Below are 56,287 nucleotides of genomic sequence, written 5' to 3'. Positions count from 1 at the left end.
TCGCGTTGCGGCTCGACCTTGATCAGTCAAATGCTCGCCCGACTCGACAGTCACATCGTTGTCAGCGAACCACCACCGTTGGACGCGTTGCTGCGTAGTGGTTTGCCGTCGGCCGAACGGCGTGTCGCCATCGAAGGGTTGTTGTCCGCGTATGGCCAGCGTCGGCTCGGTTCAGAACAACGTTTGGTGATCAAGCTCGATGCCTGGAACATCGGTGAACTGCCGTTGCTGCGTGAGTGTTTTCCTGACACTCCGTGGCTGTTTCTTTATCGCGATCCGCTGGAAATCGCGGTTTCACATCTGCGCCGCCCAGGCATGCACATGGTGCCGGGGATGATCGGGGCGAGTGTGCTGGATGATGAGTTGCCGTTTGCTGGCCGAGAGGACTTCATCGCACGGCGGTTGGGGCGGTTGCTGCAAGCAGGGTTGGCGCAATGCCGGGCGTTTGGTGGGTTGGCGGTGAATTACAGTGAATTGCCCGGGGCTATGGCCGGGCGGTTGGCTGATTTTTTTGGATTGGATGACGTGCAGCGTGAGCAAGTGTTTGCGGCGGTGGGGCAGCATGCCAAACGGCCTTCTGACGTGTTTGTCGGGGACAGCGATGACAAGCGCCGCGAAGCCTCGGTGCTTTTGCGTGAACGGGTGGAGCGTTGGGCGCGAGCGCCTTATGAAGCGCTAGTTGCTGAGTCATGCATCGACGGCACTGGCGCTTTCGCGAGCAAGCCCGCTCCCACAGTTGATCTTCGGTGAACATAATATGTGTGTACGACTGAAATCCAATGTGGGAGCGGGCTTGCTCGCGAAGGCTGCGGTCAATTCACCACAAATCTACCCGGCTAAACCTTGACCCGAGCCTGCATGATCTCCGATTCATCCCAATGATCCTGCACTCGCTCTACGAGCAACTGCACGCCATCGGCCATGCGGCTGAGTGCCAGGGCTACGGAGCGCCGTGTCCCGTCCACATCATCTGCCAGATTGGCAGCGATGGCGCTGATGGACAGCAGGTCTTCGGCGGCGTTGGCCAGCAGGGTTTCGGTGTTGACCTCGGGGGCGACGGTGAAGAGGTTGCCTTTGCGGTGCCTGGGCGACTTTTCGGTGGTCGGGGGGAAGTAGTGGGCGAAGGCGCGGTCAGCGGCTTCTTTGAGTTTTTCGGTTTCGAGTGGATCTTCGGAGGGGGTGCCAGAGTTGTCTGGCGGATTTGGCGTTACTTTGAACATGGTCTGACCTCATTTTTTAAGAAGGCGCTGACCCGGCTCGCTTGCACGCGAAGTTAGGGTGGCAGCTATGTGCGGGGTGCAAGACCGAGTAAACCGCCAGACCAAGAAACCTCGGCAGACCCGAAGGTCTCCCGCACATAGCCGCCATAGAGCGAGTACCACGGGCACAAAGCGCCCGGTGTATGCCTACGCGAAACTGGTCAACGTTTTACCCGGACTTGCACGTCCGTGTCACCGTTTATTCAGTGACAAAGCCAGACTAGACCTGGCTTCGGACCGGAACAAGTTCACCAACACCGCTACAACTTGAAGGAAATCTCCGACGCGGTTACCGGACGTTGGTGTTTGCGCAGAAGGTCAGGATTTGGACGACAAATCCGCCATCCCCTTGAGCAGCTCGATCGGCAGCGGAAAGACAATCGTCGAACTCTTGTCCCCGGCAATCGAACTCAACGTCTGCATATACCGCAGCTGCATGGCCCCAGGCTGGCGCCCGAGCATCTCTGCGGCCTGCATGAGTTTTTCCGAGGCCTGCAATTCGCCTTCGGCGTGAATCACCTTGGCCCGGCGTTCGCGTTCGGCTTCAGCCTGTTTGGCGATGGCGCGGATCATCGATTCGTTGAGGTCCACGTGCTTGATCTCGACGTTGGCGACCTTGATGCCCCAAGCGTCGGTCTGGGCGTCGAGCACTTGCTGGATGTCGATGTTCAACCGCTCACGCTCGGCCAGCAGCTCATCCAGTTCATGTTTACCGAGCACGGCCCGCAACGTGGTCTGCGCCAATTGGCTGGTGGCCATGAGAAAGTCTTCAACCTGAATAATCGCTTTCTGCGGATCGAGGACGCGGAAATACAGCACCGCGTTGACCTTGACCGAAACGTTGTCGCGGGTGATCACATCTTGCGGCGGCACGTCGAGGACCACGGTACGCAAGTCGACGCGAACCATTTGCTGCACTACCGGAATCAGCAGGATCAGGCCAGGGCCTTTGACCTGCCAGAAGCGCCCGAGCTGGAACACCACCCCGCGCTCGTATTCGCGCAGGATGCGAAAGGTCGACCCCGCCAGTGCAATCACCAATAACAGCAGCGCGGCAAAACCCAGTTGCAAGCCCATGGTTATTCTCCACCCGGCGCCGCGTCAGCCGCGGCCACTTCCAGCAATAATCCCTTGCGTGCCACCACCCGGACCCTTTGCCCGGGTTGCAGCGGCGTGGCGCTGAGCACTTGCCACTTTTCTCCTTGCAGGTGCACCCAACCGTTGTAGGCATTGCCGGCCAGCGACATCACCGGGGTCACGCTGCCCACCAGTCCTGCATCGCCACTGACGTTTTCGCGCGGTCGGGTTTTCAGGGCGTGGATCAGCAGGAAAATCAGCAATAGGGCACTGATCAGTCCCAGGCCGATCATCAACGGAACCGGCACCTCGGTGTTGGTCAGAACCACCGCACCGATCACGAACATCACAATGCCGCCCAGACCGATCACGCCGTAATTGGGCAGGGCCGCCTCGGCGATCAGAAACGCGATGCCGAACGTGATCAGCCAGATCCCGATGGGGTTGGGCACCAGCAGGACGACGGTGTCCGCCGCGAATACCGATCCGCTCAAGGCCAACAGCAGCGCAATTGCACAACAACGAGTGTTCACGTGACCCTCCGGGAGAGTCATTGATGGTTCTTTATACAGTCTAGCTGAGCTCTGAATTGTACGAATTTTGATCAGTTGTTGACGTTGTTCCGGCGGGCAGATTTCCCGCGCGATTGCGCCAGCGGGCCTAGACTTTTAGTGGAGAGAAAAGGTTTAACCATCGTCCGCGAAACGTTATTGCGGACTCCGAGGTGCATCATGCGTATGGCAAGAACTGTGCAGGAAAGCCTCAATAAGGCTCACTGCGAATTTGACATCGTCTCCCATCCGCACTCGGCCAGCAGCCTTGAAACGGCGCGGGTCGCGGGCATTCCTGCCGAACGGGTGGCCAAATCGGTGATCCTCGACGACCACCACGGTCATTTTCTGATGGCTGTGCTGCCGGCGAGTCGTCACCTGGACCTGAGCAAAGTACGTGGCAGTGGCGAATGGCAGATCACCCGGGAAAGCACCCTGGCGCATCTGTTCCAGGATTGCGAACGCGGCGCGGTGCCTGCGTTGGGCGAATCCTATGGCATGGACATGGTCATCGACCCACTGCTGACCCGGCAAAAAGACATCTACCTGGAGGCTGGTAACCACAACAACCTGGTGCACATGAGCGTGCCGGAATTCCTGAAAATGGTGCCGAATGCTGAAGTGTGCGAGTTGAGTCAGTAGTTTTTGCGGCGTCAGTTATGACGCCTTCGCGAGCAAGCCCGCTCCCACAGGATTACGCGGACCCCTGTAGGAGCAAGGCTTGCCCGCGATTGACTGCGAAGCAGTCACCCTCCATTTCAAGCATTACAAAGGAGCCCACCATGGAATCCCCAACCCACAGCCTCCCCAACCTGTTCAAACAACTCGGCCTGCCTGATGACGCCGAAAGCATCGATAAATTCATCGCCACCCATTCACCGCTCAAACCCGAATTGCACCTGGCGGATGCGTTCTTCTGGAGCGAGAGCCAAGCGCAGTTTTTGCGTGACGATATTCTGGATGACGCCGATTGGGCGGAGGTGGTGGACCAGCTAGATGTGCTGTTGAGGAAGGGGCGGGGGGTGTAAAAATCACCTTTCTGGTGGCCACTGCCGGGATGTATGGACTAGCGCGAGTATCCAAATTGCATCCGATCCTGGCTGATAAACCACGCGATAACTTTGATGGGGGATCATCTCGCGAGTACCTGCAATGATTCCGACAGGGCCGCTTTCAGGAAACTGGGAAATACGAGATATCGCATCAATGAAGCGGTTGTCCATTTCGAGGGCGGCTATCGGGTTGACGGAATGCAGGTAATCCCAGATGTCTGCACGATCCTGTGCTGCTGCGGGCGTCCAGATTATCTTCATCCTTTCTTGGTTACCTGCGCACGCCTGGCAGCGAATTGTGCTTCAACTTCCTCATTGGTCAAGCCTTCACCAGCTCGCATGGAAATACGTGCACTGTCGACTTTGCGTTGCAAGAACGCTTCGTACTCGCGCGACTCTCGTTGTGTTTGAACGAACTGACGCATCATTTCCCTGACGATTTGCGATGCGGGGCGATGAGAAGCTTCAGCTTCGGCCATGAACTCTTCTCGCAGTTCTGGTTCAAGTTTCATCGTGAAAACAGCTTGTTTAGACATTTTCATATCCTCGATTCGAATACTGACGAAGTATATACGTCTTCAGTACCGGCGTTCATTCAGGCAGCCGCCTCGCGACGGATGGCAGCCAAATTGTTTCAAAACTTGACCAACTTTCCCCTTAAATGCCATATTGATAGTTAGCAAACTAACAGTGTGTGTTTCCCCTCGTGCCGAAAAACCTCGACGCTCTCCAGATGAACATCAGCAGCTCCATGGTGGTGGCCGCCAGGCATTGGCGGAAGATCTGCCAGACCACGCTGGTCAACTATGGAATCTCCGAAGCCTGCGCCGTTCCGTTGTTGATGATCGGGCGTTTGGGCGAGGGTGTGCGGCAGGTGACGGTGGCGCAGGCGGCCGGGATGGAGAGCCCGTCCCTGGTGCGTCTGCTGGATCAGTTGTGTCATGCCGGTTACGTCTGCCGTACCGAAGACGCCCATGACCGGCGCGCCAAATGCCTGAGCCTGACTGAGACGGGTCGTGAGTTGGTGCAAGCCGTCGAAGTCGAGCTGGTGCGCTTGCGCCATGAAGTGCTCGAAGGGATCGATCAGAGTGATCTGGAAGCGGCGTTGCGGGTACTGAGGGCTTTTGAATCAGCCAATCATCTGCCGGTGATCAACCCTTGAACGGATTTTTTACCGGCATGCCCCCGGCGCGGGACTGGTTCTACGGTGTGCGAACGTTCGCGGCATCGATGATCGCGTTGTACATCGCCATGCTCATGCAAATGCCCCGGCCTTATTGGGCGATGGCCACGGTCTACATCGTTTCCAGTCCGTTTGTCGGCCCTACCAGTTCCAAGGCGCTGTACCGTGCAGTCGGCACCCTTCTCGGTGCCGCCGCCGCGGTTTTTTTCGTGCCGATGTTTGTCCAGAGCCCCTATGTGCTGGTGGTGGTCATCGCGCTGTGGACCGGGATTCTGTTGTTTCTGTCGCTGCACCTGCGCACGGCCAACAGTTACGCCCTGATGCTCGCCGGATACACCTTGCCGCTGATTGCTCTGCCGGTGGTGGATAACCCGCTGGGGGTGTGGGACGTGGCCGAAGCGCGGACTGAAGAAATCTTCCTCGGCATCGCCGTGGCGGCGGTGGTCGGCGCCATGTTCTGGCCCCGACGGCTGGCGCCGGTGTTCAACGATTCGGTGAACACATGGTTTGCCGATGCTTCGACTTACAGCCTGCGTTTCCTCAGCCGCAACGTGCAGCCGGACGAAGTCAGCGCGCTGCGCTCCTCGATGGTCGCGACCTTTAACACGCTGGAATTGATGATCGGTCAGTTGCCCCACGAAGGCGCGCGGCCGCAAACGGTGCGCAACACCAAGGAACTGCGCGGGCGAATGATTCATTTGCTGCCAGTGATCGACGCCCTCGACGACGCGCTCTATGCCCTTGAGCGGCGCACGCCCGAGCTTGTGGATAAGTTCGCACCGCTGCTGGCGGCGACCACCGAATGGCTCGGCCACAAAGACGCCGATCTCGAGCGCTGGCAAGCGCTGAAAGACCAACTCGAAGCCCTGCAACCGTCCGCCGAAGCGTTGGATGATCGCAAGCAGCTGCTGTTCTCCAATGCCCTGTATCGCCTCGGCGAGTGGATCGATGTGTGGCAGGACTGTCGCAGCCTGCAGTACGCCATCCAGTGCGAAAGCCAGGACAGCTGGCGCGCGGTTTATCGGCACTGGCGGCTTGGTCGGCTGTCGCCGTTTCTCGACCGTGGGCTGATGCTCTATTCGGCGGCGTCCACGGTCACCGCCATCATTGTCGCTTCGGTGCTGTGGATTCTGCTTGGCTGGACCGATGGCGGCGCCGCGGTGATTCTGGCGGCAGTGGCGTGCAGCTTTTTCGCCTCGATGGACGACCCGGCACCGCAGATTTACCGGTTCTTTTTCTGGACGGCGATGTCGGTATTGTTCGCCAGTCTTTATCTGTTTCTGGTCCTGCCCAACCTGCATGACTTCCCGATGCTGGTACTGGCGTTTGCCGTGCCGTTTATTTGCATCGGCACCCTGACGGTCAAGCCACAGTTTTATCTGGGCATGCTGCTGACCCTCGTCAACACCTCGTCCTTCATCAGTATTCAGGGCGCCTACGACGCGGATTTCCTCAGCTTCGCCAACTCCAACCTGGCCGGTCCCGTGGGCTTGTTGTTCGCGTTCGTCTGGACCCTGATCGCCCGGCCATTCGGCTCTGAACTGGCGGCCAAGCGCCTGACCCGTTTCAGCTGGCGCGACATTGTCAGCCTGACCGAACCGGCGACGTTGTCTGAGCACCGGCACTTGGGTGTGCAGATGCTCGATCGCCTGATGCAGCATTTGCCGCGCCTGGCCATGACCGGCCAGGACACCGGCATCGCCCTGCGAGAAGTGCGCGTGGCACTGAACCTGCTGGATTTGCTCGCCTATACGCCGCGAGTCCTCGGCGTACCGCAAGTGCTGCTGCACCAGGTGGTGGCCGAGGTCGGCGAGTACTTCAAAGCCTGCCTCAAGGCCGGCGAACGATTGCCGGCACCGAGTCCGTTGTTGATGACCCTGGACCGCACCCGCCGTGCTCTCAACACGGAGTGCGATGAAGGTGCGCGTCTGCATCTGCTGCATGCCTTGAGCGGCCTGCGTCTGTCGCTGCTGCCAGGGGTGGAATTCGTCGGCACCGGCGAGCTCGAAGAACCGCTTCCCCATGGCATCGATGGAGCGCCTTTATGATCGGTGATCTGGATATCAGCGGGGTGTTTCTGCCCACGCTGCTGGTGCTGATGGGCATTACGTACGTGTTGTTCCTGCTGGTGCACGGGTTGCTGACGCGTCTGCACTTTTACCGTCTGGTCTGGCACCGGGCATTGTTTAACGTGGCTCTCTACGCTGTGCTGCTCGGCGCCGTGGACTCACTCAGTCGATACCTGATGACATGAAAAAACCTTTTTTGACCCTCGGTCGCGTGGTGCTGACCCTGCTGATCGTGAGCTTCGCCGTTGTCGTGGTCTGGCGCATGGTGATGTATTACATGTTCGCGCCCTGGACCCGGGACGGCCACATTCGCGCCGACATCGTGCAGATCGCGCCGGACGTGTCCGGGCTGATCCAGCGAGTCGATGTGCGTGACAACCAATTAGTGACGCGCGGCCAGGTGTTGTTCAGCATTGATCAGGACCGTTTCAAATTGGCCCTGCGTCAGGCCAAGGCGGCCGTTGCCGACCGTCAGGAAACCCTGGCGCAGGCGCAACGCGAAGCCAAGCGTAACCGCGGCCTCGGCAATCTGGTGCCGGGTGAGCAACTGGAAGAGAGCCAGTCCCGGGTGGCCCGCGCCGAAGTGGCGCTGATGGAGGCCCAGGTGGCGGTGGACAGCGCCCAGCTCAACCTCGACCGCTCGACCATCCGCAGCCCGGTGGATGGCTACGTCAACGACCGTGCACCGCGCAATCAGGAATTCGTTACCGCCGGGCGTCCGGTGTTGTCGGTGGTGGACAGCAATTCATTCCACATCGACGGTTATTTTGAAGAAACCAAACTGGACGGCATTCATGTCGGCCAGAGCGTCGATATTCGGGTGGTCGGCGACCGCGCTCGCCTGCGTGGGCATGTGGAAAGCATCGTCGCCGGCATCGAAGACCGCGACCGCAGCAGCGGCAGCAACTTGCTGCCCAACGTCAACCCGGCGTTCAGTTGGGTACGGCTGGCCCAGCGGATTCCGGTGCGGATCGCCTTCGACGACGTGCCGGCGGATTTCCGCATGATCGCCGGACGGACCGCCACGGTGTCGATCATTGACGATCAAACCCAGGAGCCCGCGAAATGAGCAGGGCCTCGGGTTTGGCTATCGCCGGATTAGGCCTGTTGCTGTCGGCCTGTCAGGTGGTTGGGCCGGATTATCACTTGCCGGACGAGGCCGCCGTCCACCGTGAAGACTTGCAGGGCGACTTGGCGGTGAACGGCAAAAATGTCGTCTCGGCACCGGTGCCCAGCGATTGGTGGCGCTTGTATCAGGATCCGCGCCTCGATCAATTGGTCCAGCAGGCCATGGCCTCCAACACTGATTTGCGCGTGGCGGCGGCGAACCTTTCCCGAGCGCGCGCGCAGGTCGATGAAGCTCAAGCGGCCGGTGGCTGGAGCGGGGGGGTGAAGATGGGGGCCCAGCGTTTGCAGGAGTCCGGCGAAGCATTCCTGCTGCCGGAAAAAGTGCCGGTGGCCAACGTCGGCGACATTGGCATTACCACCTCGTATCAGTTCGATTTGTTCGGCACTTTGCAGCGCGGCATCGAGGCGGCCAAGGCTAATGCCGATGCGACGCAAGCAGCGGGGGATACGGCGCGGATTACCTTGGTGGCCGATGTGGTTCGGGCCTACACCCAAGTCTGCGCGGCCAACGAAGAGCAGGAAATCGCCCAGCATTCCCTCGACTTGCAAGCCCAAAGCACCACGCTGATCCAGCGTCTTCGCGACGCCGGGCGCGGAGATGAAACCCAGGTCACCCGCTCGCAAACCCAATTCAAATCCTTGCGCGCCGACATGCCGCGTTATGAGGCGGCGCGTCAGGCCGGGTTGTTCCGTTTGTCGATGCTGTTGGCCAAACCTGTGGATCAACTGCCGGCCGGCACCGACCGCTGCGCGGAGCTGCCGAAGATTGCGCAATTGTTACCGGTGGGTGACGGCGCGACGTTGCTCAAGCGCCGTCCCGATGTGCGGCAGGCCGAGCGACGATTGGCTGCGTCGACCGCCGGCATCGGCATCGCCACCGGCGAGTTGTACCCGGACATCAGCATCGGCGCGACCGTCGGTACCGTCGGCATCCTGGAAAACCTCGGCAAACCGGCGACCAATCGCTGGGGCTTCGGGCCGTTGCTGACCTGGACCGTGCCGTCCAACGGCTCCCGGGCGCGAATCCGCGAGGCCGAAGCCGCCACCGAAGGCGCGTTGGCGCATTTCGATGGCGTGGTGCTCAACGCCATCCGCGAAACCCAGACCGGTCTGGCCCAGTACTCGGCGTTGCTGCAGCGGCGCGACGCGCTAGCCGACGCCGAGCAATCGGCGCAACTGGCGGCAGACCAGACTCACCGCTTCTTCCAGGCCGGTCGCGCATCGTTCCTGGCGGACTTGCAAGCGACTCGCACCTACACCGACGTGCGGGCGCAACTGGCTTCCGCCAGCACGCAGGTTGCCATGAGCCAGATTGATTTGTTCCTGGCCTTGGGTGGCGGCTGGGAAAGCGGACGAACGCAAGGCACGAACTCCGGCAAACCCTGAGGCCGTTGCTATGCTTTGAGTTGATAAGGTCGCGCGTCGAACTCATCAATCAAGGCTCGCGTTGGTCATGGGGATTCCAATAATGAAAAACCCTTATGCTCCCGGCTTCTGGTGCGCTATAGCGGCATTGGTGTTGCTATCGGCCACTTATTTCTACGGCATCATGCTGGCCCACCAGATCGACAAGGCGCTGGTGTTCCTCGACAGCGCCGCGGCATTGATTGCCGTAATGGCAATCGTGGTGGTGGCCTGGGCTTCGGTCCAGGGTCAGCGCATCAAGAAAAGACAGCTCGAACAAGGCAAGACCCTGGTGCTGATCTGGGACACCAAGGTCGCGCTGCGCCGTGTCGAAACGGTGTTTGATCGGTATTTCTGGGGCAGTTACTGGCAACCGGGGCGTACGTTCCAGGAAGTCATGGGCGAACTCACCGGCACACCGCTGGAAAAAAGCCTCGAAACCCTGAAAAAACAATGCCAGGCGCTGGACAAGCAAGTGTCCGAGGACGGCTGGCACTGGCTCAGTAACGCCCGTGAACTCTCCGATGTCGCCACCGCCATGGCCCGCGAACGTTATCAACTGGACTTCTGCGACCCGCGCTCGGAATCCCCCAGCGGCACGGCGGTGATCAATCGCGACTTCGAAGTGCTGGTCTATACATGGACCGCACGGCTCAAGAGCTTTGATCATCAACTTGATGAGATTGAAACGCAGTATTCCTGATTGTGTGTTTGCAGGACTGACGCCATCGCGAGCAAGCTCGGCTCCTACAGGGTTATGTGTCGATCACAGGACCCTGTAGGAGCCGAGCTTGCTCGCGATGGCGATTTCATATCCGCCGAAACTCTCAACCCCTGCGCACGGTCCATAGACACTCTTTAACCTTTAATCATTGGGCCGCCCCGTGCGCCTGATGCTAATCTCCATCGCACTTTTAACGCAGTCGTGACCGTAACCCGTCATGGGTTCAGGGAAGACGACCACACCTTCAAACAACGGACATTGATCGGGTCATTCATGAATAAATCAGCAGGCGTGCTTCTTGGAATCGTCGTTGCCATCGGTGCAATCAGCGCCGGCGGTGCCTGGTACACCGGCACCAAACTCGACGGTGTGCTGAACACCTCGATCGCCGACGCCAACAAAGAGCTGCAAGCCGCGCTGGTCGGTTCCAACGGCACCGCGTCGCTGGAGCTGGTGTCGCTGGAGCGCCATGTGTTCAGCAGCACCGCGCACTACCGCCTCAAGGGCGAAGGCGAGATGTTCGGTGAGGCACCGGTGGAGTTGTTGTTCGTCGATCGCATCGAACACGGCCCGCTGCCGTTTTCGCGCCTGATGTCGTTGAAGTGGCTGCCGGTCCTGGCCACCAGTCACTACGAACTGGAAAGAACCCCGACCACCGAGAAATGGTTCGCCGCTGCCAAGGACAAATCGCCACTCACGGGCGTGGTCAACATCGGTTACGACAATGCCACCAACGGCACCCTGCAATTGCTGCCGCTGGACGTGGCGCTTGACGACAAGTCCAGCCTGAAATTCTCCGGGCTGAACCTCGATGTCGCCGCCAGCGCTCAAGCGCAGAAGGTCAAGGCCGACGGTTACATGGACAGCCTGACCCTGAGCACGGTCGCTGAAGATCAGACGCCAGTGAAGGTAGAACTGAACGGCCTGACCCTGGCCAGCAACCTGACAAAAAGTACCTACGGCTACTACACCGGCGAGAACACCGTCGAGCTGACCGACAGCAAGACCACCTTCGGCGCCAGGCAGTCGGTCTTGGGTTTCAAGAAATTTGAAATGAAGAACCGGACCGAGGAATCCGGCACCAGCGCTTCGGGGCGTGCCGATTACAAGGTGGGTGAGGTGACCCTGAACGGCAAGGCTGTCGGCTCTGCGCAGATGGCCATGAGCCTGAAGAACCTCGACATCCCGGCAACAATGTCGTTGATGCAGATTTACCAGACCAAACTGCAACCGTACGAGAGGGCCGCCGCTGAGGCCGTGGCTGCGGGTGAACCGGCTCCAGAGCTGGTCCTGACCCCGGCCGAAGAGGCGCAGGTCAAAACCGGCCTGGAGAAACTGCTGGCCGCCGGCCCGCAGGTTGCCCTGGAGAATCTGTCGTTCAACACCGCCAATGGCGAAAGCCGCGCCAACCTGGTGCTCGACCTGACCAAACCACAATCCATGGACCTGCCGCCAGACCAGTTGACCCAACAACTGATTGCGCTGCTGGACGTCAACGTGAAAGTGTCCAAGCCAATGCTCGTTGACCTGCTGAGCGTGCAGTCGCAAATCGACGGTCAGACCGACGCCAAGCTCATCGCCGATCAGGCCACCGCCACCGCCGACATGTTTGGCAGCATGGCAGTCGGCACGCAGTTGGCAAAACTGGAAGGCAGCAACATCGTCGCCAAACTGCACTACGCCAATAATCAGGTGGATTTCAACGGCCAGAAGATGACCGTCGAAGAGTTTGTCGGGTTTGTCATGAGCAAATTCGGCGGTAATGTCGCCGTCGAGTAAAACCAGGGTTTACAGACCGACGCCCGGCCTCTGCGCAACGCAGACGCCGGGCGTTTTGCTGTCTGGCGTTTGAAGCTGGACAAGGAACGGCGCCCGCAGCGACACGAATCTGAACAATTATTGCGCTCTCAATAGCGCACCGCACTCGCGTGCAAGACTGCGCCCCGATCAAGTTTGGCTGGGTCACCTGAACCCGGCTTTCCATTACGAGTGGGCAAGGAGGGCATCACGACCCGGCTGGCCATGTAAGGATGCTGACGAATGCCGCGTATTGATGGTGCCTTTTTACATCGTGGGTTACGCCCCTTGTATCGCGTTGCGCTGTGCAGCCAATTACTCTGGCCGGCGCTGGCGTTTGCCAATACCCCTTACGACCAAATGGTGCTTGATGCCCGGGCTGGAAATTACGCCCCGGCGCTGAGCGTGTTGCGTCAGGTGCCCGCGAATCAGGTCACCACCGGGCAGATCAGTGATCATTTGCAAATCGCTGGTTGGGCCGGCCTGGACGCCGAAGTGGTCAAGGTCTATGAGACCCAGGGGCGCGCTCGGGCGCTGCCGGTCCTGGCGCTGACCGCCACTGCGCGGGCCTATCGCAATCTCAAGCGCTGGGATTCGGCGACCCAGGTGTACGACAAGGCCCTGGCGCTTGAGCCCGAAAATCCTGACCTTCAGTTGGGTCTGGCGCTGACCCAGGCCGACGCTGGTAAATCTGACGACGCAGTGGCTCGTGCCAAGGCGCTGGTGGCTGCCAAGCCGGATGATCCTTCCCGCCGCCTGGTCCTGGCCTATGCCTTGACCCGCGCCGGTAACCATTACGACGCGCTGTTCGAATACGACCAGGCCTTCATCCGTGCCGGCAACAAACCCGAAGTCGCCCGCGAATACGTGGTTGCGCTACAACGTGCGCGCCTGCCGGAGCCGGCCCTGCGCCTGGCCCGTCAGCGGCCGGGGCTGATTGATCCGGTCACGTTGCGCCGCATCGAAGGTGACCTGGCCGCCGAGCGTGTGCGCCTGGCCGAACTGGCCACCCGCAGCGAAAAAGAACGCTACGTGATCGCGGATCGGGCGTTGGCCGATTACGACACCTTGATTGCCACCTGGTCTGCGGATCCACAGGCCCACGACGACGTCGTCCGCTGGCGCATCGACCGCATGGGCGCCCTCAAGGCACGGGCCCGAACCGCCGATGTGATCACCGAATACCAGAAACTGCTCGCCGAAGGCGTGAAGATTCCGACCTATGCCCTGCGTTGGGTGGCGTCGTCCTATCTGGACCAGCGTGAGCCGGAAATCGCGACCGACCTGTATCGCCAGGTGCTGGTGGCGCCGAACGCCGATGCCGGTGATCGTCTGGAAGACAGCACCGCGCTGTACTACGCCTTGCTCGAAAGCGATAAGGCGGACGAGGCGCGCAACCTGGCCGAGGACCTGGCCAAAACCCAGAGACCGCGGATCGAACTCAAGGGCTTGCCGGTGGGCAACCCCAATGATGAATGGATGGATGCCCAGCAACTCGCCGCCCAGGCCGGAACCTACGGCTCCGATTTGCCCCATGGCGAGGAGCGTCTGCAGGCGTTAGTAGACCAGGCGCCGGGCAACATTGGCCTGCGTCTGGCCCAGGCCGATCTGTACCTGGCGCGTGACTGGCCGCGTCGCTCCGAGAACCAGCTCAAGGAAACCGAAAGCATGTCGCCGCGGGACGCCGGGCTTGAAGTCGCACAGGCTCACACCGCTATGGATCTGCAGGAATGGCGGCAGATGGATGCGCTGACTGACGATGTCGTTGCGCGTTTCCCGGACAACCGTCAGGTGCAGCGTTTAGCGCGCCAGCGTGAAGTCCATGACATGGCCGAGCTGCGCGTAGAAGCTTACGGCGGCAAGAGTTATGGCGGTGACGATGGCGACGCCGGGGCGGTCAATGGCAGCCGTGATTTCGGTATCGAAACCACCCTGTACAGCCCGCCGATCGACGAAGACTGGCGGGTGTTTGCTGGTGCCGGTTATGCCACGGGCGATTTCCAGGAAGGCACCGGGCACCATCGTTGGCAACGAGTCGGCCTGGAGCGCCGGACCCGCGACATGACCCTCGAAGCGGAAGTCTCCAACCACTCCTATGGCTTCGGTGACAAACAGGGCGCGCGCCTGGCCATTGCCCGTGACATCAACGATCACTGGCAGTACGGCGGCAGCCTCGAGTACCTGTCGGCACAAACACCGTTGCGGGCCTTGAACAGCGACATCACTGCCAACGGCGGGAGTGGCTTCATCCGCTGGCGAGCCAACGAAAGTCGCGAGTGGAAACTGGCCGTCAGCCCGTCCCGTTTCAGCGATGGCAACAACCGCGTCGAAGCCGTGCTTACCGGGCGCGAAGGTGTCTACAGCGCACCGGGCGTGCAAGTCGACCTGGGCCTGGAAGTGGGCACCAGCCACAACTCCAAGTCTGACGATGTGCCGTACTTCAACCCCAAATCCGACTTCAGCGTCTTGCCGACGGTGAACGTCAATCACGTGCTCTACCACCGCTACGAAACCTCCTGGAGCCAACAATTCCAGGCCGGTGCGGGTACCTACAGCCAGCGCGATCACGGAACCGGGGGCATCGGCTTGCTGGGCTACGGTCAGCGCTACAGCTGGAACGACGTGTTCGAGGTGGGCGGTTTGGTGAGCGTGATCAACCGGCCCTTTGACGGCGATCGGGAAACCGATCTGCGCTTGCTCGTCGACCTCACTTACCGCTTCTAGAAGAGTTTGAAGATGCCCTTTATTTCGCGTTTCATCCTCCTGCTGGGAGTGCTGTTAGCCAGCGCCTGCGCCCAGCAGGCACCGGCCTTTGCGCCACCGTCCGAGCGCCCGGTGCCAGCCAACGAAACCCCGTGGCCGAAAAATCATGTACTGGGCATCGCCTACCACGATGTCGAAGACCGCGACCCCGATCAGGCGGTGGTGGCCGTGCGCACCGAGCGCATGATCGAGCAGCTTGCCTGGTTAAGGGAGAACAACTACAAACCGGTCACCGTCGACCAGATCATGGCCGCTCGCAACGGCGGTCCCGAGCTGCCGCCCAAGGCGGTTCTGCTGAGTTTCGACGATGGCTATTCGAGCTTCTACACCCGCGTCCTGCCGGTGCTGCGCGCCTATAACTGGAACGCACTGCTGGCGCCGGTCGGGAGCTGGGTCGACACGCCGCTGAACCAGCCGGTGGATTTCGCCGGTACACCGCGCAAGCGCTCGGACTTCCTGACCTGGGATCAGGTGCGGGAAATCTCCAAATCCGGGCTGGTGGAAATCGCCGCTCACACCGATGCCAATCACAAAGGTGTGCTGGCTAACCCTCAGGGCAACCTGCAGCCGGCCGCCGCCACCCGCCGTTACGATACGGTCACTGGCCGGTACGAAACCGAAGTTGAATTTCAGGCTCGTCTGCGCACTGATGTCGCGGCGATCTCGGAGAAAATCCGCAAAGTCACAGGTATAAGTCCGCGGGTTTGGGTCTGGCCATATGGCGCCGCTGATGGCACTGCATTGCAAGTCGTCGGCAGCCAGGGTTACCAGATGGCGCTGACCCTGGACGACGGACTCGACACCCTCGACAACCTGATGAGCAGCCCGCGTTTCCTGGTGGCCTCTGACCCGGACGGTGAGCATTTCGCCAACAGCATCGTTTCGGTGCAGTCCGAATCGCCGATGCGCGTGGTGCATGTGGACCTGGATAACGTCTACGACGTGGACCCGGCCCAACAGGAAATCAACCTCGGCAAACTGATCCAGCGCATGGCCGACATGGGCGCCAATACGGTGTTCCTGCAAGCGTTCGCCGATCCGAAGGGCGATGGTCTGGTGCACTCGCTGTATTTCCCCAACCGTCACCTGCCGATGGCCGCGGACATCTTTGACCGCGTGGCCTGGCAGTTGCGCACCCGGGCCCACGTCAAGGTTTATGCCTGGATGCCGGTGCTGAGTTTTGCCCTGGATTCGAAGCTGCCACGGGTGACTCGCTGGGACCCGAAAACCGGCACCACGTCGGTTGACCCGGACCAGTACAAACGTCTGTCGCCGTTCGATCCGAACGTGCGACGCATCATCGGTGAGATCTACGAAGACGTGGCGCGCCTGACGTCGGTCGACGGCATCCTCTATCACGATGACGCGGTGCTGTCGGACTTCGAAGATGCCAGCCCGCAAGCGCTGAAGGTATACGCCGCCAACGGACTGCCGGGCTCGATTGCCGCGCTGCGCGATGATCCGGCGACGATGCTGCGCTGGACGCGTTTCAAGAGCCGTTACCTGATCGATTTCACCAAAGAGCTCACCGCCAAAGTCCGCGCCATTCGCGGTCCGCAGGTGCAGACGGCGCGCAATATTTTTGCCGAGCCGATGCTCAACCCCGACAGCGAAGCCTGGTACGCCCAGAACCTTGACGACTTCCTCGGTACTTACAACTGGACGGCGCCGATGGCCATGCCGTTCATGGAAAAACAGAGCCAACAGCAATCAGGCCCCTGGCTTGAAAGACTGGTCGCCACGGTCAAGGCTCGCCCCGGCGCGCTCAACCGCACGGTGTTCGAATTGCAGGCCCGTGACTGGACGAAACAGACCGACGCCGACATCGATGGCGAGCAACTGGCCGACTGGATGAGCCTCCTCAAGCGTCAGGGTGCGACCAGCTTCGGCTACTACCCCGACAACTTCCTCGAGAACCTGCCGGACTTGAAAGCCGTGCGGCCCGAGCTCTCCAACAAGTGGAATCCATAACATGCTGGATAGACTTCTGGCCCTGCTGGTTCTGGCGATTGTCCTCGGAGTTCCCCTTGGGCTGATCTTCCTGGTCACCGGGCAATTCCTGATGGACTTCGTGTTCTTCTACCCACTGTTCATGTCGGGGCTGTGGATCGCCGGCGGCCTGTATTTCTGGCTGCACTGGGAACGTCACTGGCCGTGGAAAGAGGACACGCTGCCGCCCGCGCTGAAAGGCGAGCCGATGATCTCGATCCTCATCCCTTGCTTCAACGAAGGTGACAACGTCGCGGATACCATCCACGCGGCGCTGGCGCAGCACTACCCAAACATCGAAGTGATTGCGATCAACGACGGCTCCAAAGACAACACGGCCGCCGTGCTCGACGCCTTGGCGGCGCATGATCCACGTCTGCGGGTGCTGCACCTGGCGGAAAACCAGGGCAAGGCGGTGGCCCTGCGCATGGGCGCCATCGCGGCGCGCAGCGAGTATCTGGTGTGCATCGACGGTGATGCGCTGCTGGCGCCGAACACCGCGGCGTATCTGGTCGCGCCGATGCTCGACAATGCGCGCCTCGGCGCCGTGACCGGCAACCCGCGGATTCGTACCCGATCGACGTTGGTAGGCCGGGTACAGGTTGGCGAGTTCTCGTCGATCATCGGGCTGATCAAGCGCACCCAGCGCGTCTTCGGGCGGATCTTTACCGTCTCCGGCGTGATCGTTGCGTTCCGTCGCACGGCGCTGAACCGGGTCGGCTACTGGAGCCCGGACATGATCACCGAAGACATCGACATCAGCTGGAAGCTGCAACTGGATCACTGGAGCATCTTCTACGAACCCCGCGCGTTGTGCTGGATCCTGATGCCGGAAACCCTCGGCGGACTGTGGAAACAACGTCTGCGCTGGGCTCAGGGTGGCGCCGAAGTCTTGTTCAAGAACATTCGCGGCATCTGGCAGTACCGCCATCGCTATCTCTGGCCACTGCTGTTCGAATACTGCCTGTCCACGGGGTGGGCCTTCACATTCCTGTTGTCGGTGATGTTCTGGGTCGTGGGCAAGTTCGTCGAAATGCCTGAGGCCATCGCCGTCCATGACCTGATGCCGCCGGCCTTTACCGGGTTGTTGCTGGCACTGGTCTGCCTGATGCAGTTCGCGATCAGCATCCTGATCGACCGCCGTTACGAGAAAGGGCTGTGGAAAACCATGTTCTGGGTGGTCTGGTATCCGCTGGTGTTCTGGCTCATCAGCCTGCTCACGACCTTGGTCAGCTTTCCCAAAGTGCTGTTCGGCCAACATCAGAAGCGCGCGCGCTGGGTCAGTCCGGACCGGGGCATCAAACCGTTGGACGACGATGAAGAGGAAGTCATCAGATGAAAATCATCAGAACCCGGCAGCGTCCTTTTCTGGTCGTGATCGATGCCTTTTTCACGGTGCTGGCCTGGATCGGTCTGCTCTATCTGCTGGTCAAGGGGCTTTGGCCGCTGGTCGATACCCGCGACGGACCACGTATCGATGCGTCGGTGTTTGACGCGCTCGGCACGTTGCAGATTTATCTGTGGGTAGCGCTATTGAACGCGGCGATCCTGATTTCCTGGGCGCGTTATCAACAGCGCAAAAGCAAGAGCTTCGCCCAGCGTCGTCTGCCGGCACCGGTGGTGGACGATCACGGTCTGAGCAAAAGCTTCAAGCTGAGCGGTGATCGGTTGAAGAAACTGCGTACCCCAGGTTCCATGACCATTCACAACGATCAGGAGGGCGATATCACTCATGTGGTCACTCACTTCTTCCCAATCACCGCGGACCTGAAACCGGCCCCTCTGGCGCCGCTGGAGCATCCGCGGGTCATTCGCCTGCCAGCCGAAGATGACACCAACAGGGAGCCGCTGAGCCACGTTTAGCCGACATCCCGAATCAGCCGCCACGCCTCATCCACCGGCAGCGGCTGTTTCATCCGTTCGGCGAGCATCGCTATCGCACGTTCTTCATCGCAAGCCACCGCGGCAACCACCAACCCGTCCTTGCCGAACAGGCCGATAAAGGGTGGATGGTCGGGATCGCCTTTGAACTCGACCTCATCCCAGGTCGCGGCGTGTCCAAGGTAGTCGTAGTTTTTACCGAAGTGCCAGGTCCAGAAATAAGGCACGTCGAGGTAATGCTCGTCGCCGCCGAGCATGTTCATCGCCGCGATTCGTGCCTGTTGCTGTGCCAGGCGCCAATGTTCGATCCGTTGGGGTTGGCCGTTGAGCGGGAAGGTCGCGATATCGCCGGCGGCCCAAAGCCCATCGGTCACGCGCATTCCGCCGTCGACCTTCAGCGACTGGTCTTTTTCCAGGGGAAGGCCGGTAAATGCGCCGGTTGCCGGGCTGACGCCAATGCCGACCAACACCAAATCCGCCGGTAAACGTTGACCGTTGTCCAGGCGCACCGCTTCGACCTTGGCGGTTCCTTCGATGTGTGTGGCTTGGCCATCCGTATGAAACACCACGCCGTTGGCCTCGTGCAGGGCACGAATCGATTTGCCGACGGCATCGCCAAACTGTTTGGCGAAAGGCACTGCGTGGCGGGCCAGAACGGTGACGTCCAAGCCGTATTGACGCAGGGAGGACGCGGATTCCATGGCAATAAAACTGTCGCCGATGATCACCGCTCGTTGGCCTGGTTTTGCCGAGCCCAGAATCCGCTGCGCCTGATCCTTCGAACGCAGCACGAACACTTGCGGCAGGTCGGCACCAGGCAGTGTCAGTGGATTGGGTGTGCCACCGGTGGCGAGCAGGGCAGCGTCGTAGCTCAGCGATTGACCATCAGACAGGCGCAACGTTTTGTTCGCGGCGTCCAGGCTCGTCACTTCAGTGTTTATTCGCTCAATGCGCTGTTCGCGGTAAAAGTGTTCATCACGCAGCGGCGGGACTTCTTCCGGCGGCATCTCCCCGGCAATCACGAATTTGCTCAAGACCGTGCGGTCGTAACCGGCGTCGGTTTCACGGTCGATCAACAGCACCCGGCCACCGAAGCCCTTTTCGCGCAACGCCGCCGCACACGCCGTGCCTGCTGCACCGGCACCGATGATCACAAAGGTTCGCTCGTCATCCGCCGGTGGGGTGTGAGCGTCGGACATCGGCTGATCGTCGACCCAGACCTCGTCATCGCGCACTTCCAGCGGATAGCGCTTGAGGCTGTCCAGGGCCGGCGGTTCGCACAGCGCACCGTCCTCGATCCGGTACGCAGCCTTGTGCCACGGGCAGATCAAACGTCCGTGGCAAAGAGCGCCGTCGGCCAGCGGCGCCCCGGCATGGGGGCATTCGCCCTGAAAGGCGCGTAGTTGATCGCCCACCCGCAGCAGGACAATTTTCGTGTCCGCAATCTGGACCTCAAGGCCCCGATTTTCGGACACATCGGCGAAACGGGCGACGCGGTGCAGTGCCATGATCGCTCTCCAGGCAGGCGTTTCACTTAAGAGTTTGGCGCTTATCTGGAGGTTCAGCCAATTCCCACTGCAACCAAATGAACGGTCCGGCTATAGTTTGCACGCCGACGACGGCCCCACCCGCACAAGGTGCTCCGGTATGCCCCGATTGACCTCTTTTAACCCTTGGCTGGCGGCCGTTGCAGTCGCCCTTTGCGTGCAATTTCCGGCGCAGGCCCAGGAGCGTTTTACCCTGAACATCCCAGGTGTTTCGGATGACCGACTGTTCACGGTAGCGGCCGCCAGCGATGCCCCGGGTTGTGGCGGGCATAACGCGTCACCGGCACTGAACTGGAACGCCGGGCCGGCGGGTACGTTGAGCTATGCCATCGTCATGCACGATCCTGACGGCCAAAAAGGCCAAGGCGTCGATCACTGGGTGCATTACGGCATCAAAGCCACGACTCATCAGATTGCCGCCGGTGTCGGCGCAAAATCCGCCCTTGAAGGCGTCGGTGGCACCAACAGCAAAGGCACCACCGGTTATGTCGGCCCTTGCCCGCCCGTCGGCGACAGCTCCCACCACTACATCATCCAGCTCTACGCCCTGGACCTGGCGCCGGAAGCTTTGCCCGCCGGCCTGACGCGCGCGCAGCTACTGGAAAAAATCAAAGGCCATGTGCTGAAAAACAGCAGTGTGGTGCGGCGTTATCACCGCTGAAGTTTTTTTTCAGCGGTCTTAACCCGAATCGACGGGGCTGTCCGTCTCAGAGGATGAATGGATCAATTTCCTCCTGAGGTCAGCCCCCATGTCCCTCCCTCTGCATTTCCTCCGCCCGGCCGCCCAGGGTTTCGCCGCCGGGTTGCTGCTGGCCATTGCCGGTTGCGGCGTTTCATCCAAGCCTGATTCCGCCTCGGTTCCGCCACCGGCCCAAGGTGCGCTGCCGGCTGAAGTCATGGTGCGCAGCGAGGCTGTCATGGCAGACACTTCGATGGCCAAGCGCAGCGTTCACCCGGCACCGACGGCAAGCTATGCGCCGATGCCAGCGGGCGAAGCGTATCCGCAGGGATATCGGGATGAGCAGCGGGAGCAGTATCAAGCGCTGGCGGATAACCCGATTCACAGCGTGGTCGAAGCGCCCGTCTCGACCTTCAGCGCCGACGTCGACACCGGTGCTTACGCCAACGTCCGCCGCTTGCTCAACCAAGGGCGCCTGCCCCCGGAAGGTGCGGTACGACTGGAGGAGATGGTCAATTATTTTCCCTACGATTACGCATTGCCCTCCGATGGCTCGCCCTTCGGCGTGACCACCGAGCTGGCGCCGTCGCCGTGGAATCCGCATACCCGATTGCTGCGCATCGGCATCAAGGCCTCGGACCGCGCGGTTGCGGAACTGGCCCCGGCGAACCTGGTGTTTTTGGTGGACGTGTCCGGCTCGATGGACCGACGCGAGGGGTTGCCGCTGGTCAAAAGCACCCTGAAATTGCTGGTCGATCAATTGCGCGAGCAGGACCGGGTTTCATTGGTCGTCTATGCCGGCGATTCGCGTGTGGTGCTGGAGCCGACCTCCGGACGTGACAAAGCGAAAATTCGTACCGCCATCGAGCAACTGACCGCCGGCGGATCAACCGCTGGGGCGTCAGGCATCGAACTGGCCTATCAGATGGCGCAGCAGGCGTTTATTCCCAAAGGCATCAACCGCATCCTGCTGGCCACCGACGGTGACTTCAACGTCGGTATCAGCGACTTCGACAGCCTCAAGCAAATGGCTGTGGATAAACGCAAGACCGGCGTTTCCCTGACCACATTGGGTTTTGGTGTGGATAACTACAATGAACACCTGATGGAACAGTTGGCCGATGCCGGCGACGGCAACTATGCCTACATCGACAACCTGCGCGAGGCGCGCAAGGTGCTGGTGGATCAGCTCGGCTCGACCCTCGCGGTCGTGGCGAAGAACGTGAAGCTGCAAGTGGAGTTCAACCCGGCACAAGTCAGTGAATATCGGCTGTTGGGGTATGAGAATCGTGCGTTGAAGCGTGAGGATTTCAGCAACGACAAGGTCGATGCCGGTGAAATCGGCGCAGGGCATACGGTGACGGCGTTGTATGAAATCGTGCCGAAGGGTGAGAAGGGCTGGCTGGAGCCGCTGCGGTATGGCAACTCCGGGGCAGTTGCTTCCGGGAAATCTGGGGAAATGGCCATGCTGCGCGTGCGATATCAGTTGCCCGAAGGTGGGAACAGTCGCTTGATCGAGCGGCCGATCGCCAACGGTCAGGTCGGCAAAGCCAGTGATGACCTTCGTTTTGCGGCGGCCGTGGCGGCGTTTTCCCAGCAGCTCAAGGATGGGCGTTATACCGGTGATTTCAGTCTGAAGGACACCGAGGCTTTGGCTCGCGGTGCACGGGGCGAAGATCGATTTGGCCTGCGGGCAGAGTTCGTGCAATTGGTGGAGTTGGCGCAAAGTCTGCGAACCACCACCGCATCGAATAGTGAGCCGCTTAAAGGAGGCTACAACTGAAATGTCAGCGCCTGAATCGAGCGACGAATCGCTGCTGGCCCGTTATCGCGCAGGCGACAGGCCGGCGTTCGAGATTCTGTACGCCCGTCACCGCCAAGGGCTCTACCGATTCCTGCTCGGCCTGAGCGGCAAGTCCGAGCTGGCCGAAGAGGTTTACCAGGACACCTGGCTGAGCCTGATCCGCAGCACCAGTCAGCCACAAGGCCGGGCGAATTTTCGTACCTGGCTCTACCAGATTGCCCGCAACCGCCTGATCGATCACTGGCGCAAACACGGAATCCACAACCCCTTGCACGACAGCTATGACGAACAGATCCACGCGCTGAGCGATGACGCTGCTGATCCCGAACAACTGCTGAGCCTGAGCCGCGACAACCAACGCCTCGAAGCGGCCTTGCAAAACCTGCCCGCTGACCAGCGCGAAGTGTTCCTGCTGCGCGCCCACGGCGATCTCGACCTGCCGCAGATCGCCACCCTCACCGAAACACCGCTGGAAACCGTCAAAAGCCGCTTGCGCTACGCCCAGCAAAAACTGCGTCGGCTGCTGGCCGAGGAGGTACTGACATGACTGACGCCCGTCCTACGCCAGAAGACGAAGTGTTGAAGCACTATCGTGAACACGCGACCAGCGAACCGCCGGCCCATCTCGACGCCTTCATCCTGGCCACCGCACAGCGCGAAGTCCCGGTGCAGAAGCCAGGTCTGTGGAAGCGCTGGGTCCAGGCCTGCCAGAAACCCCGTTGGCAAGTCGCATTTGCCAGCCTCGTCGGTGTGGCCCTGATGCTTGCACTGGTGCAACGCACGGAGGAGCAACCGCCGAGTTATGACTTCGCGCCTGCACCCAAAGCGTCTGCGCCGGTCGCGAAAAAAGAAGCCGCAGAGGTATCACCTTCGGTTGCTCGCTCGCTGGCGGCCCCGGCCGGCGCGATGTCCGCCCCCGCGCCTGCGGCGCCAATGGCCGATTTTGCCGCGCCCGCGCAGAGCGAATCCATCAGCGCTGAAATGGCTGATGAAGCGAAGGTCAGCAAACGCTCGGCGATAGCTCCAGCAAAGTTTATCGACGATCAATTAAGGGAAGTGATCCGCCTGCAAAAGGCTGGTCAGGCTCAAGCGGCCGCTGACCTGATGGCGACATTGCACAAACGCTTTCCCAAGGAAAATCTCACGGCCAGACTCAAGGATTTGCAGAAAAACTGAGAGGCAGGGCGGTCAGTCATTTGGCATCGACACCCGAAAGCGCGCACTATCGACCTATAGCCGATGCGTTGGAGGAAGCCATGGCGAAAAAAATCGACCGCATCGCCCAAATGCTCAACTGCCCGGTGAAGGGTCAGGAATTACGGCGGGCTGTTACTGAGAGTCGTAAGGAGTTTCTGCTGGCGAAGCAGGCAGAAGAGGCGGTAGAGGACGACGTTCTTGATGATGAAGTGGTCGAGGACGAAGAGGATGATGAATACGACGAGTTCGATTGGACGACAGAATGAAAAAACCGCTTTGGCGGTTTTTTTGTGCATCGTCTATTCAGCGGCAGTAGTTCGGGATTACCGAACAACTGAAATTCTTACCAACATCGCCCGAGGGGGCGGGGAGATTGACCAAAAAAATGCCGACTACCCAAGAAACTACCCAAGAAGTCACCCAAGAAACTACCCAGAAGTTGATCATAAGCGCCCCGCGACCGACGATCTAAACGTGGTTTGACGGTCATCGGCCTGGTGAGGTGCGCACTTCGTCGAACTTCCGCTATTAACTCCTGCTATGCCCGTACGCCGATGAATAGCTCCAATTCTTTCGGTAATGACTGTTGGATCGCTATTTCTAATTGTTGGACCTGCCCACCGGTTAATGGAAGCTCGCCATTAGCCTCCGCCGCTAAGCTGTCCCAACCCAAAACGTCCATAACCGCTTGCTCAAATACAGGGCTTACGTCGAGCTCAAACTTGATCGAATCGTCTTCGTTGTCGCCTGCAAGAAAGCCCGTAATCTCTAAAAACATTGTTGCTCTCCGATATCACTTTGATGTGGTTCGCCCTGGTTCAGCACCCTTTGTACGTTCCCCTGTATCGGGGTTGAACTCTCCCAAATGCTTACCTTGCTTGTCGTAGAGTTCAACTCTGCCGTTCTCATAATCCCATTCATAAATTCTGCCCTTGCGATCTTTCCAACGACTTCGTTTTTTGCCACCGCCTTGGACGCTCGACATTTGTTTTGCGCGTGTGGCGTCTGGGAAGGCCGTCAGTGTTTTGGGGGCAGGATGGTAGCTGTAGTCGCCGCCAATAGGCCGAGCAAACACCACATACAGCGATTTCAAGCCCGTATCTACCGGGAACACCAGAATACAGTCATCGGTGTTGATGTCCTCGCCGGGAAGACCTTCTATCTGGCTGTCGTAGTTGTCCGGAATCGGGTGGACCAGGATGCTGCCGAGTTGTTCGCCACTGTTGTCGGGGTAGATCAGTGGGGGCATCTGCCCCAGTGGCCCGCGCTGGGGCGTCCACAAAATGGTGATGCCATTGAGCTTGGCTTCCAAGGCTGTTTTATCGGCGTTCCACGTGGCTTGCACCGTGCGTACCGTATCGTCGCCTGATGCGGTGGTATGGATGCCGTAGACTTGTAATGCGCCCTCGGCATCGCGACGAAACTGAAAGCGCACACGGGTAGGTGCGTGGGTCATGCTACGCAATTGAGTGTCGGTATGGAGCGTCCCGTCATCCATCTTCGTCGGGAGCATGCCCAGTATGAAAACACTGGCAGGCCCACCCGCACCGCGTATCGCCCAATTGAGACGCTGCTGCAGGATGCCGCCACCGGCCATGCGACCTAGTGCCAGATCGGCGCCAAGTGCCGTCGCTACGGCGGTACTGGCCGACGGAAAAAGCATGGCGCCTGCGACCATTACCTTGCCGAAGTTCGAAGCGGGTTCCGAAGCGGTGCCGGCGTCGGTGCGACACCAGTTATCGGGGATGCAAGATTTGGCAAAGACCTGATCGTCGCGAGGCTTGGTCTGTGGCCATGGATCTTTTGGGGGGATGTAGACCGGTTCAGGCGCTGGCGCTGATCTAGCTACGAAGCCACTGCCTGAACTGGCAATGCGTTCCTTTACCAACAGCAAATCACCCTTACGGACGGACTCGACAATTTCGCTGTCGCTGATGCGGGAATGGCTCCCAAAATTGGCAAGTCCGTTGATGTTGTGTCGACCTCGCATGAGCGCGTCCTTCACCAATCGTGCGGCATTGCTGGGGCTTTCGGTTTGTTTGAAACCCTTGTCGGCATTCCTTATCAATCGCATGAAATTCCCTTTGATTAAGTCCTAGGGGCATTCTGGAGAGCGTGAGGCGCACCGGGCAAAAAATAGTTTTGCGGCATTTGTCCGAACCGGTCGATTGATACCGGCCTAACACGCTCCGCTCCTTTCGCGAGTGGTGCGCGATAGTGTTTGAAATAAAAGGGCGCCCGAGACAACGCCCAAAAAAAAGCCCCAGACCCTGCGGTCTGAGGCTTTCTCGTTTCTACGTATGGTGCCCAGGCGTCGTTTGAACTGGAGGCTGTGGGGCCCATTCTATAAGGGTTTGGGTAGTAGTGATTCGGTTAGGCATACACGTGGGCATACACGGTCCATGCTGCTGGTAGGGTATTGGCTTGAAAGCTTACCCATGCAAGGAGCTAGCACTGGTAGCGATCTTTAATGACTCTGTCGAAATACGACCCTTTGGAGCCAGCCGCCATCAACCCCTGATGTACGTCTGATGGCACGCGGCAGAAGTCGTATGTGCGTCCTTGTTTGAACGTGATTTTCATCCAGCCTGTGGTGGCGTCGTAGCCCACAGCCGTGATTGCCGACGAGATCACACGAATCATATCCATAGCGCTTTCCCTAACTCTGACTGCCAACCGACCTGGTAGCTTGGCTGTTGATACTAGCCGATGACCGGCAGCTCGGCGCCGTGCTGTTGGCGAAGCGCAAAGTCCTGTTACCGAACCCGGAAAACTGCCGGGGACCCTGAGGCTTTTCTCACGGTACGGGGTCGGAAACCCGCGACATCGTGTTAGCGACAGGCTACGCAGCTTACTGAAATTTCAAACGTTGAAATTGAAAGGATCTTGAAGAAAAAGGGGCATCGTTACCGTGTCGGTAATGATGCCCCTTTGTGTTGCTGATAACGCACGCTTGGCGTTGGTCAACCGAGTCAACGCCGTCAACCTGTCAACTAACTTAAAAAATCCAGCCGCTAACACGAACGCGCGGGTTCTCTGCCCCGTACCCATCGAAATGCCCAGGGTCCCCGGCGAGCTACCAAGCGATAGGGCAAATGCACAGGTGAACAGCAGTTCACCCGGTTCACCTGTTCACTAAGCTGTGCACTTTTCCGCTAACACGATCACGCGGGTTTCCGACCCCGTACTTGTTGAACATCCCCAGGGTCCCTGGCGATGTCGGTGCTCTGGTCGATCCATCTCCCCTGAGCGTTATCGGCGGACGGCACCTCTCAAGCGTCGTGACGTTCGGCAACCCAGCATTCGAATTTATGCATTAGTCGATACCAAGCCAGTTTTGCTTTCGCTGGTGGCGCTATCATCGATGGGGTGTGGGGGGGGGGAAAGACGTGTTACAGGTGTTGCGGGTGTTACGAGCGATCTTAACTGATTGAATTTATTGAGCTTTATTCGTGTTACACACTGTTCGTCCTTTCACCTGCATCGGGTGTTACATGCCAAATAGGTGTTACAGCAGCGTTTACAAATTTGTGTAAAACCGTAGGCCGCAATCGGCCGAGGCTGTGTAAAAACGTTTTTCAGCGCGATTGGAGCCCTGTGTTGGACTGAAAATCTCGTTTCTACGCAAAATCCACATCGGCTGAGCAGTCGATAATTTTCAGATTTCGCATAGACGCGCAAACTTCAATTTTGACGAAGCGTTTTTACACACTCTGGGCCAAAAGCGGACGATTGCCCTCAGGCTGCTTCCAACAAAGAGGCGTGATCGGAAGCATCTACAAAAACATGGCGATCCAGAGCGACGGATTCTCTCCGTCGCTTGGCAAATCACTTCATCTATATAGAGCTTATATTTGGCATCAATGTCAGGTGGCAGTTACCACTAGAAGCTTCATCGTTTTCCCAAAAATTGATGGGATATCTGTTTCTCGCAATTGCCATTTTGGAGTTTTCCCACTATCTGCGATTGCCCGATGAAGACACCCAATGATACTGCTGAGAGCCTCAGGCTCGCCATTTACCATTTTAAGATTGCATGACGGAGAGTTTGCCAGCGGTCGAATAAGGATAACCCCCGGAAATTCATTTGCTGAGCTGTATGTATCTACGTGGTCCATTTCAGGTGATTTAAATATGCCTATCTCCGCGTTCTCGGCAGCAGCTGCTAACGCCTGGTAGCTAATGAAGAACGAGTTACCACTTACTGTTACGAGAACTCTAGCAAACTTAATTGGGTCGACGCCAAAATCACCAAAATGCGCTGAAGCAATGCATCGTTCAAAATCGCTTACACCTTCACGCTCAAGGATGTCTAATTGTTCCTCACCCCATGACCTTAAAACGTCTTTCGGCGCCTCTGGAATATCTAAATCACGCTTCGCAGATGCGGGCAAATAGTCTATGTACCCAATAAACGACTCTGCGCTTCCGACCCCAATGGATGCAGGTAGTCCGCCCACAGTGCGGAGCCCCAAAAGCATTTGGTTCGTCGCAGGATGAGTTGATATCGCCGCCATACCAACAATGGCGTCGTCTCCTCTTTTTATCGGACGTAATCTATGGTGATTACTATCAATATATTGTTGCAAGGTAATATCATCACGATTTGATAAGAAGCTTATGCGACTTAGCAATTGTCGTGATTTCTCAATATCTGCACATCTACCATCATGGATCTGAACAGGGGTATTGCCCGTAACAAAAACTCGAACGGGAACGTCGAGACCAACGGTAAGCGCGGAAATAAAATCTTCAAAAGTGCATTCGAACTCCTTTGACCCCGAATAAGAGGGCTTAAGCGCAATCGATTCCCCGAACGACAAAATACCGGGCTTTAATCTCGCTGTAACCTTTGTAGATATATTTGAGGAAAACCCGTTAACTCGTCCACTCCGAAGAATCGGGCGAAGAGAAACACCTGAGTTAAAAACGAGTGTATTTACATCGGCTAGTCCCTTGTCCCAATATCTACTTGATACCTCAACAGAGTCTGAAATCATGAAAATCGAATAGAAACCAACTCCAAAACGACCAATTGACCGAAATTTAGATGAGCGAAGACCAGGAAACTCAGCTTGGACTAGTGACGATTTCCAAAAGCTATTCCCAAAATCTAGTAGTGGCCCTGTCATCACTCTACGCGACATGCCGGTTCCATTGTCTTCAACAGACAGCTGTCCGCTTTCAGTGAAACGCACGATAATTTCACCTTCGAAACCAGGCTCTATAAATCTACGGGCAACAACAGCATCTCGGGCATTCTGTATCATCTCTCGCAAAACGATTCCGAAAAGATGTATCGGCGAACCTTTACCATAGAGGTTCTGCCCTCCCAGTTCCTTCACCAAGGACTCTACATTACTAACATGCGGCTTAGCCCCACATGGCATCCACCCTTCTACGCGTAAATGCCGAACTAATTCCTCAATAGACTCCGAGCCACTAACTCTTTTAACTTTGAATTCTGGCGCTGCTTGCCGAGTACGATTGCGAAGTAGCTCGTTAGATGAAGCGATTTCGTGAGCGACAGTGGAAACTGCATCGTAAGCCACCCACCAGGCAGCCGCATCGCTCTCATGGAAAGGCCGACTGGATGTGTAGATAACCGCCGTATTGCATTGATCGCCTGTGTCGGGCGATGGCCCCATCATTCTGTTTTGAGCCCGCCAATGTTCCAGAGATACCCCTTGGCGCTTTATTAGTGCATATAAAAACAATGGCGCTCTTGCTTGATTGATGTGAGCCGCGTCGGCGCACCGTAACAGACACGCTATCTTTACTGGATCTACTGACCATTCTGACGGAAGTGGAAAAGGGGCATTGAACTGCTCCCCCAATGACATTGATAGAGCTTCCGTATTCCAGTGGTGGCTGGACGCAATATTCCCCGCGAGGGGCCCTATCTCCGTGCGAAGTTGAGTGTCATCGATCAAATACATAGTTTGACCTGTATCTGGATGCTTCCAACCAATCTCCGTGAGCTTCTGAGCCTGATGGGCATGCAGTGCTCGAAGCGCAGTAAAGTCCGCAGCCGCTTGGCGCGCTTCTTCTGTCAGATCTGGCGATTGGTCACATTCGTGTGCGTAGGCGTCCTGCCACTCAACAGAATCTCGTACACCTTCGCGACCATTCTCATATGCTTGCCAGCACATCGCAGAATCATGAAGTAACACGGACAAACCAAAAACGAATCCTTCTAGTGGGTTTAGAGGATAATTCTCACCCGCTATTAAATCAGCAGTTTCCCAAAGAGCATCAAGGTGTGTAATGTCATGGACGGTAAGCCCAGGCAAAACATGCGCGATTTTCTCGACAATAGGCTTGATATTTTCTCTACATGTCATTAAGGCCGCTCGGAGACGCGTACGGTGCGGCTCTAACGGGTCATCTGAAATTGGAGCGAGCGAAGACTGCCACAAACCGGTCTTTTGGAATCCATCAGCCATTTGCTTCCCCTATTGTTTTTTGCAGATTGATGTGTGCGGCGTTCGAAGCACCCCATCAACTCGCTTCCTTTAACGTTTCGGCACTCAAAAGTCTGCTGATTCTAAGAGCCATAATTTTGCCATTACACGATATTACTCGACAGGGCGCTCAATGCCTACGGAGAGCAGGCACCTCTCGTTTACTGCTTATGGCCCGATAGCAGGATGTCCGGAGTGGCTGATTCTGGACGAATGAAGCCTGTGTGAACGGCCGTTTCGGGTCGACTTCTATCCGGCTCGAAGGGCAGAAATCGGCCCAGAGTGTGTAAAAACGCTTCGTCAAAATTGAAGTTTGCGCGTCTATGCGAAATCTGAAAATTATCGGCTGCTCAGCCGATCTGGATTTTGCGTAGAAACGCGATTTTCTGTCCAACACAGGGCTCCAATGGCGCTGAAAAACGTTTTTACACAGCCTCGGCCAATAGCGGCCAATAGCTGCCTCTTGAGAGTAGGGAAAACGCCTAGCGCAATTTGGTTACGTATGGGAGCGATGGCATACTTCGCCGGCGCAACGCGTCCGCCCAAGAACTGGACCGCCTCCCATCCCAAACGCGGCTCGCTTCCGTTTGCCCCTTCGCATACTGCCGAAAAACCAGATAGGAAACCCGCTATGCCACGCACCTTTTTTTTCGCTGCGCTTATCGCTGCTACCGCGCTGCTTCAGGGCTGCGCCAGCGCCCCGTCCTTAGAAGGGCAACCGTTCTACCAGGCACCGGCCGAGGTCAGCGCAAACAGCGCAACGGTCTATTTCCTGCGGCAACCGAATACAGTCGGGGCTGGGGTGGCTGAAAATATTGAAGTGGATGGTCTGCACGTTGGGATGCTCCCTTCCGGTGGTTTCTTCACGGTCACGCTGCTGCCTGGCACGCATGCAGTACAAGCCAAACGGCAAAACTTTCTAGCTGGCGATCTGGGTGATGGCAGCTTCACAATTACTGTCGAGAAGGGCAAAACCTACTTCATCGCCAATCAAACCAGCACGGTTCCCTATCGAGACAACTGGGCTGTCACTGAGGTTAAGGATGGTTCATTCCGGCTCGAGAAGTTCTATTTTCGCTGGGCCAATGTTCCCCAAAACGATGCGGAGAAAATGCTCAAAACCACTCGGCGTGTGCCTAGGGAAAAGTTGCAGTAAAGGACAGCTACTGGCCGATTTCTGCCTGTGCTAACAGGCAGCAATCGGCCAAAAGCGGTCCTTCAAAATAGACTGTCAGGTTTGAGCTATTCAGTCAGTCCCATACGCCGACGAGCGCGGTTCAATGAACAATTACGTACCGCCCAACGCAGCACAGGCAAACTGCGTTTGACGCTTACACGAACCAGTTTGCTTTTCAGCGGGCTCAGGGAGACATCGAACATCTCGCTGGCCCAGCGCGGTAAAAGGTCGACTCCAGCTTGCACCATCAACGTGCCGAACGGTCTCGCCAGCCGACTGGGTGACGGGGGCTATGGGTGGGCTGATTATCCTTTTTTCAAGCCTTGTTGGGGGTTTGGATTTGTCGCCGACAATCAACATAAATGAATTGGCGATATATGGTATCAATCCTTCCTTAGGGGATCTCCAGGAAATGAAGGACTATCTGTAATTGCGATCAACCTGAAAGCTCATTGCGTTTCAACTTCAACAGGATATTTGTATGCCGCTAACCACCTTGATTCTATTCATCATGATGAGTTCGGCAATCGTTGCCATACCTGGCCCAACCGTTCTGCTCGCGTTGCAGAATGGTTCAAATCATGGATTCAGGGCTGCGCTCTGGGGCATGGCCGGGGCAGTGCTGGCCGACGCACTGCTGATCACCGCGGTGGCCTGTGGCTTGGGGTTGTTGCTGGCCGCGAGCGAGACGCTATTCCAGGCCTTGAAATGGATCGGCTCTGCTTATCTGATCTGGCTGGGTTGGCAGATGCTGCGTTCGCGCAATTTGCCGCTGTCCACCGAGCAGCAGAATAAGAACATGGGTGCAGGCTCGGTGGGTATTTTTACCCGCAGTTTGCTGGTGGCGTTGTCCAATCCCAAGGCCTTGCTCTTTATGACCGCGTTCCTGCCGCAGTTCGTCGACAGCACACAGCCGCAGCTACCTCAATATGCTTGCCTATTGATCTCTCTGTGCACCCTGAATATCGTCATTATGATGTTCTATGCCATGTGCGGTGCGCGCTTGCAGCGCCACCTGCAATCGAAAAATCTGCGCAACTTCAATTGCTTCACTGGCGTGCTACTGATGGGCATGGGGGCGCTGCTGGCCGCCTATCGCCCTTCACCGGCTCAATAACTTTTTACACACTCTGGGCCGTTTTCTGCCTGTCACGACTGACCGGTTCGGGTCGATTTCTGCCCTTCCTGACAGACAGAAATCGGCCAACAACGGACGCCAGGCACAAAGTTATAGTGGCTAATAGGCAGCCAAATTACAAAGCAGAGTTGTTTTCCCTACTCCGCCTTTTATTATTGAAAACGCAAAAAGCTTTCATGTCAGATCCTTTAATGAAAAATTAATCAGGTGCGGCCTCGATTATGCGCGTAATAATTGACGAATTTTCCCGATCCACTTTTTATCATGAATTACTCTTAAGTGCTCATGTTCGCCATTTATAATTTCTTCCTTTGACAGGGATGAAAGGTCTTCCCAGTTGTCGCCAAATATATATGTAGCATTGTTGAGGTGTATGCTTTCTAGGAAGTGGAGCCTTTTAGATGTAAATCCATAAACAAAATACCCGGAGTATCCGCCGCGACCTGTTGCTAAAAAATCGGGTTCGTATTTTGATATTTCTCGCATTCTATGTTCGATAACTCCTTTTTCAGATTGGCTAAGCTTTGTTAGATAAGGAGTTACAATGCTAGATGCTTTGCTCCAAGGGTATTTCCCTTGGGGTAGTACTTCCCATTGAAGCTGGCGTGCAAACACGTCTGATATTTTGTGTTTTGATAAATCAAATATTTCAAACTCTCCGAAATATTCAAGTAGCAGATTGGCTAGGTGTATGACCGATGCTGGGTCGCTCGACAAATCTATTTGTCGTGTGGCGATATACATCGCGCCGCCAATATCTTTAAGCGATAGTTTCTCAGATGGAGGAGATATGAAGTCTATAGGGTATACATCCATAGTGCGATGCTGGATGCCATCATGTTCTCGTCCATGCCAATCTTTCCATGTCCGATACTGAGGTATCATTTTTTTTATTAGCGGAAGGTCCTTTCGCTTAATTTCTTTACCGCTGATATTAAAACTTGAGATTTTTCCGGTATCTGAGGCGAGGATTGAATCCCCGTCATTCTGGAGATAATGAATACCAATTTCTTTTTGTCGAGTTGGAGCTACAGAATCCCAACAAACTACGAACATCACATGATTCGCACCTTTTGCCTCAGCTATCAGGCGCGCGATACTCTTGATTGACTGTCCCTTGATCATTGCTGCCCCCATGAGTGATGTTGCTCATTGTTGAAGGTGGCACCCTGACATCATGCTTGAAACCCCAACGACACGATGGATTCTAGCGGGCAGAAGTAAATAGGGGGCGTCTGGAAGAACGTCCTCTATTGGCCTGCCGAATTTTAATGCAACGGAAGCTTTCGCTAAGCTTCCGTTTATTTAAATCATCTTTTGTTCAGCTTGTGCTCGATTAATCCTATTTCTGCTTTGATCGCAGTGATGGTGAACTTTTGCATCGCTGTGCTTTTTCCGAATCTGGTATCCACGATCTTGAGTAGGGCGGTGAGGTGGGCTTTTCTCGATTGAAGCGTTTCGGATAGGGATGAGCTGTTTTGTGTCGTTGCGTTCATGGCTTCGATCCTTGGAGTGGTTTAAACAGCCCGCGAAGGCAGGCTGTTTCAGGGGCCTCGGCAGTTACATCGAGAGCAGATCGCGCGTGCGATGCTGGCGGCCACGGTCCGCCAGTTCGCCCCACCTCCAACTGCCGAAGTTTTCACCCTGCTCGGGGATGTCGAGCTTCATTAAGGACACCGGGTCGCGGCCTATCAGCCGAGCAGCGGCGTACAGCTTGCCTCCTACATCCAGCAGCGTTTGGGCGGCTTCATTCCATGCTTCCTCCAGTGCGTTGTGGGCCAGCCGCAAGGCTGTTTCCTCAATTTTTTGGTGTTCTACCTGAGCCTCACTGATGTGTCGGTCTACGATGGCCAGCTCTTGCTCCAAGGCGGTGATGATCAGGAGCTGGCGGCGATGTTGTTCGCTCGCGGTAGTGAGGTTTTTCGCGGCTTTCTGAGCGTCGGTGCTAGCTGCTTTTTCGCCGTCGACGTCGCCCCACGCTACGGCCTGTGCGTAAGCGGTAGCCGCCTCAGTCTCAGCCTGCCGTGCGTTGGTAATCTCTTCCTGTGCTTGCTGGCGAATTTCCTCCAGGCGAGTGCTCAGGCTTTGCCGTTTATCGTTAAGCTCCAGCTCATCCGCCATCCAGTTAGCCATGTCGGTAATGTAGCCCTCCATCAGGCTCTCTCGATTGGCCAGCTTTTCCAGGCGATCCAGTGTTTGGTCGAGTCGGAAGATCTGATGATCGATCGAGTCGATCTTGATTTGGCGACTGCTGATTTCATGCCTGACGTCGCTCTCTCGACCTTGGTGAATGACGTCCTCGCTGTGAAGTGCTGCCTCAAATGGTGGTATTTCCTTTTTGAGCGCCTCCATTTCGATGACTTTATTGGCGCGTGCGTCTTTCAGTTGTTCAATTCGGTTCATGGATTGTGTCCTGATTATTGGGTAGGGGTTCGCAGTGGCTGGCGAGGCCGATTAAGCCGGCTCTTCCTCAGTCAGCAGGCTCACCGTCAGGCGGCCTGAGCCTCGCTTTCATCCGTCCCCGGTACCGTCTTCACTACGTAGCAACGCTGAGTGCCCAGACCGGGCAATCGGACGGCGCAGGAGGCTTTGCCGTCCGGCCCGGGCTCAAGAACACCTCGGCGTATCAGCTCCTTGTTCACCGCGTTGATGTTCATGCCTTTGAACACCTCGGAACGCCAAGCCTCCGGCAACACGTAGTAGGTGTTGGTGGTGTGCAACGCGTCACCGAGGCCATGCTCCAGCGTCTTTCGAAAACCCAGCCGGTCAATGGTGCGTGGACCGTGTTCATCGATCTTCGCGGCGGCCGACTCCCAGCGGGTGAAACGGCTTTCACCGAAGCGCTCGATGACCTGACGCAACCGCGCCAAGATCGCGTCCCCTTCCAAGTTGCCAGCACCGCCGCGCTCATTCATCCAGGCATTGAGGCACACCCGGGCTGCGGTGGTGGCGGCGCCATCGGGCCAGCCGGTAATCCCCATCGCGGTGGCCAGTTCGCCGGCGGCGGCCGCCAGACCGAAACGGGCCGCCGCACGATGCGCCTGACCGCTGGCCGAGGCAGGTAGCGCCTTGGCGATGAACCCTTCCAAGGTGTGGCGCAGGATCGCCGACCAACCATGTCGCTTACCGGGCTCACAGAGGGCCGACAGGAAGGCGGTGAGCGGTGTGCCGTAGTACTTGGCCACCCGTGCCTTGAGTGCATCGGAGAGGGCGGCCGCGTCATCAAACCCGTTCAGTACGTCGAACATGCCCAGGCCCTTGCTGGCATCCGCTGGTACGGCGAGCATCCGCACTTCCATACCGGCTTTCAGTTCCTTATTGGCTTCAGCCATGTGCTGCGCCAAGGTCTTCTCGCCGGTCGAGAGAAACAGCAAGCGCCACTCCTGCACCTGGCGGCCCGCTTGTCCTCGATCATTGGCGCGAGCCTTCCCGGTGCCGTTGCCGAGCATGTACACCGTTTCACCAATGATGCGCGGGTCGCACATGCCGATTTCATCCAGCACCAGGAGCCCGTCGGAATGCGCGGCGGCGATGGACTCCAGTGCGTTATCCGTCGAGCGCCAGGAACGCACCAGACGCGGTCCGCCGTAGATCGAGGCAGCCACTTGCAGGTGGGTGGTTTTGCCGCCCGAGCTGTCACCGTAGAGGTGAAAGCCACCCGACTCATGGCCGAGCATGTGCAGCAGCGGACCGGCAAACGCCACGCTGGCCACAAATGCCAAACGGTGATTACCGATGCACAAAGCGCCGATTTGTTCTTGCCACTGCTCCAGAGTGCCGGCTTCGCTGATGGGTGGAAGCTGAGCGCCGGCCTCATAGAAGTGCAGGTGTTCGGTGTGCAAGCCGACCTGCTGTTCGGGCAGCAAGAAGGCGCTGTCATGCCAGCCCAAACGGGTAACCAGTCGTGCGCGCTGGGCGCTATCAAAGCCGCCGAGATAACTTTGCAGGTCGTTGCGCGCATTGCGTCCGGAGCGACTGCCGGCCAGACGCAAGCCCATATCTACCAAGGGGCCGAGTACGTCCTTACCGAAGTCACCGGTCATGGTTCGTGCCGGAATGTTCCAACGCTTTTTCGCCCCGTCGGGATCGTCGAACTCGACCAGCAAACCCCAGTTATGACCCTGCGCATCTCGGGTACGCGCCAGGATCTCCAGTGGCGAACACACCGGGCGCGCTTCGCCATCGTCGCCGGAATAAAACACACCTTCGGCTGTCAGACGAAAGCCGCCGGGCAGCAGATCGTTTTTGGGTTTCGCGGCGCGCTTGCTCGCCGGCTTGGCTTTGACTTCGGGCTGTTCGACCGGTGCTTTTTCCGCCTCCACACCGAACAATTCGCCGCTGCGTTCCAACTCGGTGACGTGCGCCGCCGTCCAGCCTTTGGGTTGGGCATCGGCCGCGTCGTCACCGTCTTCCCATTGGCCACCCTTGGCGAACGTCGGTTGGTCATTCTTGAACGTGGGCTTGCGTTTGAAGACATCCAGAGCGATCACGCGCACCGACGCGGCGCCGATCTGTTGCAACTGTACCGCGACGGCATCCATGCAGCTTTTGCCACTGGCGTCGTTGTCTGGCCACAACACCACGGACCGACCTTTGAGCGGTGTCAGGTCGGCTTTGTGCCAGGAGTTCGAGCCGTTCGGCCAGCACGTGGCCACGTAGCTGGGCAGCAACTCCGCCGCGGCGTCGGTGGCCTTTTCGCCTTCGCATAGAATGACCGGTGCCTCTGCGCGTTGCGCCAGTTCATCCAGACGCAGCAGAGGACGCGGCTCATGCAGGCCCTGCCAGCGCCATTGCTGCGTTTGACCGTCGGCCCGTTGGCACCAGGTCAACGGGGCAAACACCTTGCGCGGCTTGCCGTCTTCATCCGGGCCCAAGTCGAAGCGATAGAGGGCCAACACTGGCTGGCCTTGAGCGTCGCGATAAATCCAAACCTTGGACGGCGTACCGTGTTGCCGGTGTTTGGCCGGGCACTTGCTCATGGCCTCAGCCGGAATCGGCTGAATGGCCAGCCATTCCGGTGTTTTGCTTTTGCCGGGGCTTGGCTTCGATTCAGCCGCCCCAGCGGTAACGCGCAGCAGATCCGCCAGCTTGTTGCAGGCTTCGACGTCGGTGCCGCCGTCGAGATAGCGCACCAGATCGATCAGGTCGCCACCTTTGTCGCCGGTGGCAAAATCCGCCCAGGTGCCTTTGCTCAAGTTAACCTTGAGGGAGCCGGCGCGCTTGTCGGCGCGGGTCGGATTGGCGGCGGTGTATTCCTTGCCACTGTCGACGCGTTTACCGTTGGGCAGCCAGTGAGCAAGCACGCGATCAATGTTCTGCAGCGCAACGGCTTTGACTTGGGCGAACGTGGGGCGACGGGCATTGGAGGTAGAGGCCTTCATACGCCACCGCCTTGGGCCAATTGCAACCCGCTGGTAACGTCATCAATGATGGCTTTGGCCATCTCGCTCAAATAATGCGAAGCCCAGACCATCGCGTCGTTGTCATTCTCCATGCCGCTCAAGAAAGTGAGCTTGTTTACACAATCCATGAGTAGAGAAGCTTGTTCGAGCGCTTCCTCGCACGATATGCCGGCATTGATACGGAACAGTGGCTGATTCTGAGCGTTGCACTTGGCAAAGGTGGCTCCCCCCACGGTATTGATCGCAATGGAAGGGTTCATTGGGCGCCTCCACTCATGGGTGACCGAGTGGAGTTGTCGGCGTGCACGGCGAGGGTGCGGATCAGACCCAACGTCCCTCGAACATCCCACAGCGCCGCCGCGATGACATGGTTGGCCAGACGTGGGCCGTCGCACTCGAACTGATCCTCAAGAAGCAAGAGCACGGAGTTGGCTCGATCCACGGCACAGGTGATGGCGTCAATCGGCACACCGGCTTCGGCGCCTTTGTGGACGCAAAGCAGATCCTCGGGCAGGGAGAAGCTTAGGGCTTGGTTCATTGGGCACCGCCTGCGGTTTCGAGCGCGCGGGCTTTGGCCATGTGAGCGTTGTATCGAGTGAGGCGTGTAGCGAGGCTGGAGTTGGCGTGTAAAGCGGCGAGAGCCATTGCCCGATGGGCAGCGGCGCGATTTTTGGACGGATTGAGGGCGTGTTGCATGTGAGGCTCCTTGTACTGAGGAACCGTCACCGTCTGCCGCCAAGCAGATATGGGTGACGGATTGCGCAGGATTGGCGGACCGGCGTACAAGGAGACCGGCGCACCCGAGGGTGCTCCTACGCAACCCGCCATAACACAGGAGTGCGGGCACAAAAAAAGCGCCTGCAATCGTAATGGGGGCGCTGTTGCGCCTTGTACTGTTTGGGCCGCCAAGCCCAATCGCTGAATTTGCAGCGACGGCCAGAGAGTAACGTCCCGATTTCAAAAGTGCAACCGTGTAGAGATCTTGCGCATTTTTCCGATGCGGCATAAATTGTGTGGGCATGTAGATTTACCTCAACGCCTCCGGATCGCTCCCGGGGGCGTTTTCGTTAGTGCTGGGTAGTGATGGGACGGGCGAGGGTGAGCCACTGCAAGTGGTTGCCTTGGCCGGCGCGTTGCCGCATCTGCTGTAGCGCTTCGGGATTGCGCAGGAGGTTGGGAATCAGCTCGCGCGCGTCGCTGATCACCACGTCTGCGGGTAGCTGAATCGCTAACAACGTCCACTCCAGGTCATGCCACAGCACAATTAGCACCTGAGCGCCGGCCGAGATCGCTTGATCGCGGAGGGTCAGCAAGCGCTGGCGACCTTTGATCTCTGCGGTAGAAGGCAGAGACGCTTCAAGTACACCGACAAGATCCAATGCTTGGTGGGGAAGAAAGGTCGGAGTCATGCCGCCTCCTGCATGTTGGTGAACAGGGGGGGCGGTGTTTCGCCTTTGAGCCAAGCCAAGATTTTGCTGTCCTCGACGCACCGTCGGCGGTGTTCTACCGCGAGCAGATCGCGCTGCTGTGCCAGGCATTCCTCCACATAGCGGGACAGATCCGAGGTCAAGCGCATGTCGTGGTGAAGGCGCTCGGTGGCGGTTTTCTCCACGGCGAGATCCTCATCCGTGATGCGTTGCCAGACCGCCAGATCGTTCGCGTACCCCGCCGACTGATCCACCAGCCAGTAGGTGACCCAGTCGGTCATACCTCGCGTTTTCAGTGAGGCGAGGCGGCTGTCACTCATTGCGAAATAACCGGTGCCGTGGACGCTCGAAAATTCTCTGCGCATCGCGTTTTTGCGGATCAGTTCGGGCAGTTCCCAAGGATTGGCTTTGAGTGGGAGAACGAGGCCATCCGGGTTGAAAAAGAATGCTTCCTGCTCTTCGCCGTTCCAGCTCACACCGGCGATGGTGCGGTGGCGCCAGTTGATTGCTCCCGCTTGATAGAGGCGAAATCCGATGCTGTAGGAGTCGAGAAACGGCCCCTTAAAAGGGTTGTAATTGCGCTTCATGCGGCCACCTGGTCACGGGCCTCAATGCGGCTGCGTGCCCATGCTTGGACTTCGGACAGAACCCACGCTACAGGCGCGCCGCGTGCCGTGCTATTGGTGAGTTTTACGGCTTGTGGAAAACCGCTCTCAGGCTGGTTCATCAGTTTGTAAACGGTAGCACGACCAATACCAGTGATTGCCATGACCTGTTTCACGCGAATCAGCGTGGAGGCGGCATCAAATAGCTCAAGCAACGTGTAAGGACTTGCAGGAGCCTTACGAGAAAGCTCTGCCATCGTGGTATTGCTGTTTACTTCTTGGAGAGGGGAGTTCATAGCTGTGCCTATATGGTGAGAGACAGGCACAGACTAGAGAGGGGAAAAAAAGCAAACACGGTTTGCTTTTGATTGAAATTTATCGAGGTAGGTATCCACCCATGATGAGGTATTTTTTAACGGTAGGCTCAGACGCTATGCGTTCTTTTTTCACCAAGGCTTTTTTCAGGTCTAGCTCTGAAATAGTAGGATTGGCCAAAATGTGACGGTCAGCCGCACTGCGAATGCGCTCGAAAAGCTTCGCGGCATCCTGCTGCTTTACCGACTCCGGCTTTCTGTTGGCCTTGCCCGCAGCCGCGCCTCTTTGCGAGGCCTTGGCGGAAAACGCTTTACTCAGCGCCTCACTTAGAAAATTAGCCACTTTGAAATTACCCTTCGATACGTCGGTGTCCTCAACTTGTCTGTAGAGACTCGCTAGCATGAGCGCCTTGTCGGCATCGCCCATAAATGCGCGGAAGGATTCACGAGCGTCAATTTCCCCGGCTGGATCCTTAAGTCGCTCCTTTTCGGCAAGTGCGGAATATTTCTTGGGATCTGTCGCTTGCATTTGGGCTATGAGGTCTGCGTCCAGGTCGAAGACGTAGAGTTCGGTTTCAAAGAGCCAATTGGCGAGAACCTGAACAGCTTGAATGCTCTGCACCAGCGCGTAAGTCGCCACGAGCTGCGAGTCCGCATCATCGCGGTCAATGCTAAGGGTCTGTCGAATGACACTCGGTAATGAACCTGCATCAGCGCAGCAGGCATCGTCCTCGATCTCGTCGCGGAGTCGAAACACCGTAGCGACCACCGACCCTGCTCGATCAGGATAGCGGCCATCCTCAAGCCAGAATGAGGTGGCGTAATTGGCCAGCTCCAGCGCTTCTTTGAAATGATCTCGAAACGGCGAATATAACGCTAACTCACGCACGGCCTGTTCGATGTCGTCTTGTTCCCACAGCAAATTACTGACATCGAAGCCAGCAATCTCCAGGCGGCCAATCGGCATATTCTCATCGTCCATTCACCGCCCCTAGGCCCCGCTTGGCGTCATGGATGCAGCGTTTCACGACACGGTTCTCCTCGACCAACAGTGAGGTGGCTGGGCCAGTGTTGTTACACGATTCGACCGCGTAACACGTCGTGTAGCGTTGAGCATTTCTTCGTGTAACGTGAGCTAAGCCCTTTATATTCAATAAGTTACAGATTGGCGTAACACCTGTAACACGCGTAACACCGTTTTTTGGGGGGGAGTGGATAAGGAGTTTCATATCACCTTTCCAAATTGGCCTTGCACGACATTGCCAACTACTAGCTCATCAAGATGATCTGCGTACCACTGCATCATGACTTTGCGCTGAGGCAGGTACACCGCCTTGTTGTACACCCCTGCAATTCCTTCTTTGACATGAGAAAGCTGGGCCTCAATGTGGTTCTCATCAAAGCCTTGTTCATTAAGGATCGTGCTCGCGATATGGCGGAAGCCATGGCCAGTTTGCCGGCCCGCGTATCCCAGTCTGCGCAGCGCCATCAGAAAGACGGTATTGCTACGGGGGATGGTTCGATCTTTTCTTCCAGGGAAGAGAAGGGGGTATGCCCCTGTTAGCGTGCGCAGCTCCGTTATCGCTTCAATGGCCTGCCGAGATAGAGGCACTACATGCTCGCGCCGACGCTTCATTCGCTCGGCTGGGATCGTCCATAGCTTTTTGTTGAGATCGATCTCTGACCAGCGTGCTTCTCGAATCTCGCTCGGGCGTGCCGCTAATAAGGCCAGCAATCGGAGACCTAGACGGACGTCCTTCGCGTGAGGGTAAGAGTTGATGGCGCGAAGTAATGCAGGCAACTCTTCTATTGATACGTGTGCATAATTTTCAGCACTGCGCGTCTGTAGAAATTTATTGAGGCCTTCAAGGGGGTTGTGGATCGCTCGACCTGTCACGCGTGCCAAGTCATAGATCTCTTTGCAGAAGGCCCGAACTCTGCCCATTTGCTCAATGATCCCTTTCTGCTCCATGCCGCGCAGAAACTCCATCCATTCAAGGGGCAGTATTTCTGTGTAGATGCGTTTGCCGAAAACGGGGAATACGTGAAGCTCCAGGGCTCCAAGGACTCGACGGGACGTGCCGGCTTCCCAGCTTGAGCGCCTAGCCTCAAACCATTCGCGGCCTAATGCTTCGAAAGTGTTGTTGGCAGCCACCCGGTCAGCAATCTTACGAGCCTGCTTACTGACTAAAGGATTTTTACCAGTCGATGCGTCATCCCGCAGTTGCGCCGCCTTCTGCCTGGCTAGCGAACCACTGATTTCGGGGTAACCGCCTAGGCCCAGCCAGGACCATTTCCCGTCTGGTTTTTTGTAGCGCAACTCCCACGACTTCTGCCCATTTGCCTTCACCCGAAAATACAAGCCGTTGCCGTCTTGCTCCCGGTACGTCGCATTCTCCGGCTCCAATCCTGCGAGAGTAGTGTCGGCCAGTGGGCGGCGTTTGATTTCAGTACGCTTCACTGCGTGTATGCCTCCAGTTCAATGAATCTCAAAGCATACACGTGGGCATACACGGCGTGAAGTTATAGGGGTAGACAGGGATGGATAGCCAGAAACAAGAAAGCCCGCACAGGGCGGGCTTCTTGGGGTGTTTCGTAGACTGTCTGAGACAGGTCTAGACTGCTATATGGTGCACCAGGCGGGATTCGAACCCACGACCACTGCCTTCGGAGGGCAGTACTCTATCCAGCTGAGCTACTGGTGCAATGCGGGCGCCATGATACTCATATGCACTGCGGGCGTCCATGCTGCTGAATCGCCTGCGTTTTTCCAAAGCGTAACCTGCGATTGCTACGTTGATCAGAAAAATTAGGCAAATGCGGCGTTTTCGTTCTTTTTTTCGAACAGGCTATTGTCCTTTACCCCCTTTGATCCTAGGATTCGTTTGAGATTTCAAACGCTCTTGTCTGGGTGCTGAACCGCACGAGTTTCAATCAGTGCGCTATTTATGTGCTTCAGCCCGGTGAATGATTTCCCTGACGGCAGCCTATAAGGCGCCTTTCTACAATCATAATTCGCTCCGCGCTTGCCGCGGTGCTGTTAAGGAAAGCCGACATGCAGCTTAAAGACACCCAGTTGTTCCGCCAGCAAGCCTTCATCGATGGCGCTTGGGTTGATGCGGACAATGGTCAGACGATCAACGTCAACAACCCGGCAACGGGCGAAATTCTGGGCACCGTGCCGAAAATGGGCGCTGCCGAAACCCGCCGTGCAATCGAAGCCGCTGACAAAGCGCTGCCGGCCTGGCGTGCACTGACCGCCAAGGACCGTGCGAACAAGCTGCGTCGCTGGTTCGAACTGATCATCGAGAACCAGGACGACCTGGCTCGCCTGATGACCCTCGAACAAGGCAAGCCATTGGCCGAAGCCAAGGGCGAAATCGTTTACGCCGCTTCCTTTATCGAGTGGTTCGCTGAAGAAGCCAAGCGCGTCTACGGTGACGTGATTCCGGGCCACCAGCCAGACAAGCGCCTGATCGTGATCAAGCAGCCAATCGGCGTGACCGCTGCAATCACTCCGTGGAACTTCCCGGCCGCGATGATCACCCGTAAAGCCGGCCCGGCTCTGGCCGCCGGTTGCACCATGGTGCTCAAGCCTGCTTCGCAAACTCCGTTTTCCGCATTCGCTTTGGCTGAACTGGCTCAGCGTGCCGGCATTCCTGCCGGTGTGTTCAGCGTGGTGTCCGGCAGCGCCGGCGACATCGGCAGCGAGCTGACCAGCAACCCGATCGTGCGCAAACTGTCCTTCACTGGCTCGACCGAAATCGGTCGTCAGCTGATGGCTGAATGCGCCAAGGACATCAAGAAAGTGTCCCTGGAATTGGGCGGCAACGCGCCGTTCATCGTGTTCGACGACGCGGACCTGGATAAGGCCGTCGAAGGCGCGATCATTTCCAAATACCGCAACAACGGCCAGACCTGCGTCTGCGCCAACCGTCTGTACATTCAGGATTCGGTCTACGACGCGTTCGCCGAGAAGCTGAAAGTGGCCGTGGCCAAACTCAAGATCGGTAACGGTCTGGAAGAAGGCACCACCACGGGTCCGCTGATCGACGAAAAAGCCGTGGCCAAGGTTCAAGAACACATTGCTGACGCGATCAGCAAAGGCGCAACCGTTCTGGCAGGTGGCAAGGTCATGGAAGGCAACTTCTTCGAGCCGACCATCCTGACCAACGTGCCGAAAAACGCTGCCGTGGCCAAGGAAGAAACCTTCGGTCCATTGGCTCCGCTGTTCCGCTTCAAAGACGAAGCCGAAGTGATCGCGATGTCCAACGACACCGAGTTCGGTCTGGCTTCGTACTTCTATGCTCGCGACCTGGGTCGTGTGTTCCGTGTGGCTGAAGCCCTGGAATACGGCATGGTCGGCGTCAACACCGGGTTGATCTCCAACGAAGTCGCGCCGTTCGGCGGCATCAAGGCGTCGGGCCTGGGCCGTGAAGGCTCCAAGTACGGCATCGAAGATTACCTGGAAATCAAATACCTCTGCCTGGGCATCTAAGCTCGAAGGGATAAGCCCGGCAAGGCATTGCTTCAAACGCAAAGGGCACGAGAGCGCTGTCCCTTTGCGTGCTTCAAACGGAATTTTCTCTGTGGCCGGGAAAGCTGTGGCAGTCGATCATCGCATGCTGCCGTAGTTGCCTCCCCGCCGCATTTTCCTTGAACCACGCCGCCCGATGAGCGGTGAATGAGGACTTTATGAGCAAGACTAACGCATCCCTGATGAAACGCCGCGAAGCCGCTGTACCACGCGGTGTTGGCCAGATTCACCCGATCTTCGCCGAGTCCGCGAAGAACGCCACCGTGACCGACGTTGAAGGTCGCGAGTTCATCGACTTCGCCGGCGGTATCGCCGTGCTGAACACCGGCCACGTGCACCCGAAAATCATCGCCGCCGTGACCGAGCAGCTGAACAAGCTGACCCACACGTGCTTCCAGGTACTGGCTTACGAACCGTACGTAGAAGTGTGCGAAAAAATCAACGCCAAGGTGCCGGGTGATTTCGCCAAGAAAACCCTGCTGGTGACCACCGGCTCCGAAGCCGTGGAAAACTCCATCAAGATCGCCCGTGCCGCCACTGGCCGTGCCGGCGTGATCGCGTTCACCGGCGCTTACCACGGTCGCACCATGATGACCCTGGGCCTGACCGGTAAAGTCGTGCCTTACTCGGCTGGCATGGGCCTGATGCCAGGCGGCATCTTCCGCGCGCAGTACCCGAACGAGCTGCACGGTGTGAGCATCGACGATTCGATCGCCAGCATCGAACGCATCTTCAAGAACGACGCCGAACCGCGTGACATCGCTGCAATCATCATCGAGCCGGTTCAGGGCGAAGGTGGTTTCTACGTTGCACCTAAAGAATTCATGAAGCGTCTGCGCGCTCTGTGCGACCAGCACGGCATCCTGCTGATCGCTGACGAAGTACAAACTGGCGCTGGTCGTACCGGCACCTTCTTCGCCATGGAACAGATGGGCGTTGCTGCCGACCTGACCACCTTCGCCAAATCCATCGCTGGCGGCTTCCCGTTGGCCGGTGTTTGCGGCAAGGCCGAATACATGGACGCCATTGCTCCAGGCGGCCTGGGCGGCACTTACGCTGGTAGCCCGATCGCTTGCGCCGCGGCCCTGGCCGTGATGGAAGTGTTCGAAGAAGAGCACCTGCTGGATCGCTGCAAAGCGGTCGGCGAGCGTCTGGTCACTGGCTTGAAAGCCATTCAGGCCAAGTACCCGGTGATCGGCGAAGTCCGTGCCCTGGGCGCGATGATCGCGGTCGAGCTGTTCGTCGATGGCGACAGCCACAAGCCGAACGCTCCAGCGGTAGCCGCTGTTGTGGCCAAGGCTCGCGACAAGGGTCTGATCCTGCTGTCCTGCGGCACTTACGGCAACGTTCTGCGCGTCCTGGTACCGCTGACTTCGCCGGACGAGCAACTGGACAAAGGTCTGGCAATCATCGAAGAGTGCTTCTCCGAGCTGTGATCTCCAAGCTCTGATCGATTTGTGAACTGATCGACAAAAAACCCGCTTCGGCGGGTTTTTTTGTGTCCATGGAACCCATCGATGGCAAATGCGCTGTATCGAATGGCCAGCATTGACTAAGGTGCAAGCACTACTTTGGAGTGTGTAAATGACTGCTGTGGTGTTACCCGCTGCGCCGCGTGTGCTGATTGCCGAGGCCGACCCCTGGTCCCGCGACCTGCTCAAGCAGGTGTTGTTGAATGTGCGCTGCGACGCACGGCTGGACCTGTGTGCCAATGGTCAGGAAGCGCTGCAACTGTTGGCGGAAAATCCTTATGACCTGGTGATCGTCGACTGGGAGCTGCCCGGCGTCGATGGTTTGAATGTCTTGCGCAATGTCCGTCAGCGCAAACGCAACCCGCCGCTGCCCTTCATTCTGATGAGCAGCCGAAACGACAGCGCCAGCGTTCGCGAAGCTCTACCGCTGGCGCCTGCGGCGTACCTGACCAAACCCCTGAACATGGAAAGCCTGACCCACCGCCTGCAGGATTTGCTGTTGAACGCCGGTGAAGAGGTGTCTTGCGAAACGCCTTCGCTGTCGCCAGGCATGACGTTGGCGGTTTACCTGGAGCGTCGTCGTGAGTTTGCCGACGGTGCGCCGCTGATGACTGACGTGCAGTTGGCGGTCAAGCGCAGCCTCAATCCCAATGGCCTCGACCTGACACTGCTGCATGACGAGATCCGTACCGATCCGCAAGTCACCGCTGTGCTGATCGCCGCCGCCAACAGCGCGGCCCAGCACCATGGCGCCGCCGTGCAAACCCTGTCCCAGGCGCTGCACCGCCTCGGCACCGGGCAAAGCATGAACCTGATTCTGGGGCTGGCCCTCAAGCGCAGTGCCCGCCTCAGCGATCCGTTTCTGGCCGACTATGCCGAGCGCTATTGGGAGCTGTCGCTGCGCACCGCCGAGTATGGCCGGACCCTGGCGCGCTTGCTGGATCTGGATCAGGAGCGTTGTTATTGCGCCGGCATGCTGCATCGCCTCGGTGACCTTGCGTTGTTGCGGTGTTTGCAGGAGTGGAAGCAGGCCGGTGGTGAGCTAGATGAATGGGAGGAGGTCGGCGAGGCGCTGGCCGAATTCGGCGCGGCTTATGGTTCGGCGCTTCGCACTCGCTGGCGCCTGCCGCTGGAGCTGCGAGAACTGATTGCGGCGGTCTACCAGTTCGGTGGCGGGGTTTACTCCCGCGAAGCGCTGGTGATGAACATGGCTGCGCAACTGGCGCGACTGACCGAGCATGAGGGCATTGAGGAACTGGCGAAGAGCCGGACGGCGCGGTTGCTCAAGATCGGTTTGCCGGAGCTGATGCGCTTGCGCAAGAAATAACGCCGGTAGATCGTTCCCACGCAGAGCGTGGGAACGATCCATAAATCAGGCGGAGACGATGCGGTTCTTGCCCTGGTGTTTGGCTTGGTACATTGCCGCATCCGCGCGGGCAAACAGGCTGTCGACGCTTTCGTCCTCGGCGGTGAGGCTGGTCAGGCCCTGGCTGACGGTGATGCCGAAGGTCTGGTCGCCATGGCTGAAACTCAAGCGCTGAATCTCCCGTTGCAGGCGCTCAGCCACTTGCATGGCCATGTCTGGCGCACAGCCGGGAAACACCGCGGCGAATTCCTCACCGCCAACTCGCCCGAACACATCACCTCGACGCAGCGTCGCGCGACCGCTCTCGGCGATTCGTTGCAGCACGTTGTCGCCTTCCTGGTGGCCGTAGGTATCGTTGATTACTTTGAAGTCATCGATGTCCAGTAGCAGGAATGCCAGCGGCGTGCCTTGGTGCCGTGCCTGTTCGAATTCACGGTGGGCGCAGTCGAAGAAGTGGCGGCGGTTGCTGCTCTGGGTCAGCACGTCGGTGGTGGCCAGGCGTTGCAGCTCGGTTTCCATCTGCTTCTTGTCAGTAATGTCTTCGGCAATGCCGACGATGATCACCGGTTGCCCCGGCTCGGCCTGACGGTTGATGAAGCATTTGTCGCTGATCCAGCGGACCTGGCCGTCGGCGGCAATGATTCGATATTCGCGGTCTTCAACGGCGCCTTTGACCAGTACTTCGGCCAGGCTGCGTTCGGCATAGTCCAGATCGTCGGGGTAAATGCTGTCGCGCCATTGGTTGTAGTCGGACAGCAACAAGCCTGCGGAGCGGCCGAAAATCCGTTCATACGCGGGGCTGACATAGAGCACCCGACGGGATTCCCAGTCGAAGGCCCAAAGCACCGCGTTGACGCTCACCAGCAGAGCGCTGAACAGCTGTTCGCGTTCGCTCAGTCGCGCCACTTCGCCTTGTGCATGCATCAGCGCGAGCAAGGTTTGCGCGGCCTCGGGCCACTGCGGGAGGGATGAGTCTTGTAGGCTTTTATTGACCATCGACACAAAATCTCAAAGGGCGTGTGCCGCTCGAGGTTCGAAAGCGGCCAATACCAGAGCCCGCCTGGATGGCGAAGTGTCTTTGAGATAGGGGATTTAGAGCTAAGTTCCGAAGGGTGCGCCCACGAACGGGGCGCACCGATCAACGGCGTCAGACAGCGGCGGGGCGCAGGGAGTAGGTTTTCAACTGATCGGCGAAGTCGCGCAGGGATTGAATCCCGCTGGCTTCGGCTTCGTGTACCCAATCCTTGATGGCGGCCAGCATGTCGTGACCATTTGAGCTGGTCTTGACCCAGATCTGCTGCAAGGCCAGGCGTTTCTCGTAAATTACCTTCAGCGCCTGACTGTGCTCGAGCATGGTCTGGATGCGAATGTGGTGTTTGTCATCCAGCAGGCTGGTTTCCCGCGAGAGCAGGCGCTTGGCGCGGTGGAACTGGTGACGGACCGAGTGATCGACCTTTTCCAGCTCTTGTTTGACCAGCGGAGCGATCACCAGTTTGCGGTACTGGGCCATGATCTGGAAACGGTTGTTGAGGATCGCCATGGCGGTGTCCATGTCCAGGTTGCCTTTGCCTTCGACCCGATGGGCGATGGGCGCGACCCGCTGAACCTTGGCCAGACGCAGGAAGCTGAAGACCTGGATCCAGGCCCAGCCGAGATCGAATTCCCACTTCTTCACCGACAGTTTTGCCGAATTAGGGTAGGTGTGATGGTTGTTATGCAGTTCTTCGCCGCCGATCAGGATGCCCCACGGCACCAGATTGGTCGCCGCATCGCGGCATTCGAAGTTGCGGTAGCCGATGGCATGGCCCAGGCCATTGACCACGCCGGCGGCCCAGACCGGGATCCACATCATCTGGATCGCCCAGATGGTGATGCCGATGGTGCCGAACAACAGCAGGTCGATAACGCCCATGATCGCCACGCCCAGCAGCGGAAAACGGCTGTACAGGTTGCGTTCGATCCAGTCTTCAGGGCAGTTCTTGCCGTAGATGCGTAGCGTCTCGGGGTTTTCCGCTTCGGCGCGGTACAGCTCGGCGCCTTTGCGCAGAACCGTGGACAAGCCCTTGATGACCGGGCTGTGCGGGTCATCGACGGTTTCGCATTTGGCGTGGTGCTTGCGGTGGATAGCGGTCCACTCACGGGTGTTCTGTGCCGTGGTCAGCCACAGCCAGAAGCGGAAGAAATGTTTCAGGCCAGCATTGAGCTCAAGCGAGCGATGGGCTGAATAACGATGCAGATAGACCGTGACGCCGATGATCGTCACGTGGGTCATCAGCAGGGTGACTGCCACCAGTGACCAGGGCGACAAGCCGAGAAAACCTTCGTACCACATAGGCTATAGGGCCCTCGATAAAGAAAATAACAGCCGTTGCATTATCACTAAGCTCACAGATAAAACCAGTCGCCCTTTCAGATAAGAGTGGCTGGATGTGTCTTTAAACTATAATTCCATCCTTTTTGAAGGGACATGGACGGCCGAATGTCTGCCACCTATCGCGATGCTTTGCGTGCAGCGCTGCTTTACCTTCTGGTTTCTGTAGGTTGGCTGCTGTTTAGCGGTTATTTATTGAACAGTTTCTTCGATAGCTCCGCTGAGCTAATGCGATGGCAACTGATCAACGGTTATGCCTGGGTGGTGTTCAGTGCCGGTTTGATTTTCCTCGCCCGGGCGCGATTGTTTCGTTGCCTGGGGATCGGCGCAAAATTGCGTGAACGCACTGAGGAGCGCGAGCGTTTGCGTCAGGCGGCCGCGGTGTTCGATTGCACCCGCGAAGGCGTGCTGGTCACTGATAGCGAAGGCTTGATCGTTCATGTGAACCGCGCCTTCATGGCAATCACCGGCTATCAGAGCGAGGAGGTGCTCGGCCAGCGCCCCAACCTGTTCAAGTCCGGTCATCATCCGCCGGCGTTCTACCAGGCGATGTTCGCGACACTCAACAGCACCGGCGAGTGGAGCGGGGAAATCTGGAACCGTCGCAAAAGCGGCGAGATCTACCCGCAATGGCAGACCATCCGCATCATTGATGACGAGAGGGGGCGGCGCAGCCATTACGTGGCGGTGTTTTCCGACATAAGCGCAATCAAGAACTCCGAACATGAGCTGACGCACCTGGCTCACTACGATCCGCTGACCGATCTGCCCAACCGCTTGCTGTTCACCGATCGCACCGAGCAGGCCCTGGCTTCGGCGCAGATCCACAAGCGCGGCTGCGCGTTACTGATGATCGATCTTGATCACTTCAAGATGATCAACGACAGCCTCGGGCATAGCATTGGGGACCAACTGCTCAAGGGCGTTGCCGAGCGTTTGAAAGCGATGGTCGGCCCGGGAATCACCCTGGCGCGCCTTGGCGGTGACGAGTTCGCCGTGCTCGCTGAAAGCTGTCCGCAAATGGTGCACGCGGCGGCGCTGGCTCAGCGGTTCATCGATGGCCTCAAAGAGCCGTTCCAGATCGACGGGCATCAGTTGTTCGTCAATATCAGCGTCGGCATCAGCCTGTTCCCTGGCGACGCCTTGAGCGCCGAGCAGCTGTTGCGCAACTCTGACTCGGCGCTGTTCAAGGCCAAAAGTGCCGGCCGCAACGGCTACGCCCTCTATACCGAAGAGTTGACCGCCCATGCCCAGCAGCGGGTTGAGACTGCATTCGAATTGCGCCGTGCGCTGGAGCAGCAGGAGTTGCGGGTGTATTACCAGCCGGTTCACGACCTCAAGACCAGTCGCCTGATCGGCGTCGAGGCGTTGGTGCGCTGGGAGCATCCGCAGCGAGGGTTGGTGTCGCCGGCAGAATTCATTCCCATTGCCGAGCGCACCGGTCTGATCGCCGAAATTGATGCCTGGGTGATGCGCCAGGCGTGTGAGCAGATGTGCCGGTGGCAGCAGGCCGGGGTGGTGTTGTCGTTTGTCGCGGTGAATGTTTCTTCTCGACTATTCGCCCGCCGTGAGCTGTTTGGGCAGGTGGCGAAGGTGCTGCACGAAACCGGGCTGGATCCTGCCTGTCTGGAGCTGGAAGTCACCGAGAGCGCTGTGATGGATGACCCGGAAGTCGCGCTGGAGCAGATGCACCGATTGCGCGAGTTGGGCGTGCGGCTGGCCATCGATGACTTCGGTACAGGCTATTCGTCGTTGCTGCGCCTCAAGCGAATGCCGGTACAGAAACTCAAGATCGATCAGGGCTTCGTTGCCGGGTTGCCGTGGGATGAGGATGACGCGGCGATTGTGCGGGTGATCATTGCGCTGGCCCAGAGCATGGGGATGCAGGTTCATGCCGAGGGGATCGAGCAGGTCGAGCAGGCGGGCTTCCTGCTCGAGCACGGCTGCGATCTGGGGCAGGGCTACTGGTTTGGACGCCCGGTGCCGGCCGGGCAGCTGGATTGGAACCGGATTCCACAGATTCTCCAGAGCTGATCAGTCCTCGATCGGTCTTTTGGTTATATTAAAATTCTTAAATAGTCTTTTTAAGAATATCCGCGCTTATCTACTATTGGTCTCACGCCGCAAGCAGTCTCGCCACTGCCAGGCACCTCTAGTTGAAGGAGCAGCACCATGAGCGCATCCCTACGTAGCGTTGACGGCCAGGACGAAGCAACCATTTTGCGTGAGATCCAGAGCGCCTTGCGCGATCTGCGTTTTGGCGCAGTGGAAATCACCGTGCACAACGCCCAGGTGGTCCAGATCGAACGCAAAGAGAAATTCCGGTTGCAGAACCCAAGCAACAAACCGAGCTAAAAAACCGGCAACCCGATACCAGCACACCATAAGAAAAAGCCAACACAATCAGAATTCCAGGAGCTTTCACCATGTCGTCGATTCGTCATTTCGCTTTGGCCGCCCTGGCCAGTGCCCTTTTTGCTGGTTCCGCGGTTGCCAAGGATTACGAGCTGCTCAACGTGTCGTACGACCCGACTCGCGAGCTGTATCAGGACTACAACGCCGAGTTCGTCAAGTTCTGGCAGAAAGAGCACGCCGGCGACAGCGTGAAAATCCAGCAGTCCCACGGTGGTTCGGGCAAGCAGGGGCGGGCAGTGATCGACGGTCTGCGTGCCGACGTGGTGACCCTGGCCCTGGCCGGTGACATCGACGAAATCGCCAAACTCGGCAAGACCCTGCCAGCGGATTGGCAGAAGCGTCTGCCGGAAGCGAGCACGCCTTACACCTCGACCATTGTGTTCCTTGTGCGCAAGGGCAACCCTAAAGGCATCAAGGACTGGGGCGACCTGACCAAGAACGGCGTGGAAGTCATCACCCCGAACCCGAAAACCTCCGGCGGCGCTCGCTGGAACTTCCTCGCGGCGTGGGCCTATGGCCTGAAAGCCAACGGCGGTAATGAAGCCAAGGCCAAGGAATACGTGCAAACCCTGTTCAAGCACGTTCCTGTGCTGGACACCGGTGCTCGTGGTTCGACCATTACCTTCGTCAACAACGGTCAGGGCGACGTGTTGCTGGCCTGGGAAAACGAAGCCTTCCTGGCCCTGAAAGAAGACGGTGGCGCTGACAAGTTCGACATTGTCGTGCCTTCGCTGTCGATCCTCGCCGAACCTCCGGTGGCCGTGGTCGACAAGAACGCCGAGAAAAAGGGCAACACCGAGATCGCCGAAGCGTACCTCAAGTACCTGTACAGCCCGGCCGGCCAGGAAATTGCGGCAAAAAACTTCTATCGTCCACGTGACAAGGATATTGCCGCCAAGTACGCCAAACAGTTCCCGACACTGGACCTGGTGACCATCGACAAGGACTTCGGCGGCTGGAAAACCGCTCAACCGAAATTCTTCAACGACGGTGGCGTGTTCGACCAGATTTATCAGGCGCAATAACCTGAAATAAGCCATAAACGAGCCTCGAATTCCGATTCGAGGCTTTGCGCGTTCTCAACCAAGGACTTTTATGTCGCGTCGTATCTCCCCCGTCATACCCGGCTTCGGGCTGACGCTGGGCTACACCTTGGTGTACCTCAGCCTGATTGTGCTCATTCCACTGGCGGCGATGTTCGTGCATGCCGCTCAACTCACCTGGGACCAGTTCTGGGCGATTATCTCGGCGCCACGGGTGCTGGCGGCGTTGAAGCTCAGCTTCGGCACCGCGCTCTATGCCGCGATCATCAACGGCATCATCGGCACGCTGTTGGCGTGGGTGCTGGTGCGCTATACCTTCCCTGGACGCAAAGTCATCGATGCGATGATCGACCTACCCTTCGCATTGCCCACCGCCGTGGCCGGTATCGCGCTGACTGCGCTATACGCGCCCAATGGTTGGGTGGGTCAGTTTGCAGCGGACCTGGGTTTCAAGATCGCGTATACCCCCCTGGGCATCACCCTTGCCCTCACTTTTGTGACGCTTCCATTCGTAGTACGTACCGTACAGCCAGTATTGGCCGATATCCCTCGTGAAGTGGAAGAAGCGGCGGCGTGCCTCGGTGCAAAACCGCTACAGGTTTTCCGCCACATTCTGGTGCCCGCGCTGTTGCCAGCGTGGCTGACCGGTTTCGCGTTGGCCTTTGCCCGCGGGGTCGGTGAGTACGGTTCGGTGATTTTCATTGCCGGTAACATGCCGATGAAAACCGAGATCCTGCCGCTGCTGATCATGGTCAAACTCGACCAGTACGATTACACCGGCGCCACGTCCATTGGTGTACTGATGCTGGTGGTTTCCTTCGTCCTGTTGCTGCTGATCAACTTGCTGCAACGACGCATCGAAACCCCATAAGGAGGCGCAAAAATGTCCCAATCGTCTATTGCTGCTGCTTCCTCGAACGCCGCCCGCCGTGGCAGTGCTTCATCGCGGCGAATCCTGATCGGCCTTGGCTGGCTGGTGTTCGCCCTGTTCCTGTTGCTGCCCCTGGTGATCGTGGTGTCTCAGGGTCTAAAGCTCGGAATCGGTGCGTTCTTCACCGCGATCTTCGAACCTGACGCGCTGTCGGCCCTGAAACTCACGGTGATCGCCGTGCTGATTTCGGTGCCGCTGAACCTGGTATTCGGTGTCAGCGCCGCGTGGTGCGTGAGTAAATACTCGTTCCGTGGCAAGAGTATGTTGGTCACGTTGATCGACTTGCCGTTCTCGGTATCGCCGGTGATCGCCGGTCTGGTCTACGTGTTGATGTTCGGTGCTCAGGGCCTGTTTGGTCCGTGGCTGCAGGACCACGACATCCAGATCGTCTTCGCCTTGCCGGGTATCGTGCTGGCGACGATTTTCGTCACCGTGCCGTTCGTGGCGCGCGAGTTGATCCCGTTGATGCAGGAACAAGGCACGCAGGAAGAAGAGGCCGCGCGTCTGCTCGGGGCCAATGGCTGGCAGATGTTCTGGCACGTCACCGTTCCCAACATCAAATGGGGCCTGATCTACGGCGTGGTGCTGTGTACGGCGCGGGCCATGGGTGAGTTCGGTGCGGTGTCGGTGGTTTCCGGGCACATTCGCGGGGTGACCAACACCCTGCCGCTGCACGTCGAGATCCTCTACAACGAATACAACCACGTGGCCGCGTTCGCCGTGGCGAGCCTGTTGCTGATCCTGGCGCTCTTTATCCTGCTGCTCAAGCAGTGGAGCGAAAACCGTATTAACCGCCTGCGCGCCAGCGCCGCGGAGGAATAAGTCATGTCGATCGAAGTGCGTAACGTCAGCAAGAATTTTCACGCGTTCAAGGCGCTGGACAACATCAGCCTGGACATTCAAAGCGGCGAACTCGTGGCGCTGCTTGGCCCGTCCGGCTGCGGCAAGACCACCCTGCTGCGGATCATCGCCGGTCTGGAAACCCCGGATAAGGGCAACATCGTGTTCCACGGTGAAGACGTCTCCGGTCACGATGTGCGTGATCGCAACGTCGGTTTCGTGTTCCAGCACTACGCGCTGTTCCGCCACATGACCGTGTTCGACAACGTCGCGTTCGGCCTGCGCATGAAGCCGAAAAACCAGCGCCCGAGCGAAAGCCAGATCGCGGTGAAAGTCCACGAGCTGCTGAACATGGTGCAACTGGATTGGCTGTCGGATCGCTACCCGGAACAACTCTCCGGCGGTCAGCGTCAACGTATTGCCTTGGCTCGTGCCTTGGCGGTTGAACCGAAAGTCCTGCTGCTCGACGAACCCTTCGGCGCCCTCGACGCCAAGGTCCGTAAAGAACTGCGTCGCTGGCTGGCGCGGCTGCACGAAGACATCAACCTGACCTCGGTGTTCGTGACCCACGACCAGGAAGAAGCGATGGAAGTCGCCGACCGCATCGTGGTGATGAACAAGGGCGTGATCGAGCAGATCGGCTCACCGGGTGACGTCTACGAAAACCCGGCCAGCGATTTC

Annotated in this window: 54 protein-coding genes, 1 tRNA gene and 1 pseudogene (2 of these 56 cut by a window edge); 30 read left to right on the top strand and 26 right to left on the bottom strand. The window is 58.0% G+C overall.

Features of this window, described 5'->3' with window-relative positions:
• A protein-coding gene (locus CKW16_RS06530) for a sulfotransferase family protein (protein ID WP_095127698.1) crosses the window boundary here: on the top strand, positions 1-750 show its 3' portion. 246 nt of this gene lie to the left of the window's left edge; only the last 750 of its 996 coding nucleotides appear in the window; its start codon lies off the left edge, out of view; its stop codon occupies positions 748-750.
• Between the two features lie 86 nt (positions 751-836).
• On the opposite strand, the gene CKW16_RS06525 is transcribed toward CKW16_RS06530, so the two are convergent.
• From CKW16_RS06525 to CKW16_RS06515, 3 genes are all read right to left on the bottom strand, one after another.
• On the bottom strand, positions 837-1,220 hold the full coding sequence (locus CKW16_RS06525; RefSeq protein WP_095127697.1) for a DUF6124 family protein: 384 nt from the start codon (positions 1,218-1,220) through the stop codon (positions 837-839).
• A gap of 357 nt (positions 1,221-1,577) precedes the next feature.
• Positions 1,578-2,336, bottom strand: coding sequence for a slipin family protein (locus CKW16_RS06520; RefSeq protein ID WP_008148132.1), 759 nt, complete (start codon positions 2,334-2,336; stop codon positions 1,578-1,580).
• Positions 2,337-2,338: 2 nt separating this feature from the next.
• Positions 2,339-2,869 (bottom strand): NfeD family protein, encoded by a 531-nt coding sequence (locus CKW16_RS06515; RefSeq protein ID WP_095127730.1) that lies wholly within the window; start codon positions 2,867-2,869, stop codon positions 2,339-2,341.
• A gap of 198 nt (positions 2,870-3,067) precedes the next feature.
• Between CKW16_RS06515 and CKW16_RS06510 the strand changes: the two genes are divergently transcribed.
• Together CKW16_RS06510 and CKW16_RS06505 are read left to right on the top strand one after the other, a co-directional pair.
• The gene (locus CKW16_RS06510) at positions 3,068-3,529 is read left to right on the top strand and encodes an aminoacyl-tRNA deacylase (RefSeq protein WP_095127696.1); all 462 of its coding nucleotides are present in this window, start codon (positions 3,068-3,070) and stop codon (positions 3,527-3,529) included.
• 140 nt (positions 3,530-3,669) lie between these two features.
• On the top strand, positions 3,670-3,915 hold the full coding sequence (locus CKW16_RS06505; RefSeq protein WP_095127695.1) for a DUF2789 domain-containing protein: 246 nt from the start codon (positions 3,670-3,672) through the stop codon (positions 3,913-3,915).
• A 3-nt stretch (positions 3,916-3,918) separates the two neighbouring features.
• Here the strand turns inward: CKW16_RS06505 and CKW16_RS06500 are convergent, their stop codons facing one another.
• Complete coding sequence (locus CKW16_RS06500; RefSeq protein WP_095127694.1) at positions 3,919-4,200, bottom strand: type II toxin-antitoxin system RelE/ParE family toxin; 282 nt, start codon at positions 4,198-4,200, stop codon at positions 3,919-3,921.
• Complete coding sequence (locus CKW16_RS06495) at positions 4,197-4,475, bottom strand: antitoxin of toxin-antitoxin stability system (protein ID WP_095127693.1); 279 nt, start codon at positions 4,473-4,475, stop codon at positions 4,197-4,199. The genes CKW16_RS06500 and CKW16_RS06495 overlap by 4 nt, the downstream gene beginning before the upstream one ends.
• Before the next feature lie 197 nt (positions 4,476-4,672).
• On the opposite strand from CKW16_RS06495, the gene CKW16_RS06490 reads away from it, so the two are divergent.
• The 11 genes from CKW16_RS06490 (at position 4,673) to pgaD (ending at position 18,859) form a co-directional block, all read left to right on the top strand.
• Positions 4,673-5,101, top strand: coding sequence for a MarR family winged helix-turn-helix transcriptional regulator (locus CKW16_RS06490; protein ID WP_046047267.1), 429 nt, complete (start codon positions 4,673-4,675; stop codon positions 5,099-5,101).
• On the top strand, positions 5,098-7,170 hold the full coding sequence (locus CKW16_RS06485) for an FUSC family protein (RefSeq protein ID WP_095127692.1): 2,073 nt from the start codon (positions 5,098-5,100) through the stop codon (positions 7,168-7,170). The genes CKW16_RS06490 and CKW16_RS06485 overlap by 4 nt, the downstream gene beginning before the upstream one ends.
• Entirely contained in the window at positions 7,167-7,376 is a 210-nt protein-coding gene (locus tag CKW16_RS06480) for a DUF1656 domain-containing protein (protein WP_033058629.1), read from the top strand. The genes CKW16_RS06485 and CKW16_RS06480 overlap by 4 nt, the downstream gene beginning before the upstream one ends.
• The gene (locus CKW16_RS06475; RefSeq protein WP_095127691.1) at positions 7,373-8,260 is read left to right on the top strand and encodes an HlyD family secretion protein; all 888 of its coding nucleotides are present in this window, start codon (positions 7,373-7,375) and stop codon (positions 8,258-8,260) included. Before CKW16_RS06480 ends, CKW16_RS06475 begins: the two co-directional genes overlap by 4 nt.
• Complete coding sequence (locus CKW16_RS06470) at positions 8,257-9,705, top strand: efflux transporter outer membrane subunit (RefSeq protein ID WP_095127690.1); 1,449 nt, start codon at positions 8,257-8,259, stop codon at positions 9,703-9,705. Before CKW16_RS06475 ends, CKW16_RS06470 begins: the two co-directional genes overlap by 4 nt.
• 82 nt (positions 9,706-9,787) lie before the next feature.
• Positions 9,788-10,426, top strand: coding sequence for an NADH:ubiquinone oxidoreductase subunit N (locus CKW16_RS06465; protein WP_095127689.1), 639 nt, complete (start codon positions 9,788-9,790; stop codon positions 10,424-10,426).
• A gap of 294 nt (positions 10,427-10,720) precedes the next feature.
• The gene (locus tag CKW16_RS06460) at positions 10,721-12,226 is read left to right on the top strand and encodes a YdgA family protein (protein WP_095127688.1); all 1,506 of its coding nucleotides are present in this window, start codon (positions 10,721-10,723) and stop codon (positions 12,224-12,226) included.
• Between the two features lie 261 nt (positions 12,227-12,487).
• Complete coding sequence (gene pgaA / locus CKW16_RS06455) at positions 12,488-14,968, top strand: poly-beta-1,6 N-acetyl-D-glucosamine export porin PgaA (protein WP_095127687.1); 2,481 nt, start codon at positions 12,488-12,490, stop codon at positions 14,966-14,968.
• Between the two features lie 12 nt (positions 14,969-14,980).
• Entirely contained in the window at positions 14,981-16,978 is a 1,998-nt protein-coding gene (gene pgaB / locus CKW16_RS06450; protein ID WP_095127686.1) for a poly-beta-1,6-N-acetyl-D-glucosamine N-deacetylase PgaB, read from the top strand.
• Position 16,979: 1 nt separating this feature from the next.
• Positions 16,980-18,335 (top strand): poly-beta-1,6-N-acetyl-D-glucosamine synthase, encoded by a 1,356-nt coding sequence (pgaC, locus tag CKW16_RS06445; RefSeq protein WP_095127685.1) that lies wholly within the window; start codon positions 16,980-16,982, stop codon positions 18,333-18,335.
• Positions 18,332-18,859 (top strand): poly-beta-1,6-N-acetyl-D-glucosamine biosynthesis protein PgaD, encoded by a 528-nt coding sequence (gene pgaD, locus CKW16_RS06440; RefSeq protein ID WP_095127684.1) that lies wholly within the window; start codon positions 18,332-18,334, stop codon positions 18,857-18,859. Before pgaC ends, pgaD begins: the two co-directional genes overlap by 4 nt.
• Here pgaD and CKW16_RS06435 read toward each other — a convergent pair.
• A complete protein-coding gene (locus CKW16_RS06435) occupies positions 18,856-20,385 on the bottom strand; it encodes an apoptosis inducing factor family protein (RefSeq protein WP_095127683.1) in 1,530 nt (509 codons plus the stop codon). The genes pgaD and CKW16_RS06435 overlap by 4 nt on opposite strands.
• 139 nt (positions 20,386-20,524) lie before the next feature.
• Here CKW16_RS06435 and CKW16_RS06430 point away from each other — a divergent pair, with 139 nt between their 5' ends.
• The 5 genes from CKW16_RS06430 (at position 20,525) to CKW16_RS06410 (ending at position 24,370) form a co-directional block, all read left to right on the top strand.
• Complete coding sequence (locus CKW16_RS06430; protein WP_095127682.1) at positions 20,525-21,085, top strand: YbhB/YbcL family Raf kinase inhibitor-like protein; 561 nt, start codon at positions 20,525-20,527, stop codon at positions 21,083-21,085.
• An 88-nt stretch (positions 21,086-21,173) separates the two neighbouring features.
• A complete protein-coding gene (locus CKW16_RS06425) occupies positions 21,174-22,886 on the top strand; it encodes a VWA domain-containing protein (protein ID WP_095127681.1) in 1,713 nt (570 codons plus the stop codon).
• 1 nt (position 22,887) lies between these two features.
• On the top strand, positions 22,888-23,454 hold the full coding sequence (locus CKW16_RS06420) for an RNA polymerase sigma factor (protein ID WP_095127680.1): 567 nt from the start codon (positions 22,888-22,890) through the stop codon (positions 23,452-23,454).
• Positions 23,451-24,083, top strand: coding sequence for a hypothetical protein (locus CKW16_RS06415; protein WP_095127679.1), 633 nt, complete (start codon positions 23,451-23,453; stop codon positions 24,081-24,083). Before CKW16_RS06420 ends, CKW16_RS06415 begins: the two co-directional genes overlap by 4 nt.
• Positions 24,084-24,103: 20 nt before the next feature.
• Positions 24,104-24,370 (top strand): hypothetical protein, encoded by a 267-nt coding sequence (locus CKW16_RS06410; RefSeq protein WP_256580448.1) that lies wholly within the window; start codon positions 24,104-24,106, stop codon positions 24,368-24,370.
• 272 nt (positions 24,371-24,642) lie between these two features.
• On the opposite strand, the gene CKW16_RS06405 is transcribed toward CKW16_RS06410, so the two are convergent.
• The 4 genes from CKW16_RS06405 to CKW16_RS06390 all read right to left on the bottom strand — a co-directional run bounded on the left by CKW16_RS06405 (position 24,643) and on the right by CKW16_RS06390 (position 30,550).
• Positions 24,643-24,882, bottom strand: a complete 240-nt coding sequence (locus CKW16_RS06405; RefSeq protein ID WP_095127677.1) for a pyocin S6 family toxin immunity protein — start codon at positions 24,880-24,882, stop codon at positions 24,643-24,645.
• A gap of 15 nt (positions 24,883-24,897) precedes the next feature.
• Entirely contained in the window at positions 24,898-26,178 is a 1,281-nt protein-coding gene (locus tag CKW16_RS06400) for an S-type pyocin domain-containing protein (RefSeq protein ID WP_256580447.1), read from the bottom strand.
• Positions 26,179-26,552: 374 nt separating this feature from the next.
• Positions 26,553-26,753 (bottom strand): KTSC domain-containing protein, encoded by a 201-nt coding sequence (locus CKW16_RS06395; protein WP_095127676.1) that lies wholly within the window; start codon positions 26,751-26,753, stop codon positions 26,553-26,555.
• 1,217 nt (positions 26,754-27,970) lie between these two features.
• Complete coding sequence (locus tag CKW16_RS06390; RefSeq protein ID WP_095127675.1) at positions 27,971-30,550, bottom strand: ATP-binding protein; 2,580 nt, start codon at positions 30,548-30,550, stop codon at positions 27,971-27,973.
• A gap of 649 nt (positions 30,551-31,199) precedes the next feature.
• Here CKW16_RS06390 and CKW16_RS06385 point away from each other — a divergent pair.
• Positions 31,200-31,724 (top strand): DUF2846 domain-containing protein, encoded by a 525-nt coding sequence (locus CKW16_RS06385; RefSeq protein WP_176471521.1) that lies wholly within the window; start codon positions 31,200-31,202, stop codon positions 31,722-31,724.
• A gap of 86 nt (positions 31,725-31,810) precedes the next feature.
• On the opposite strand, the pseudogene CKW16_RS32450 reads toward CKW16_RS06385, so the two are convergent.
• Positions 31,811-32,032 (bottom strand): annotated as a pseudogene (locus CKW16_RS32450) (histidine kinase); the annotation flags it as partial.
• Between the two features lie 194 nt (positions 32,033-32,226).
• Here CKW16_RS32450 and CKW16_RS06375 point away from each other — a divergent pair.
• Positions 32,227-32,862 (top strand): LysE family translocator, encoded by a 636-nt coding sequence (locus tag CKW16_RS06375; RefSeq protein ID WP_095127673.1) that lies wholly within the window; start codon positions 32,227-32,229, stop codon positions 32,860-32,862.
• 240 nt (positions 32,863-33,102) lie between these two features.
• Here the strand turns inward: CKW16_RS06375 and CKW16_RS06370 are convergent, their stop codons facing one another.
• From CKW16_RS06370 to CKW16_RS06315, 13 genes are all read right to left on the bottom strand, one after another.
• Positions 33,103-34,008: a hypothetical protein gene (locus CKW16_RS06370; RefSeq protein ID WP_095127728.1), complete on the bottom strand. Its 906-nt coding sequence runs from the start codon at positions 34,006-34,008 to the stop codon at positions 33,103-33,105.
• A gap of 185 nt (positions 34,009-34,193) precedes the next feature.
• A complete protein-coding gene (locus CKW16_RS06365; RefSeq protein WP_095127672.1) occupies positions 34,194-34,379 on the bottom strand; it encodes a hypothetical protein in 186 nt (61 codons plus the stop codon).
• A gap of 64 nt (positions 34,380-34,443) precedes the next feature.
• Complete coding sequence (locus CKW16_RS06360; protein ID WP_095127671.1) at positions 34,444-35,286, bottom strand: chromosome segregation protein SMC; 843 nt, start codon at positions 35,284-35,286, stop codon at positions 34,444-34,446.
• A gap of 86 nt (positions 35,287-35,372) precedes the next feature.
• Positions 35,373-38,264: a DUF927 domain-containing protein gene (locus tag CKW16_RS06355; RefSeq protein ID WP_095127670.1), complete on the bottom strand. Its 2,892-nt coding sequence runs from the start codon at positions 38,262-38,264 to the stop codon at positions 35,373-35,375.
• Positions 38,261-38,545 (bottom strand): DUF3077 domain-containing protein, encoded by a 285-nt coding sequence (locus CKW16_RS06350; protein WP_095127669.1) that lies wholly within the window; start codon positions 38,543-38,545, stop codon positions 38,261-38,263. The genes CKW16_RS06355 and CKW16_RS06350 overlap by 4 nt, the downstream gene beginning before the upstream one ends.
• Positions 38,542-38,823, bottom strand: a complete 282-nt coding sequence (locus tag CKW16_RS06345; RefSeq protein ID WP_095127668.1) for a hypothetical protein — start codon at positions 38,821-38,823, stop codon at positions 38,542-38,544. Before CKW16_RS06345 ends, CKW16_RS06350 begins: the two co-directional genes overlap by 4 nt.
• The gene (locus CKW16_RS32265; RefSeq protein WP_167362914.1) at positions 38,820-38,981 is read right to left on the bottom strand and encodes a hypothetical protein; all 162 of its coding nucleotides are present in this window, start codon (positions 38,979-38,981) and stop codon (positions 38,820-38,822) included. Before CKW16_RS32265 ends, CKW16_RS06345 begins: the two co-directional genes overlap by 4 nt.
• 371 nt (positions 38,982-39,352) lie before the next feature.
• Positions 39,353-39,694 (bottom strand): hypothetical protein, encoded by a 342-nt coding sequence (locus CKW16_RS06340; protein WP_095127667.1) that lies wholly within the window; start codon positions 39,692-39,694, stop codon positions 39,353-39,355.
• Positions 39,691-40,299 carry a hypothetical protein gene (locus CKW16_RS06335; protein WP_095127666.1) on the bottom strand — a complete coding sequence of 203 codons (609 nt, stop codon included), beginning with the start codon at positions 40,297-40,299 and terminating at the stop codon, positions 39,691-39,693. Before CKW16_RS06335 ends, CKW16_RS06340 begins: the two co-directional genes overlap by 4 nt.
• Positions 40,296-40,613, bottom strand: coding sequence for an AlpA family phage regulatory protein (locus CKW16_RS06330; protein WP_095127665.1), 318 nt, complete (start codon positions 40,611-40,613; stop codon positions 40,296-40,298). Before CKW16_RS06330 ends, CKW16_RS06335 begins: the two co-directional genes overlap by 4 nt.
• A gap of 79 nt (positions 40,614-40,692) precedes the next feature.
• Positions 40,693-41,613, bottom strand: a complete 921-nt coding sequence (locus CKW16_RS06325; protein WP_095127664.1) for a hypothetical protein — start codon at positions 41,611-41,613, stop codon at positions 40,693-40,695.
• A gap of 243 nt (positions 41,614-41,856) precedes the next feature.
• A complete protein-coding gene (locus CKW16_RS06320; protein WP_095127663.1) occupies positions 41,857-43,092 on the bottom strand; it encodes a tyrosine-type recombinase/integrase in 1,236 nt (411 codons plus the stop codon).
• Positions 43,093-43,259: 167 nt separating this feature from the next.
• Positions 43,260-43,336, bottom strand: a tRNA-Arg gene (locus tag CKW16_RS06315).
• Between the two features lie 350 nt (positions 43,337-43,686).
• Here CKW16_RS06315 and gabD point away from each other — a divergent pair.
• The 3 genes from gabD (at position 43,687) to CKW16_RS06300 (ending at position 47,967) form a co-directional block, all read left to right on the top strand.
• On the top strand, positions 43,687-45,129 hold the full coding sequence (gene gabD / locus CKW16_RS06310) for an NADP-dependent succinate-semialdehyde dehydrogenase (protein WP_095127662.1): 1,443 nt from the start codon (positions 43,687-43,689) through the stop codon (positions 45,127-45,129).
• Positions 45,130-45,326: 197 nt separating this feature from the next.
• Positions 45,327-46,604, top strand: a complete 1,278-nt coding sequence (gene gabT / locus CKW16_RS06305; RefSeq protein WP_095127661.1) for a 4-aminobutyrate--2-oxoglutarate transaminase — start codon at positions 45,327-45,329, stop codon at positions 46,602-46,604.
• Positions 46,605-46,752: 148 nt separating this feature from the next.
• The gene (locus CKW16_RS06300) at positions 46,753-47,967 is read left to right on the top strand and encodes a response regulator (RefSeq protein ID WP_095127660.1); all 1,215 of its coding nucleotides are present in this window, start codon (positions 46,753-46,755) and stop codon (positions 47,965-47,967) included.
• 45 nt (positions 47,968-48,012) lie between these two features.
• Here the strand turns inward: CKW16_RS06300 and CKW16_RS06295 are convergent, their stop codons facing one another.
• Positions 48,013-49,002, bottom strand: coding sequence for a sensor domain-containing diguanylate cyclase (locus tag CKW16_RS06295; protein WP_095127659.1), 990 nt, complete (start codon positions 49,000-49,002; stop codon positions 48,013-48,015).
• Positions 49,003-49,153: 151 nt separating this feature from the next.
• A complete protein-coding gene (gene desA / locus CKW16_RS06290) occupies positions 49,154-50,338 on the bottom strand; it encodes a delta-9 fatty acid desaturase DesA (protein ID WP_056745676.1) in 1,185 nt (394 codons plus the stop codon).
• Positions 50,339-50,485: 147 nt separating this feature from the next.
• Here desA and dibA point away from each other — a divergent pair, with 147 nt between their 5' ends.
• The 6 genes from dibA to CKW16_RS06260 all read left to right on the top strand — a co-directional run.
• Positions 50,486-52,411, top strand: a complete 1,926-nt coding sequence (gene dibA, locus CKW16_RS06285) for a phosphodiesterase DibA (protein ID WP_095127658.1) — start codon at positions 50,486-50,488, stop codon at positions 52,409-52,411.
• Between the two features lie 138 nt (positions 52,412-52,549).
• The gene (oscA, locus tag CKW16_RS06280) at positions 52,550-52,732 is read left to right on the top strand and encodes a sulfur starvation response protein OscA (RefSeq protein ID WP_007945260.1); all 183 of its coding nucleotides are present in this window, start codon (positions 52,550-52,552) and stop codon (positions 52,730-52,732) included.
• A 71-nt stretch (positions 52,733-52,803) separates the two neighbouring features.
• Entirely contained in the window at positions 52,804-53,817 is a 1,014-nt protein-coding gene (locus CKW16_RS06275) for a sulfate ABC transporter substrate-binding protein (RefSeq protein ID WP_095127657.1), read from the top strand.
• Positions 53,818-53,887: 70 nt separating this feature from the next.
• Positions 53,888-54,706: a sulfate ABC transporter permease subunit CysT gene (gene cysT / locus CKW16_RS06270; RefSeq protein ID WP_007899634.1), complete on the top strand. Its 819-nt coding sequence runs from the start codon at positions 53,888-53,890 to the stop codon at positions 54,704-54,706.
• Between the two features lie 12 nt (positions 54,707-54,718).
• On the top strand, positions 54,719-55,588 hold the full coding sequence (gene cysW, locus CKW16_RS06265) for a sulfate ABC transporter permease subunit CysW (RefSeq protein WP_007899636.1): 870 nt from the start codon (positions 54,719-54,721) through the stop codon (positions 55,586-55,588).
• Positions 55,589-55,591: 3 nt separating this feature from the next.
• A protein-coding gene (locus CKW16_RS06260) for a sulfate/molybdate ABC transporter ATP-binding protein (RefSeq protein ID WP_095127656.1) crosses the window boundary here: on the top strand, positions 55,592-56,287 show its 5' portion. It continues 294 nt past the right edge of the window; 696 of the gene's 990 nt are visible here — the first part of the coding sequence; its start codon is at positions 55,592-55,594; its stop codon lies off the right edge, out of view.

This window comes from Pseudomonas sp. Irchel s3h14, assembly GCF_900187425.1.
Lineage (GTDB): Bacteria > Pseudomonadota > Gammaproteobacteria > Pseudomonadales > Pseudomonadaceae > Aquipseudomonas.
This window is presented reverse-complemented; position numbering and strand designations above follow the sequence as displayed.

Excerpts from the sequence above, each read along its gene's own strand:
- CKW16_RS06525 (WP_095127697.1), bottom strand. The coding sequence starts at position 1,220 with ATGTTCAAAGTAACGCCAAATCCGCCAGACAACTCTGGCACCCCCTCC.
- CKW16_RS06520 (WP_008148132.1), bottom strand. The coding sequence starts at position 2,336 with ATGGGCTTGCAACTGGGTTTTGCCGCGCTGCTGTTATTGGTGATTGCA.
- CKW16_RS06510 (WP_095127696.1), top strand. The coding sequence starts at position 3,068 with ATGCGTATGGCAAGAACTGTGCAGGAAAGCCTCAATAAGGCTCACTGC.
- CKW16_RS06505 (WP_095127695.1), top strand. The coding sequence starts at position 3,670 with ATGGAATCCCCAACCCACAGCCTCCCCAACCTGTTCAAACAACTCGGC.
- CKW16_RS06500 (WP_095127694.1), bottom strand. The coding sequence starts at position 4,200 with ATGAAGATAATCTGGACGCCCGCAGCAGCACAGGATCGTGCAGACATC.
- CKW16_RS06495 (WP_095127693.1), bottom strand. The coding sequence starts at position 4,475 with ATGTCTAAACAAGCTGTTTTCACGATGAAACTTGAACCAGAACTGCGA.
- CKW16_RS06490 (WP_046047267.1), top strand. The coding sequence starts at position 4,673 with ATGAACATCAGCAGCTCCATGGTGGTGGCCGCCAGGCATTGGCGGAAG.
- CKW16_RS06480 (WP_033058629.1), top strand. The coding sequence starts at position 7,167 with ATGATCGGTGATCTGGATATCAGCGGGGTGTTTCTGCCCACGCTGCTG.
- CKW16_RS06475 (WP_095127691.1), top strand. The coding sequence starts at position 7,373 with ATGAAAAAACCTTTTTTGACCCTCGGTCGCGTGGTGCTGACCCTGCTG.
- CKW16_RS06470 (WP_095127690.1), top strand. The coding sequence starts at position 8,257 with ATGAGCAGGGCCTCGGGTTTGGCTATCGCCGGATTAGGCCTGTTGCTG.
- CKW16_RS06465 (WP_095127689.1), top strand. The coding sequence starts at position 9,788 with ATGAAAAACCCTTATGCTCCCGGCTTCTGGTGCGCTATAGCGGCATTG.
- CKW16_RS06460 (WP_095127688.1), top strand. The coding sequence starts at position 10,721 with ATGAATAAATCAGCAGGCGTGCTTCTTGGAATCGTCGTTGCCATCGGT.
- pgaA (WP_095127687.1), top strand. The coding sequence starts at position 12,488 with ATGCCGCGTATTGATGGTGCCTTTTTACATCGTGGGTTACGCCCCTTG.
- pgaB (WP_095127686.1), top strand. The coding sequence starts at position 14,981 with ATGCCCTTTATTTCGCGTTTCATCCTCCTGCTGGGAGTGCTGTTAGCC.
- pgaC (WP_095127685.1), top strand. The coding sequence starts at position 16,980 with ATGCTGGATAGACTTCTGGCCCTGCTGGTTCTGGCGATTGTCCTCGGA.
- pgaD (WP_095127684.1), top strand. The coding sequence starts at position 18,332 with ATGAAAATCATCAGAACCCGGCAGCGTCCTTTTCTGGTCGTGATCGAT.
- CKW16_RS06435 (WP_095127683.1), bottom strand. The coding sequence starts at position 20,385 with ATGGCACTGCACCGCGTCGCCCGTTTCGCCGATGTGTCCGAAAATCGG.
- CKW16_RS06430 (WP_095127682.1), top strand. The coding sequence starts at position 20,525 with ATGCCCCGATTGACCTCTTTTAACCCTTGGCTGGCGGCCGTTGCAGTC.
- CKW16_RS06425 (WP_095127681.1), top strand. The coding sequence starts at position 21,174 with ATGTCCCTCCCTCTGCATTTCCTCCGCCCGGCCGCCCAGGGTTTCGCC.
- CKW16_RS06420 (WP_095127680.1), top strand. The coding sequence starts at position 22,888 with ATGTCAGCGCCTGAATCGAGCGACGAATCGCTGCTGGCCCGTTATCGC.
- CKW16_RS06415 (WP_095127679.1), top strand. The coding sequence starts at position 23,451 with ATGACTGACGCCCGTCCTACGCCAGAAGACGAAGTGTTGAAGCACTAT.
- CKW16_RS06405 (WP_095127677.1), bottom strand. The coding sequence starts at position 24,882 with ATGTTTTTAGAGATTACGGGCTTTCTTGCAGGCGACAACGAAGACGAT.
- CKW16_RS06400 (WP_256580447.1), bottom strand. The coding sequence starts at position 26,178 with ATGCGATTGATAAGGAATGCCGACAAGGGTTTCAAACAAACCGAAAGC.
- CKW16_RS06395 (WP_095127676.1), bottom strand. The coding sequence starts at position 26,753 with ATGGATATGATTCGTGTGATCTCGTCGGCAATCACGGCTGTGGGCTAC.
- CKW16_RS06390 (WP_095127675.1), bottom strand. The coding sequence starts at position 30,550 with ATGGCTGATGGATTCCAAAAGACCGGTTTGTGGCAGTCTTCGCTCGCT.
- CKW16_RS06385 (WP_176471521.1), top strand. The coding sequence starts at position 31,200 with ATGCCACGCACCTTTTTTTTCGCTGCGCTTATCGCTGCTACCGCGCTG.
- CKW16_RS06375 (WP_095127673.1), top strand. The coding sequence starts at position 32,227 with ATGCCGCTAACCACCTTGATTCTATTCATCATGATGAGTTCGGCAATC.
- CKW16_RS06370 (WP_095127728.1), bottom strand. The coding sequence starts at position 34,008 with ATGATCAAGGGACAGTCAATCAAGAGTATCGCGCGCCTGATAGCTGAG.
- CKW16_RS06365 (WP_095127672.1), bottom strand. The coding sequence starts at position 34,379 with ATGAACGCAACGACACAAAACAGCTCATCCCTATCCGAAACGCTTCAA.
- CKW16_RS06360 (WP_095127671.1), bottom strand. The coding sequence starts at position 35,286 with ATGAACCGAATTGAACAACTGAAAGACGCACGCGCCAATAAAGTCATC.
- CKW16_RS06355 (WP_095127670.1), bottom strand. The coding sequence starts at position 38,264 with ATGAAGGCCTCTACCTCCAATGCCCGTCGCCCCACGTTCGCCCAAGTC.
- CKW16_RS06350 (WP_095127669.1), bottom strand. The coding sequence starts at position 38,545 with ATGAACCCTTCCATTGCGATCAATACCGTGGGGGGAGCCACCTTTGCC.
- CKW16_RS06345 (WP_095127668.1), bottom strand. The coding sequence starts at position 38,823 with ATGAACCAAGCCCTAAGCTTCTCCCTGCCCGAGGATCTGCTTTGCGTC.
- CKW16_RS32265 (WP_167362914.1), bottom strand. The coding sequence starts at position 38,981 with ATGCAACACGCCCTCAATCCGTCCAAAAATCGCGCCGCTGCCCATCGG.
- CKW16_RS06340 (WP_095127667.1), bottom strand. The coding sequence starts at position 39,694 with ATGACTCCGACCTTTCTTCCCCACCAAGCATTGGATCTTGTCGGTGTA.
- CKW16_RS06335 (WP_095127666.1), bottom strand. The coding sequence starts at position 40,299 with ATGAAGCGCAATTACAACCCTTTTAAGGGGCCGTTTCTCGACTCCTAC.
- CKW16_RS06330 (WP_095127665.1), bottom strand. The coding sequence starts at position 40,613 with ATGAACTCCCCTCTCCAAGAAGTAAACAGCAATACCACGATGGCAGAG.
- CKW16_RS06325 (WP_095127664.1), bottom strand. The coding sequence starts at position 41,613 with ATGGACGATGAGAATATGCCGATTGGCCGCCTGGAGATTGCTGGCTTC.
- gabD (WP_095127662.1), top strand. The coding sequence starts at position 43,687 with ATGCAGCTTAAAGACACCCAGTTGTTCCGCCAGCAAGCCTTCATCGAT.
- gabT (WP_095127661.1), top strand. The coding sequence starts at position 45,327 with ATGAGCAAGACTAACGCATCCCTGATGAAACGCCGCGAAGCCGCTGTA.
- CKW16_RS06300 (WP_095127660.1), top strand. The coding sequence starts at position 46,753 with ATGACTGCTGTGGTGTTACCCGCTGCGCCGCGTGTGCTGATTGCCGAG.
- CKW16_RS06295 (WP_095127659.1), bottom strand. The coding sequence starts at position 49,002 with ATGGTCAATAAAAGCCTACAAGACTCATCCCTCCCGCAGTGGCCCGAG.
- desA (WP_056745676.1), bottom strand. The coding sequence starts at position 50,338 with ATGTGGTACGAAGGTTTTCTCGGCTTGTCGCCCTGGTCACTGGTGGCA.
- dibA (WP_095127658.1), top strand. The coding sequence starts at position 50,486 with ATGTCTGCCACCTATCGCGATGCTTTGCGTGCAGCGCTGCTTTACCTT.
- oscA (WP_007945260.1), top strand. The coding sequence starts at position 52,550 with ATGAGCGCATCCCTACGTAGCGTTGACGGCCAGGACGAAGCAACCATT.
- CKW16_RS06275 (WP_095127657.1), top strand. The coding sequence starts at position 52,804 with ATGTCGTCGATTCGTCATTTCGCTTTGGCCGCCCTGGCCAGTGCCCTT.
- cysT (WP_007899634.1), top strand. The coding sequence starts at position 53,888 with ATGTCGCGTCGTATCTCCCCCGTCATACCCGGCTTCGGGCTGACGCTG.
- cysW (WP_007899636.1), top strand. The coding sequence starts at position 54,719 with ATGTCCCAATCGTCTATTGCTGCTGCTTCCTCGAACGCCGCCCGCCGT.